This is a genomic window from Paenibacillus lutimineralis, assembly GCF_003991425.1.
GTDB classification, from domain to species: Bacteria; Bacillota; Bacilli; order Paenibacillales; family Paenibacillaceae; genus Fontibacillus; species Fontibacillus lutimineralis.
On the sequence record NZ_CP034346.1, the window covers coordinates 4,844,162 to 4,901,832 of the forward strand.

Below are 57,671 nucleotides of genomic sequence, written 5' to 3' on the forward strand. Positions count from 1 at the left end.
TTCAGAAAGGTTCAACAGGTTTGAACTGCTCTCAGGTATGATTAAATATGATTATACCATTATGAAGATATGCTCTGACTCTCGTCAATCGTCAGCCCTAAATAATTGCTGCTGTTTTTCACACTTATTCACTTCTAGACACAACACGCTTTATCACGTTTTACATACGGCAAGATGGCGTAACTCCTCCGGCCAACGGGTCGACGAAGGATTACATGCATTTTCCATGAATAAATGACAACGATACTTTGGTTTGACTTGCAATTGGTTTACAATAGAAGTGAATATACAAAGAATACATCTTACAGGCAATGGAGGCTGAATCATATGCTGTTTATTGATAATCAAGGAATTAACGATCCATCGATTAACCTCGCTATTGAAGAATATACATTAAGGCATCTTCCACTGGAGGACGACAGTTATTTGTTGTTCTATATCAATGCCCCATCGATCATCATCGGCAAGCATCAGAATACGATCGAAGAGATCAATCAGGAATACTGCAAGGAGAACGGAGTTCAAGTCGTTCGTCGTCTATCGGGAGGCGGTGCAGTCTATCATGATCTCGGCAACCTTAACTTCAGCTTCATTACGAAGGATGACGGTGATTCATTCCACAATTTCCGCAAATTCACACAGCCAGTTGTTGAAGCTCTGAAATCAATGGGCGTTAATGCCGAGCTGTCGGGACGGAACGATCTTCAGGTCGGGGAGCAGAAAATATCCGGCAATGCCCAATTCTCCACACGCGGACGGATGTTCAGCCACGGTACACTGATGTTCAACTCCAATTTGGATAATGTCCAAGCCTCCTTGAAGGCCAATCCAGAGAAATTTAAATCCAAGAGTACTAAATCGGTGCGCAGCCGTGTTGCCAATATTAGCGACTTCATGGATCACAAAATGACGATTGAGGAATTCCGTGCGGAATTGCTGCGTCATATTTTCGGAATGGAAGCAGATCAAGTGCCGCAATACAAATTGACTGAAGCCGATTGGGCAAAAATCAATGAAATTTCACAGCAGCGCTATAAGAACTGGGACTGGAACTATGGTCTGTCCCCAGCCAGCAATGTGAAGCATGCCAAGAAGTTCCCTGCAGGCATTATTGACCTGCGTATGGACATCGAAGAGGGGCATATTCGCAACATTAAAATCTACGGTGACTTCTTCGGCGTCGGAGATGTCGTTGATATCGAGGACAAGCTTAGAGGCATCCGCTACGAAGAAGGCGCGGTCCGTGAAGCACTTGCAGATATCGATGTAAAATACTATTTCGGCAACATCGACAAGGATGAATTTATCGGTCTGGTGTTCCTGGAAGAATAGTACCTGGAAAATATATTATTATGTATGCATCTGCCCAGACACGGGAGCTTTCTTCAAGCTTTCTTGTCCGGGCTTTTATTTTCAACTCGCGTCAATGCAACTCGTCAACAAAATTTGCACCCATGCTCCTCTGCATTTAACTCTCCAACCTTAAGCTTTCTCCATCCAATTAGTCGAACCGTGGCTTATCTACATTTCTTCTATAGCTATCTATTGGCCCTATCAAGATTCGATAGTCTCTCATATGATGCATTATCTTAACGAAAAGAGGTGAGCTATTATATGAGCTGCAAAACACAAGAATCGCTGCACGACAGGGCGCAGCGGCTCTTGAATCAAGAAGCTCTTATCGTATTAGGAGATGACCGCGAGCTCGAGGGCGTTATTTTATTTATGTCCAGCAGTTGTCTTGTGCTCCGCGTTTGCAGCGACGAAGTGCATCTCCGCGTAAAGATTCCATTCTGCAAAATCCGTGAGATTTTCCCTGGTGGTGGTGAATAATTAACGGATGTAGCAACGTTGCCAAACTGTGGATTCCTCCCTTTTCCACAAGGATTGTTGACACCGCCGTCAACTTCGCTCTGACATAGAAACAAGACTGTCCTCGCCCTAAGAGATCTGGGTTCAGGACAGTCTACATAACCGCAATCAGTAGGAGGTAAGCCCATGCGGACGATATCCTTTCGCTTATGCTCCCACATATAATTCCTTAATGATACGTTCAATCGGTAGAGCATTCAGCGCCATGTCCCGGATCGTATACCGCTCGTTCACGAAGGAAATGAACTTCTGAAGCAGCATAATACTCGTATCCAGCTCCAGTTCAGCTTCAGTAAGAGAATCTTGCTTCAGTACACTGACCCCTTCGATCGCCCGCCAATCTGGGGCCAGTTCTGTCGTGAGATGTACTGTCTTCTTCTCACCTAAAAATCCGCGCAGTGCCTGGATAGAATCATCAAATACGATCTCACCGTGGTTCACGACGATAACCCGTCGCGCCAATTGCTCAATATCCTCCAGATCATGCGTTGTCAGAATGAACGTCACACCGCGCCGATTCATCTCCAGCACAAATGAGCGAATTCTCTCCTTAGCGATCACATCCAGTCCGATCGTTGGCTCATCGAGGAAGACGACATCTGGGCGATGCAACATCGCCATAATGAACTCGCATTTCATCCTCTCTCCGAGAGACAACTGCCGGGTAGGCTTGCGAAACCAAGAACATACATTCCCGTAAATAGAAAAATTGATTATAGAGCGTGTTTAAAAAGTTAGACGAGGGGGACTTTTTAAACAACCTCTTATATTTCTTTTTTCTGGATTGGAATTGAATTATATAGTCTGAAAGGTACAATAGAGGTAGTCAAGCTATCGATAGATAAAGAAACCATCAAAGGAGAGGGAGCATGTACAAGCTGATTGCCATCGACATCGACGATACTCTAATCAACGACAGCAAGGAAGTCACCCCGGCCACCCAGCAGGCGCTGGAGCAAGCGATCGCTAAGGGGGTCATCGTTACGCTGGCCACCGGACGTGCCTACGCCTCGGCACAGGCGATTGCCCGCCAGATAGGAATGAATGTACCGATCATAACCTATCAGGGATCCCTAGTTAAAAACCTTCTCGATGAGAAGGTGCTATATGAACGCTATGTACCTATGGAAGCGGTCCGTAAGGTGTTCGATTACTGCATGCTGCATCATTTGCACTTGCAGACCTATATTGACGATAAGCTCTTCGCCCGGGAAGAGAATCAGAAGCTGATCGATTACACGACGCTGAACCGGACGGAGTATTATATTGAACCTGATGTTGCCAAGCTGGCTGCTCATCCAACGCCGAAGCTGCTCATCATTGATGATCCCGACTATTTAGATGAAATCGCTCCTCAGCTTCGCGAGTTGCTCGGCGAGGATGTGCATATTACAAAATCGAAGCCGAATTTCCTTGAAATTATGCATCACGAAGGTACGAAAGGCCATGCCCTAAAGTTCCTGGCTGCTCATTTTGGCTGCGATATGTCGCAGACGATTGCGATTGGTGATTCCTGGAATGACCATGAAATGCTGGAGGCCGCCGGTCTTGGTGTGGCGATGGGCAACGCGATTCCAGCCCTGAAGGAGCTCGCCGATTATGTAACGCTTAGCAATAATGAAGATGGAGTTAAAGCAGCCATCGACAAGTTCATACTACAACCGGAGTAATAATAACCCTCAGGTTAGTTTTCTGGCTAAAAGGGCCTGAAATCCACTTCTTCATGGATTTCAGGCCCTTTTCTCTTTGTCCCGATGTATCATCGGGCTCTAAACATCTAATCCTACCCTAGCGACACTCTCATTCCTGTGCTGGCAAAGGATGCACCCTTAGGCAGAGCATAATCCTTACGCTGATCGATATCATGAGACATATGTGTAAAGATCGTACGCTTTGGTTTAATTTCCTGCAGTAGACCCAGTGCCTCCGTTACATCATAGACAGACCGCGTAGAGAATTCGGCCAGCTCTTTATAGAAGCTTGTTCCAAGGATCAACAGATCAAGCCCTTGGAGCGGCGCTCTCTGCTCCGGCGGCAAATCGATGGAATCCGAGCAGTAAGCCCAGGCGTAGCCGGGCTTATCAAGCCGATAGGCATAGGAATAGCCATTCTTGCCGTGGTTTACTTTCCAGCCATATATCTTCCATCTAGCCAATACGATACCTTCATCCACAAAATGTATATCGAGATTCCGTTCCAGCCAAGGATATTGGCGTAGAATGATGTCCACGACTTCACGGGGAGCGTACATTTGCCCTCTTCTCCCCAGCCAGCGGCAGGCATCGGCCCATTCCGGCAATCCTCCGATATGGTCGAAGTGAGCGTGCGTAATCAGCATGTGCTCGATAAATCTCTGGCCACGCCGCTCCATGCTGACCCGGAAATCCGGACCACAATCGATCATGAATTGCTCCTCTGCCCCGCATTCTACTGCTACAGCAGAACGATACCTCCGGTTCTCTCCGCCGCTCCTTGCTTCCGTACATACTTCGCAATCGCAATACAGTCTTGGCACGCCCATCGCATCACCTGTACCAAGGAACACAAGTTGATCCATCCATGTCCTCTCCGTTCCATAATCAATTCTTTATCTATAAGAAGTTGTTCGAAAAGTCCGCTTTTAATAAGAAAACCGATCGAAGTAATTCAAGGATGAGCGACCGCGATCCAGAGGTAGTTTTTCTTGCGATATAGAATTTCATCAGCTACGCTGATAACGAATAAATTCTATATCTAACACGAAGTGAATCAGGTGGCCACTCGGCATCGAATCTTGAATTCAGCCGGGCCTAAGCAGATGCTTACGAAGTCATGTTTCCTGCGGAAACATCTCAGGTGCTCACGTACCCACTAGAAGCAAATGCTTACGAGGTCGTTTTCTACGAAAACGTGTAGCTCCGCTCCTCAGTCCCTAGCTTCATCCAACTTCTCGGTGCTGAAAACCGAACTTTTTGAACACGAACTATAAAAAACTGTCACTTTCTACATAAATTATACACTTTTATCTTCGCAGCCCGAAATGACAGAGTTATATCTATCGTCCATCATCCCGGCTCCCCCATAACATAAAGGACCTGGCATTTTCGCCAGGTCCTTTGCTTATTTTCATTCTGAAATGCCTATTAGTACAAGAAATCCAAAGACTATAATTGCGATTAAAATAGCGCCCCAAGCAGTATTGTTCGTCGTATCTTCCCCACGCTTTATTTTCTTAAAAAGACTAACTGTGTTCACATAAAGCAACGCGGCAAGGACTGGCAAGCCATATACGATGAGTCCCGCAATCATTGCATCACCTCGCCTATATCATAGCGCTCATCGGATTTAGCTTCAACGGATTCTCCACAATCCAGCTGCGCTCCTCATTGTATAGATAAGCGCGATGTACAAGAACGCGAATCTCCTGCCCAATTTCAAGTGTCTCCTTCTCCAGTGAGCGAAAGGTCGTTAGTACATTTCCTCCCACTTCAACGTCAACGAGCCATTCGCTTCCGCGGAAATGTACATGCTTCACAACTCCAACAGAAGTAGCAGACAGTAAGGTGAAATCCCGCTCACTGCCAATCTCGATATATTCCGGGCGGATTAAGGCCTTTGCTTGCGAACCCAATACCTCCGTCTCGAAGCCTCTCAGCTCGGACGGGTTATCAACCAACGTTGATTGGCCGATAAAGGAGGCGACAAACGGCGTCCTCGGCTCCCGGTAAATGTCCCATGGTGATCCTTTCTGCTCCAGTCGGCCTTCGCTAATGATCATAATCTCATCCGCGACCTCAATTGCCTCATCCTGGTCATGAGTGACGAAAATCGATGTAATGCCAACACGTTCAATCAACTCTCGCAGCCAGGACCTTAGCTCTTGGCGGATCTTCGCATCAATCGCAGCGAAGGGCTCATCAAGCAGCAGAAGCTGCGGCTCCGGTGCAAGCGCCCTGGCGAAGGCGACTCTTTGGCGTTGGCCGCCGGAGAGCTGATGCGGATAACGGCCCTCGAACCCTTTAAGCCCAGTTAGCTCTACCAGCTCCATCACTCGTTCTTTTATCGCACTCTTGGCCACTTTTTTGACCTGGAGTCCGAAGGCGATATTATCAAAAACCGTCATATGTTTGAACAGTGCATAGCTCTGGAATACGAAGCCGATTCCGCGCTCCTGTGGTGCAAGTTCATTCACGCGCTGTCCATGGAACAGAATCTCCCCTGAATCCGGCTGCTCCAGCCCGGCCAGCATGCGAAGAATCGAGGTCTTGCCCCCTCCGCTTGGTCCGAGCAATCCGATCAACTGTCCTTTTTCAATATCAAAGCTCACGTCTTTCACGGCATGGAAATTGCCAAAATGCTTATCCAGATTTCGTACTTCTATATGCATCGGAAGAGGCCACATCCTTTCATCAATTCCGGCAGCAGATGATTGAGTAAGACTGCCAGCTATGTAAGATCAACATTCCATAATTTCATATGTAATTACTTGGTTTTTTTCTTATTAAACACTTTATCAAACCGTCTAACCTCAGTCAACCAAATATTTCTAGTCTTCCCAGCATACTAAAAACCCGGAACAATAGCTTAAGGCAATAATATGGTGGAACAACTTCCACCATGTGGTATAATTCACTATAGGATTATTGTCCTAGGCTAACGGAAATAGTGGACGCTATTAGAGAAAAAGCGACTTTTAAAAAACTAACGGAAAAGAACAATCTTATAACAAGAAATTCTGCGAAAAAGGGCTGTTAACCAGCAATAGAGGTTCTCATTTCCGTTACAATTTCAACATGATCATCATTTGCAAAATAGCGACTGAGGCTTCCGTTAGATTTATCTAACGTAAAGGAGCATAGCAATGAACGATAATGTGGTGAATGAGGTTCTCCAAAAGCCCAGAAAATCCAGAGCAAAGAAAATTATAATCATCATTGCTGTAGTATTGATTGTACTGTTTATCGCCTTACTTACATTTATCCCCTATTCGATCATGCCAATGTTTCTGGGACAGCGATATGAGCAACAGCAGTTCAATTCTCTGGACTATGGCATTCCATCAGAGCGAATCACCCTTGTAACAGATGATTCTCTTCATCTCGCAGCATGGCGTACCCGCGCTGAAGACTCCAAAGGTACTATTATTATTTTATCCGGAATACAGAACCCTTCTGTTACTGCCTTTTTTGGATATTCGAAAATGTTTGCTGACCATGGCTGGGATTCACTGCTGATTGAAATGCGTGCCCGAGGTGAAAGTGAAGGGAAAGAAATCGGCCTGGGGATGACCGAATGGCGGGATGTAAAGGCTGGGGTCGACTTTATTAGAGCAGATAAAGAAGTAAAAGAACTGCCCGTTGTCGCATTGGGGACATCCATGGGAGGCAGCACAGTGATCAACGCCGCAGAAGAGCTGCCGGAAGTGAATGGTGTTATATCGATCTCTGCATTTTCTTCATGGGCGGATGCGTTCATCTCCAATATGGAGATGTCCGGGATGCCCAAAGCGATAGGTATTATGGATATTCCTTTTATTAATACATATCTTGGATTCCACTTTGGCTTCGATGCACTGAAGTATTCTCCCGAGAAGAGTATCACGAAATTGGGGGAGCGCCCGATCCTTATGATGCATTCGACTGGGGACACACAAATCCCCTACGAACAGTTCGAGAAGCTGCTTAATAAGGCGAAAAAACATCATATAGACGTAACGACCTTTATCCGTCAAGGCAACGAACACTTTGTCTGTTATGAACAATACTCAGAGGACCCCTCTCAAGACATTGAGTTTAGCCAAGCCATTCTTGATTTTTTGGCTGTTAAATTCCCTTAGGGGTACAGCCAACAAAACGCGGAAAACGTACGCTAAGCGAAATTTTATTCACACAAGCCGAATTCCGTACGCTAAGGAAATCCGGCTTGTTTTGTGTGTTCTATTGAAATAGAACACCGTAGAGAGCCGTCAGAGAGTGCGTAAACGGCGGAGCGAACCCTTGACGAGCGTTCCTACTACTGACCCTAGAAAAGCTTTCCCGTACAAAAAGACGCTGTAACCTTAAGGGTTACAGCGTCTTCCGATTTTTAGTTTTTTTATGCAAAAACCTAGGGGACTAGCATTAATATATTTTACTTTAATTTATTATATCAGTACTGTCTACGTACCAATTAGAATCATCATTTAGCAAATGTATGACAACATATCTACTATCTGACTTTTCCCAGTAAACCAAGGCTTCTGAGTTATTAGGACTTATTAAAATAGCAGACATATAGTCACCTACATCGAGATTACTAGTTCTTTCTTCACTATAAAAAGCATTTAGAAAAGAAGAACGTTCCTGCCTAGAAAGGTTGGATAGTTTCTCATGAAGTTGGGCTGTATTCATTAATGTCCATTCTGAAAAAGATTCATTATTAAGTGATATGATTTCGCGCCCTTTTTCCCATGATTGAACTAGCTTATTTTCGGTCATCTCTTCTTCTAATATTTGTTTTTTACTATCTCTAGAAGAAGAAAGATAATAAGTTTTTTCTCCAGCGTCAGTATAGTCACTACCATCAGAATAATATTTACCTATTCTTCCTGACCATGTCATCTTGTATGAACCTGATGTTGTGTGAACTCCACTTGTGATGAGAGCATGAGCGTATCTGTCGAGATAATAATTATCTGATTCACCGTATTTAGAACCAAGATAAGTACCATCCCTATATAATTCAAAATACGCACTAATGGGACCTGCTACAAATTTATACCCAGCAAATGTAGAAGTTCCACCTTCTAAGGACGATCCCATTTGATACAAACTAGGAGAAAAACTCCCTCTATCCCCTGATGCAAAAACAGATGAGGATGTTACAGATGAAAATAAAACAAAACACAATAACAGTACTCCTCCAAGGCTAAAAGAAATAATTTTTTTCACAAAAACCACCCTCTCTTCCTTTTGTTTATTATTGTATCTATCATAAATTATGGTATCATATGGTATCATATGGTATCACAACTAATATATAGTTCCTTAGTATTATTTTGACGATTATTGTCCAACGATGTTTTCAGAGTTTAATAGAGTTAGATAGGGTTCTAAGGCGTCGGAAAAACGTACGCTAAGCGAAACTTTATTCACACAAGCCAGGAATTCCGTACGCTAAGGAAATCCGGCTTGTTTTGTGCGTTCTATGGCAGATCAACTTTTAAACCGGTATTGCTTCTCTACTTCCTCTCGTTATGGTTAGTGATGATCTTGAAATAGTCTATGGTTTACAAGTACTCAATTCTCAAGTCACCAAAATACAATTAAAAAGAATATTAGATGACAGATAGCACCATAAATGGACATCACGATAAAAAGCTCATCTTCCTTAGCGTACGGAAAATCGGCCTTTTACTAATTCCAGAAAGCTTAGCGTACGCTTTCAGCGTTTTATTGGCGGTCCCCCCCTTAGCAACCTCTACGATGATAAGTGTGTTCAATAAGGTCGATTTTCAGTACCTAAGAAAATAAATAACTCAACAAGAGTCACAGCTTACGCTATGGCTTACCAAATATCCGATGAGGAGTGAGCCATATGCTATACAGAATGGAGTTATCCACGGTCAAGCGGGATGAAATGCGTGATATTACAAGAGAAGTTACGGCATTTGTACATAAAAGCGGAGTTAAGCATGGTCATGTCATCGTCTATTGTCCGCACACGACCGCAGGAATTACGATTAATGAGAATGCAGATCCGGACGTCAAGCATGATGTATTAATGAGGCTGAATGAGGTATACCCTTGGGAACATCCACAATACCGTCATGCGGAAGGTAATACGGCTGCTCACCTGAAGGCGATCACTACTGGTACTTCCCAGACAGTAATCATTGAGGATGGTGAACTGCTGCTCGGACGCTGGCAAGGCATCTACTTCTGTGAATTCGACGGTCCACGTCAGCGCCGTTGTTACGTTAAAATACATGAAGACTGAAACTGAGACACATAAAGGGCCTGCATTCCTTATCGGGAATCCCAGGCCCTTATTCTTTGAAATAAGCATACATGTATGAAATAACTCCAGCAATGTATAACAATCGCATCATTACCCTATTTAATTAATGCAATACAGAAGTACAGCGATGATAGTGTAAATGGATAAAGTCCAGTTGGAAAACAAAAACGCCCTATGACGTTAAACGGTAAATGCTCTGACTTAACATTTTGACATGGCCGACTGCAGCGGGCATGATTTCATCAAAGGTAAGACGGTCCTGGATGTAGAACGAAATAAACCCGTGTATTCCCAAAAACATACTAAGCGGAAAGGAAGGATTCTGCTGCAGCGGATGCTGCTCTTCCTTCAAGAAACGCTGCACAATTGTCTTGAACTTATCGAAGCACTTGGACTGTTCTGCACGGCAATAGGACAATATCTCCTCATCACGGAGCATGAACATAATCTCGTATTGATGCGGATGGTCGAGACCAAATTTAATGAACTCCAGCATCAGTTCCTCGGTCTTCGTGAGTCCATCCACCACCGGATGCTTCGTCACCTGCTCACAGAGCAGGGTCAAATGATTGAAGTCCTGCACCACAATCGCATAGAACAGCTCCGCCTTCTCTTTGAAATGATAATAGAGTGAACCGTGGCTGTATCCCAAATGCTGCCCAATGCTCCGCATGGAAATGCCCCGATAACCTTTCGTAATGAACAAATGTCTCGCGGCATCCATAATTCTTTCCCTTGATAATTCCTGCTCTACTGCTCTTCTTGCCATAGGCATTATTCCCCTTCAATAAAATAAACCTTGTCACCCGCCATCATCTCTGCCTGCCCTTGAGTTATATCCGTCATCCAGTTGATAAATTGCTTCGCTTCGTCTACGAGCGGTAAGCAGTGCAATGTGACTTTATCAGTAAATTCGGTCTGCCCCATGCGGATTCCACGATTGTGAAGCTCGTTCTCCGCTTTGCCAAGCCAAGTATAATCAAGCTCGACGAGGACTTCCTGATGCAGTACCCGAGTAATCCCCTCTCCCGCTTCAATGGCTGCTACGGCACCATCTGTATAAGCTCGGATCAGGCCGCCAGCCCCAAGCAGAATACCGCCAAAATAACGTGTTACGACGATCGCCACATTTTTTAATTTCTGATTCTTAATGACTTCCAGTATCGGCTTGCCTGCCGTTCCGCTCGGTTCCCCATCATCGGATTGCTTCTGGATCTCATCTCTCTCGCCGATCATATAAGCCGAGCAATTATGGGTAGCGTTCCAATGCTTCTTCTTGATCTCTTCAATAAAAGCGACCGCTTCCTCCTCGCTCTCTACCGGCTTGATATGGCCAATAAACCGGGATTTGCGAATGACGATTTCCTTCTCGCCTGCTTGCCTAACTGTTCTGTAACGTTCCAACATTGATATCCTCATCCTTATGAATGTGCCAAAAAGCAGCCCATCCGGTTTTTCCCGAAAAGAACTGCTTTCTGGCGTTTTGTCCTCTGGTGATTAACTCGTCGTAATATTATTCGGACAGTCTTGCTTCCAGAGCTGCTTTTTCTTTCTCATAGCCCGGCTTGCCAAGAAGCGCGAACATATTTTTCTTGTAAGCTTCAACGCCTGGCTGATCGAATGGATTTACGCCTGACAGGTAACCGCTGATGCCGCAAGCTTTTTCAAAGAAGTATACGAGGTAACCGAAAGAATATGGAGTCATATCCTCTACATTAACGACCAGGTTAGGTACTTGGCCATCCGTATGGGCGAGCAAGGTTCCTTGGAACGCCTTCTTGTTCACGAAGTCCATCGTCTTGCCTGCGAGGAAGTTCAATCCATCAAGATCATCCGGATCGGATTCGATCGTAATATGACTTGATACTTCAGTCACTTGAATAACCGTCTCAAAGATGTTGCGGTTGCCCTCTTGAATGAATTGACCCATGGAGTGCAGATCTGTAGAGAAATCGACAGCCGCTGGGAAGATGCCTTTATAATCTTTACCTTCGCTCTCGCCGTAGAGCTGCTTCCACCACTCGGATACGTAGTGCAGGGACGGCTCGTAGTTTACGAGAATTTCGGTTACTTTGCCTTTGCGATACAATGCATTACGCACTGCAGCGTATTGGTAGCTCTCATTCTCAGCTACGTTCGGATTGCTGTATTCCTTAGCTGCGTCAGCTGCGCCTTGCATCATCGCATCAATGTCGATGCCAGCAACGGCAATCGGAAGCAGGCCAACCGGAGTAAGCACGGAATAACGGCCACCTACATCATCTGGAATAACAAAGGATTCATAGCCTTCTTCGTTCGAGAGCTTCTTGAGCGCGCCCTTCTCGCGATCTGTTGTTGCATAGATGCGCTTGCGAGCTTCTTCCTTGCCGTATTTCTTCTCCAGTGCTGCGCGGAAAATACGGAAAGCAATCGCTGGCTCTGTCGTCGTACCGGATTTGGAGATGACGTTCACGGAGAAATCCTTGCCATCGATCAGGTCAAGCAAGTGATTCACATAAGTGGAGCTGATATTGTTACCTGCAAAATAAATTTCAGGAGTTTTGCGTTTATCTTTAGGAAGTAGGTTGTAGAAAGAATGCGACAAAGATTCAATTGCGGCGCGTGCGCCGAGATAAGAACCACCGATGCCGATTACGATCAATACTTCGGAATCATTTTGAATTTTAGCAGCCGCCTTCTTAATGCGGGCAAATTCCTCTTTATCATATTCGGTAGGCAGGTTAATCCAGCCAAGATAGTCAGAGCCTGCACCTGTACCCTTATGTAGCTGATCATGAGCAAGACGAATCGGCTCAGCGAAATAATCAATCTCATGTTGTCCTACGAATTCCAGAGCGTTACTGTAATCGAACGTTACTTTTTTACTCATCTGAAACAAACCTCCATCTGTATATTTATCGCACTGCCTATCCACAAGAGGTAATGGTTACATTAAACCTCTTAAATAAAAATGACAACCTCTTAAATAGAAGTTCAAAAAGATCGAATTTCAGCACCGAGAAGGTTGGATGAAGCTAGGGCCTGAGGAGCAGAGCGTACGTAGTTGGTACGTGAGCACCTAAGATGTTTCCGCATGAAACATGACTTCGTAAGCATCTGCTTAGGCCCGGCTGAATTCAAGATTCGATGCCGAATAGCTTCCTGATTCACTTCGTGATAGATATAGAGTTTATTCGTTATCAGCATGGCTGATGAAACTCTATATCGCAAGAAAACCTACCTTTGCATCGCGGTCGCTCAGCCTTGAATGTCTTCGATCGGTTTTCTTATCAAAAGTGGACTTTTTGAACAACTACTAAAACAACTTAAAAATAGGATACTGTAAAACCTGTATGAACACAAGGGCACAATATGCACCCTTCCTGCCAACATGTTAAAATACAAATATGTTTGCAGATACTTAAAAAGAGGTGGACAATCATGAAAAAGATAGGATTTATCGGCCTGGGTACAATGGGTGCGCCAATGGCTGCAAACTTGCTCAAAGCAGGCTATGAAGTCACAGTGTATAACCGCACTGCTTCAAAGTGCGCTCCTCTCGTTAATCAAGGTGCCAAGCAGGCTGCATCTCCCAAGGAAGCAGCGGCATCCAACGATATCGTCATTACAATGGTAAGCAATGACCAATCGATAGAAGCCGTATACGATGGTTCCGAGGGTGTTCTCTCTGGGCTCAAGTCCGGCGCAATCGTGATCGATTGCAGCACGATCTCCCCTGCGCTTGTGAAGCAGACCGCAGCGAAGGTTCAAGAGCGTGAAGGAAGCTTCCTTGACGCTCCTGTAACCGGAAGCTCTCCAGCCGCCATCGACGGGACGCTCGTCTTCATGATAGGTGGGAATGCTGACACCCTGGAGAAAAGCCGTGACCTCTTCGAAGTCATGGGTAAGAAGATCCTGTACATGGGACCAAACGGCAGCGGTGCCGTAGCCAAGATCGCTCACAATACAATCGTTGGCATCAACAACCTGGCACTTGCCGAAGGCTTCGCCATCGCCGCCAAATCGGGTTTACCTGTGGACAGCTTCCTCGAACTAGTGCAGCTAGGTTCAGCAGGGAGCAAAGCGGCCGAACTCAAAGGCCGTAAAATCATCGAGCATGATTTCACGAACCAGTTCTCGTTGGCGCTTATGCTGAAAGATTTGAAGCTGGCCTCGTCCCTGACAGACAATTCCGGCATTCCTGCCCCAATGCTGAACCTGGCCAAGAGCCTGTTCCAGGCTGGTCAGACCGAAGGTTATGGCGATGAGGATTTATCCTCCGTTGTGAAAATTTACGAAGCCTGGATCGGCCAGAAGATCGGTGACAAGCAGTCCTGATCCAATTTCCGTTCTATTCCTACCCAATCATCATTGTCAAAAAGGCAGGTTCAGCGTTAGCTGTTCCTGCCTTTCATTTATTTACTTGCTCTCACAAGCCGCCCTAAAATCGTATTTTGTACATATGTCTATAACCTGCCCTATATGAAAAAGATCAGTCGATCCGATTTGCTATTTTTACAGATAAAAAAATGCCTTAAAATACAAAGTCGGTTTTGCGGCTGCAAGTTTTTACGTCTGTATTTGATAGCAAAAAGACTCCGTCCCATAAGGGACGGAGTTGATTCGCGTTACCAGCCTATTCCTGAATCCATTGCATCGATCGGAATTTACTTGGCGCTTTGCCGTCCCCGATTCCGCCGCCCCATTCGATAAAGCCTCTTCGCTGATTTCCGTCGTTATCATTCACCAGCAGCGAAAAGTTGAATACGCCGCTCTCTGTCATGATTGGGGCTAATTCCGACCATGGCAATGCTAATTCATAAGTCGTCAGCTTCTGGGCTTCGTCTCTTGCTACTCGAACCTCTCCGTTTGTGACCAATCCCTTTTCAACCCCTACCGGCGCCATCCAGCGATAAATTTGCGATCCTGCCGAGGTTTGCGAAATTCCATACTCATAATAGTTCGGATCCTCTCCGGGCAAACCGTTCGAAATAGCGAATTGGATGCTATCGCTGTTCCACATGTTCACATCGGTTGCTGGATAAGCATGAATGTTATCCTTGATTTTTGCAGTCAAATAAAAATTATCATTGTCGTAGTTCAACCATACGGAACCGCTCAAATCATCGGCCCCTTGGTAGCCGTTCACCTTCACGTTACCTTTGGATAAATCGATGGTCGGCGCCTTCACAACAATAAGCGGATCGGGATTGCCGTCAACGTTAAGTGTTCCGCTATAAACTGGATTGAAATCAATATTACCTTTATAGACATAGGTTTTGTTGTTTCCATAGGCTACTTTGACGTCTGATGATAAACTTTTTCCTAGTTCAACATTTTGCAGCGCGATATCAAACGTTCCTGTTGAATCAGGTTGCAGCACTTGATTCACCTCCTGATGGCCCGATAACGTACCAAGCTGCCAATCTATACGATGAACAGGCAAGGCGTTGAACTTAGAGTGATTTCGGATTTGTACTTTGATCGATTGACTAAGCGGCTCGGTACCGTTAAATACCGGACGAATTTGAACCGTCTCGGAAGACTCTACAGCAGCGACATACTGCAGCAGCCCGACGACTTGCCCTCCTGCTTTCAAGACTCCCTTGACGATCCGTGTCCCAGGTTCATCCAACCCGTTCACAACCACAGACTGTAGCTTGGTCTGCCCAGGGCCAGCATTCAACGCATAGGATTGGTCCTCTACCTCCAATGTGAAGTCAAGCACTTCAGCTGTTGTATTGTTCATTTCAACCTGAAATGTCACAGGTTCGCCTGATAGAGCACCTCCACCAGAAACGGTAAACATCGCATCCTTATTTATCGCTTGGATATTTCCCTTGATGTAGATAGGCTCTCCCGTCAAGGTTACGTAAATATTACCGTTCGTCGGCACATACGTCCGCGTATTACCCATCATATCCGTAATCTCAACGGGCTGATTCGTCTTGATCACAGCCGACGCAGGTTCGAGCGACCATACGACCCGCTTGTTGTTTTGTCCACCATCCATAAATAGGTAGCTTTTCAAGTCGGACTCCAGCGACTCTTCCTCGTGGAATTGCCAACCGGTAAGCTCTCTTGTCATCGCGGCGTATGCGGTATAAGCCGGTTTCGGAGTGAATGCACCGAACGGGTCAGCTGCATTGCGGAGCAGGCCGAAATTATCTTCGTTGTAGTCTTTACGAAGTCCGTCATTCACCATATCGTACCAGTATATTTTTTCGACTCCGCTTGAAATCGCCGACACATAGTAGCGAACCAAATAATTTGCTTGTATGATTTCATCAACGCCATTCGCGGCATTATGGGTTGGATAACCGAATTCCGTGATCCAAATCGGTTTATCTTGACCGTTATTATATTGGCGAATTAATGCCTTGATTTGATCGAGGGATTCTGTCAAACCTTCCGGTTCACTCGGGTAACGGTAAGGATGCAAAGTAACTGCGTCCATGTATTGCAGCCCGCCCAGCTTGAACACTTCCTCGATCCAGCTCACTGCATCTTCGGAGGCGACAATGCCATAGACCGGAAATTCAGGGTGGCTGGCTTTGACCGTCTCATACGTTTTTTTCAATAAGTTAAAATAATAGTCAGGCCGGGAGTTGGCAGGACTGTTGCCTCTTTTGCCGAACGAGCCGTGAAATTCATTGTAGGCCTCCATCGCGATCAGCTGATCTTTGTAGTAATCTACGTAAGCTTCGGCATAGTTGGCGAAACCTTCGCGACCTTGGTCGGTGTATGGCGTACCATTGTTGTCGTAAAAAGGGTTGTTATATCCAGAGACAAACAGCATATCGATGCCTTGCTCTTTGAGCTTCGCCATATAGTTATCCGGAACGGGGTTGAACGTGTACACTCCCTTTGCTTTCTCAATCGCATGCCACTCGATGCCATCCCGGACCGATTTGACGCCTGCCTGTTGAATGATCGGGATCGTATTCGTTTGTCCCCGATGCAGATGGGTCGCCATCCCGAAAGGCGAATCCGCTACAGCCGTAAAATCATAAGGCGACAGAACGGCAAACGACGTTTCCAATGGTACCGATGTTTGTTGATCTGACGATCCCGCTGTTGCCCGGAGCTTAAAGTAGCCGCGTTTCGAATAAGGGACGTTGATGATGGCATTGCCCCGGTCATTAAATTCTGTACCTTCGGACATTTTGGCGCCCTGCATATCGTAGACAGACCACGTAACGCTAGGCAGCAGTGTTGCTACTTTGAACTGGATCGGTTCATTTTCATTGAACACATTTCCAATTTTCATTTGCTTTAGCTCGGTTTTCGGAACGTTCACGGTTACATAGGGGCCATCATGGCTCCACTTATTTTGACTGTTTCCGGCCTCGATCTTGAAGGTGTACGTACTACCGATATCTAAATCCTGAATCGGAATATGGTACGTATCACTTGTTACGGTTGCTATGGACTTTCCATTTTGATAGATTTGATAATTGTCCGTATTTCCTGGTGACTGCGTTTCCGACCATTTCAAATCCAAACCGTTCTCGCCTAAATTTTCAATCACAACGCTTGCGTCGGAGGGCCACCTTGGCGCCGATGGATCAACACGTCTATGTGATAGGGATAAATAAGGCTGATTTACTGCATTTTCTTTACTGTTGATATGGATTAACGCTCCGCTTTTGGCAGCTTGGGTCAACCCGAAGCTGGCAACCTGATCGGAGGCAAGCTGTGCCTTCACAAAGGAGGTCACGTCCACCTGAATCCATTTCCATGTCAAACCTACATTCACATTGGCCAAATAATGGTCCATGACCGGCTTTTCATTCCAGGTTACCCTGTTCTCTGTCCACGTATCGTCCTCCACCCCGTACAATTGAAAGGCCAACGGACTGCCGTTCGTATTAATTACTGCTGCATACACGTTTAGCGTTACCGATCCTACTTCCCCCGAATAAGAGCTTAGATCAAATTTCATGTAGGATTCCCTGGTATAATTCGGATCGCTTGACCACGTTCTCACCTGAAGCATCGGATCCGTACCGTAATTTGTATTTGCAAGAGATCCCGCATTCACATACGTATCGGCTTGTATTGGGATCTGGGTTACGGCATTACTGTTTTCAAGCGCGTAAATCGAAGAACCTCCGCTAGTCACGAATAAGCTGACAATAACAAATAAAGATAGAATGACGGATCTTTTCCATGTAATAGGTGTCAAATACAATCACTCCTCTATTAAGATTTGAAAGCGATCAGCATGCATTTAGGTTCTTGATCTCTCCAGGTCTTATTTCGATAGCCGTTTCTTCCACTTCGATCCACACAGACATAGCTGACGGGTTATGTAGGATGTGGCCGGACACGGAACAGCGGAGCTGTCGTAATGCACTCATGTAAGCGACAATTTCAGAATTCGTGGCATACCAGATGTCGCTATGCCGTCCTACTAACTCACCGAACTGTTCGAGTATGTTCCAATTCCGATCTCTATCAAACTCATAGCTATGTCCCCACACATAGAATATTGCCATTCGCGCGTGCCTCGGCGTATCGAAGAGAAACTTTTGTCCGAACTCCAGCATTTGTTTGTGATGGCAAGTAGGATGCCATTGCAGGAAATCGGACGGCATGGCAAAGGTATGAGTACTGTTCGTCGTCCGAGCATATTCAATGCCAAGGCCGGGCAATGCCGACACAACCTGTTCATTCCAGGAACCATACGGATAGCTCATGCCGCGAACAGGATAGCCGGTAAGTGCTTCCAGCGCATTTCGATCTTCCATGATCTCCGTAACCACCCGGTCCGGAGGTATTAGATCCAGATGCGGATGGGCTGCCGTATGGGAAGATACTTCTTGCCCGGCATACAGCGTCGAGACCTCTTCGGCGTTAATATAACCGGGCTTCCCAAAAAAGCCCGAGTTGAGATGAAAGGCGCCTTTCAAACCGTAGTCGTTCATTTTGGCCACAAGCATACGGTCATCTTCTCTACCATCATCGTAGCTCAATGTTATCGCTTTCATTTTTCCGCCAGGAAAACGGTCGTATCGTATCCTCAACGTAATCCCTCCTTTGTAAGGTAATGGTCACCAAACCATCCCCGCTCGATATTAGCCAGCATCAGATCCATTCCCGTCCTTTGGAAGGGCAGCGATATGTCCTGTTGGGTGATTTGCGGGTCTTCCACTTTCGTGTAAGTCAGCAGCGCTTTCCCCGAAGTGGTAAACGTACAATTCAAATTCATAAATTCGAATGGCCCAGTCTCAATGTCTCCTACCTTCTCCCATGTGATCCCACCATCGCGCGAAATGGCGGCGGTTAACGGGGTACGCAGCCCATAATGGTGTCTTGCAGGATCGTAGCAGCTATTGTTATAAAATAAAACCAAGTTGTTGGTGCCGGGAATAAGTCTTAGGCAAGAGCAAGATTCCGGGGCTTTGAGTCCCGAGGTTTGAGGTAATGACCATGTTTCGCCGCTATCATCGGAAAAGGACAAGAACACCGATCCTAGCTGTGTTCGAAGCGACATGATCAGCTGTCCGGAAGGCAACTCTGCTACCGACGCCTCCATGGCGCCGCGCATCGGCAAGTTGACCGTCCCGCTTGACCTTCTCCAGCTGTAGCCCTCATCATCGCTTAGATAGCAAGCAACGGTATTATGCTGGCTCCCCTGATGGCCCGTTCCGAAGTGAAATGGCAGAAGCAATCGACTGCTCGACAAGACGTTCATCTGATTGGCACCTCCCTGAATCCATTGTCCGTCACTTCGGTTCCATATGGTGCCTGCATCGCTCCAGGTTTTCCCCTCATCGGAGGAGCGGAATAAGCACATCGTCGCGCTGCTGCCTCCATGATGACCGCGAACACAATGAAGCATCAGTTCACCGGAAGGCAATCGGGTTAATCCGGGTGCCTGCACATTATGGTCGCCAGGCTCCACGTCCACAAGCAGGGTTTCCTCGCCCCAAGTGATCCCATCGTCTCTCGATATTTTGGCATGAATGCGGCAGAGACCAAAATCGCTTCCTCCCTCGATGTTATCCTCATATTTATGCCAAGCCAAAAGCAACCTGCCATCCTTCAGCTGAACGACGCTAGCCGTATCATTGCGCGGGTTGTCAGGTCCTGCTTCCGCCACTGTACAGTATCGAATCGCTCCATTCCTCATCGCTTTCATGTCCTCCTGTTCCATGAATAGCAGGACGTTAGTAGCGAACCTATCCATCCTGCATTCACGTTAGTTACCCCTTAGAATTTTAGCTTGAACTCGTAAAAGTCTTTCGTAAAAAAGGCCTTTGTTTTGTTGTCCTGATACCACTTGGCATACCATTCTTCAATATTTTTTCCATCGTTTTTATCCCACGTGCTTTTCGCATCCTGAAATGCTTGATCAATCGAATAAGAATTTCCGGATATGACAGCTTTGGTCCAAATATCCCCTATATTTTTAGTCGCATTGTTAAATGATGTCTGTAATTGCCCTGGCATGGCCGGAATATGTTCTGGGTGCGTAAAGTCAGGCATCGGATGCTTCTCGTCTAAATAGATCTCGTAAGCCTGCTTCATTAGCTCCAGATATTGCTTCTCTATTGGATCGTTCGGATTCAACGATGCCTGGAACTGTCCGCAAGAACCTTCTACAATCGGCGAGAAGAGCATCGTATAGGCTGCCGTATATTTGATCTTCGGATCGGTTTTTTCTTTATTGATGAACTGTTGGCAGCCATTCTCACCTTCCTTCCAGTCTTCACCCTTGATTCCATATTTCAAAGTCTGGCCTGTTTCCTTGGATGCCATAAAATCAACATATTCCATAACCGCTTCCGGATGTTTGGCATTTGCATTGATCATGCCGGTAATTTGAACCGGGTTGGATAAGATCGGGCTGAACTGCCCGAATACGGTCGCAGGAAGCGGAATGACTTGTAGCTCCGCATTCGGATCGGCTTTTTTCAGGGCTTTAAATGTTTCGATATCAGATTGATGCACACTCGTACCCCACATCCCGATTTTTCCGGCGATAATTTCCTGCGCATACAGTCCCATGTAGCCGGATCCTTTTTTCGTTAGATAATCTTTGTCGATTAACCCTTCATCATATAATTGCTTCTTGAACGCAGCAGCCGCTTTCGCCCTTTCCCAATCCCAGACCATCTTGTCATCGGAAATCGTCCAGCCTACGTTGCCGAACATGCTGTCGAGGACCTGGGTGGACCGGGAACCCATATCAAGCGCAATGGTATCCTTTTTGCCGTTGCCATCCGGATCCTGATCGCGAAATGCTTTTAAGACGAGGATGAGCTCTTCCGGCGTTTGAGGTACGGAAAGATTCAGCTTTTTGAGCCAATCTGATCTGACCATCAACACATTGTGCGGTCGCAGTCCGTTAATCCGTCCGAACCCGTACATTTTCCCATCGGGCATCGTAGCTGCTTTTTTTAATGTAGGATATTGTTCGAGCAGCTTTTTGTAAGTCGTACTATATTTCTCAACGAATTCGTCGACAGGCAGAATTAATTTTTGATCATATAATTGATTGCGGAACGCGCCGCTAAATTCCTGAATCAGGTCAGGAGCGGAGTCCGAGGCGAACAATGTATTGAATTTTTGAACGGACTCTGTTCTCGGTATACCGATGACTTTAATCTGGGTCGGGCCGTTCTCGGACATCCAGGTCACCCATCTGTTCTTCTCAATCGTTCCTTCTTCCGGAGGTGTATTGCCTGCATCGTACGCAGAGATTGTAATCTGTGGCTTCGATTTATCGCCCTTGGTGCTTTCGTTGCCGTTCTGATCCCCTTTAGCGCACCCTGCTGCGATGATCGCGAGCATACCGACGATGGCAATTTTCCATACGATCTTCCTTATCATTTGCATACCATGACCTCCTGTTTTTTTCTTCTCAACACATCACGCTAATCTTATCCCTTTACTGCGCCGATCAACACCCCCTTCACAAAATGCTTTTGAAGAAGCGGATACACGACGATCATCGGGATTAACATCACGGTCATTCCGGCGGAGCGAATCGATTCCGGCGTCAACATTTGCCTATCCGCTTCCTGTAAATTTTGAAGCTCGTTCATCAGACTCGATTGTGCGACCATCTGCTGGATGAGAACGGAAAGATTATACTTACTTGAATCATTAATATAGATGAGTACATTCATGAACGAGTTCCAGTGACTCACCCCGTAAAATAAAGCCAGGGTCGCTAGTACGGGAGCGGATAACGGCAGCACGATTTGAACCGCTAATCTCCATTCACCACATCCATCCATCCGGGCCGAATCTAGCAATTCTTCGGGAACGTTCTCAAAGAACGTTTTCATAATTAGCATATTGTAAGCGCTGACAAGACCAGGAAGCCAGATCGCCCAATAAGAATCGATCAACCCGAGCGACTTCACTAATAAATAACTAGGTATAATCCCCCCGGAGAACAGCATCGTGAAGATGATCAACATCGTCATGAAACGCCGCCCGATAAAATACCTCTTCGATAACGGATACGCCGCTAATATCGTAAAAAGCATATTTAGTGCTACACCGACGCCGGTAATGATCAGGCTGTTCACAAAGGCATTGGGCACACGTGTTCCTTTCAACAAAGCGTTGTAGGAGTCAAAGCTGAATTCCACAGGCCATATAAAAACTTTTCCGGCCAAAATAGCGTGATTGCTGCTAAACGACAGTGATACGATATGAAGAAGAGGAACTAATGCGGTTAACGCCCATAGCCCCAAAAATAATGCATTGAATCCGTAAAATATTTTTTCGCTTGGTGTAGGTCTCATTCCTGTGTACCTCCTCGTAAAATCAGAACAACCCTTGGTCAAATTTGCGGGCTATCGTATTGGCCGTCAGTACAAGAACTAGACCGATAACCGACTCGAAAAGTCCGACCGCCGCCGTAAAACTGAATTGGCCCCCCTGAAGTCCTACGCGGTACACAAACGTCGAAATGACATCGCCTACCTCGGAAACGGCCGGATTGGACAACATATACACCTTGTCGAACCCTACATCGATCAGCTTTCCAACTTGCAAAATGAACATCACGATGATCGTGGAGCGAATTCCCGGCAGCGTAATGTGCAGCACTTGTCTCCACTTTGGTGCTCCGTCTATAGCGGCTGCTTCATACAAAGAAGGACTGAGCGAAGACAAGGCAGCCAAGTAAATGATGGCGGAGAATCCGGCTTCCTGCCAAATGCCTGAGCCGAAATAGATGGCTAGCCAACTCGGGATTTTATATAAGAAAGGAAACGGTTCCTCCGTGCCCATCACCGCATGCAGAAATCCATTCATCACTCCGCTGGAGGAAAATATCGTAACAATAACACCGGTGACGATAACCATCGATAAAAAATGCGGCAAATACACCAAGGTTTGTACGACCTTTTTGTACCATCTTCTACGGATCTCGTTTAACAGGATGGCGAGTAGGATGGGAAAAGGAAACCCGATCACAAAGCCAAGTATGCTGATTAATAACGTGTTGCGGAACACCCTCATGAAGTCCGGGCTGCTCCACAGCATTTCGAAATAGGTAAACCCGGCCCATGGGCTGTTCCATATGCCTTCACGGAGATTGTAATCCTTGAAAGCAATGATGATCCCCCCAATCGGTATATATTTGAATACGATGAAGTAGATCAATACAGGTAGGAACAAGATCCAGAGGGGAATGTTCGATCTCCATAATTTCCTTCGCTCCGTGTTAGTAGGGATGAGTTTTTTCTCTGCCACGGCTGCCATTTTCATTTTGTTAGCCCCTTAATTTTCATTTTGCTTGCCCATTTATGCAGGATCGTTGGTTGAAGTGTCCCCAATATAACGGAGAACCGCGTTCTGGCACAATATACACCTTTTTTCTCCATAGATCAGGCGCAAAAAAGGCTCCACTCCAGCCTTTCGAAGCCATCTTCGAAAGTGGAGTGAAGCCTAGTGTACCTTTTTTTACTGTATAGACTGATCCGTAAAAATGCTTGTAGGGACCGTGTTCATGGAGATTCTGTCGATATTTTTCTGTATTCCCCGGGCGTAAGTCCTGTCGACTTTTTGAAAACACGGATAAATGAAATCGTATGCAGGTACCCAACCTGACCCGCGATGCTTTGAACCGTATCCCTGGTTTCTTTGAGTAGCTGCTTCGCCCTTTCGACTCTTGCCAACACAAGGTAATCCATCATATTCATTCCGATCTCTTCTTTAAAAATCCTGCTCATAAAGCTGGAGTTGATTTGAAACAGATCCCCAATTCCTGTCATGGAAAGATCCGTATCGTCATAATGATCATCCAAGAAAGCTTTAATTTTATAGATCAAAGCTGTTTGAGAGTCCTCTTCCTTACGTTTGTTCATTTCATCAAAGATGGCGGTTAATTGTGCGTAGAAATACGGATACAGCTCGGCCTCCGTCTCCAGTGGTTCCAACCCCTCATTTAGGGAGTCTAATCCTTTCTTCCAAATCGCCTTGAGATCTGAGGCCGTTTCGCTCATTTCGCGATCCATGGAGAACAAAATGAGCTTCAACAGGTTAAGAACGCTATCTTTGGACATGCTGGCTTCTGACGTCTGCTGTACAAACTCTTGAATTATTAAAGTCCATCCAGAATCCCCTTGCCGAAAGGTTTGGGCGATACTTCGAAGGGATTGCGGCTGTACGATCAGTTCCTCTTCCTTCAGATGTTGAATATGATCCGCGAAGATGATTTGATTGCTGCCGAACTTGAACTTCATTTTGACGGCATGTATAGCCGTCTTATAGGAGTCAGCAATTTCATGGATTTCCTGTGCTAACGATCCGATACCGATGGTAATCGTCATATCCAGGTTCCCTTGTATCCATTCGCATACCTCTTGCGTAATCACTTCAACTTTAGAGCTCGGATTGCCTGATTGAAACAAAACAACCATATGGTTTCCCTGTATCCATTCTGTCCATACCCGAATGTGATGCTCCTCCGCGATCTCTTGGCATACGCGTAAAATCGCGTATTTCAATAAAAATTGATCACGCTTATTATATCGCGCCACAAAGCTGGAATAACAATCAATTTCAACCAATGCAACACGAGCTTGATCATGTTGTTCAAACATGGTTGCGATGAACTCATCGTCTCTATTGACGATATTGCCTTCAAGCAGATCTAGAAGCAGCTTGGTATGCCGATATTTTACATTTTCGTTCTGCAGCAGCTGTTGACCATCGAATTGATCGATCAGTTGATCGATGGCCTCTTCAATAAAGTCGAAATCATTCCGTTTCTCGCCTCCGAGCAGCTCTATACTTTTTTGCGATTTAAAGCGCTCCAAACGATCTGTCAACGCTTCGATCGGTTTATAGTTTTTGCGGGTGATCGCATAAATCCAATACGCGCCGAATGCAATGACAAGCAGCCACAACCCGTAACAAACATAAAAAATAGTCGAACTGAAGCCATATACCTTCGAGTTATTCACCGAACTATACATACGCCATCCCGTATATTCCGAAGAAACCGAAAAGGAATGGATTTTTTTCGCCCCTGCCGCATCTTCACTCTCTCCAATTGAAGCAATAGAAACATTCACTTTATCTACAAAGTCAAGATGACTGTATTGGGCGTTAGCCATTTGCTCGATCATCGATTCAATCGCATATGGACGGACATTGACGACGATAAGCCCTTGTCCACCGGAAATGGTCGGGACTTTGCTGGTCAGCGTCAATACGTTGCGGGTCACGATTTCGCTCGAATATGCATTTATTTCCGACACTTTCCGTAAATCGGACCATTTCGACTTGGAATGATGATGAATGACATCTATCAGAAAGTCTCGATCCGGGAATTGATCGATCGAAATTCGTTCATCTCTCGTCAACACGATTTGATCTCTAAAACGGTACAAATATAGCGAGTCGATCAGCGGCGTGGCGTGAATGATATTTCGAATTCGTTCACTCATTTCAATCGAATCCAAATATTTGTTCGTTTCCTTCGCAGGATCGAAAAATTTATCAAAGGTCACGCTGTTAAGAATTTCTTTGACGATTAATTGATCGATGGAACGCAGCGCGTCATCAACGCTTTGGAGCATTTGCTCCGTTGCTACCTCATTTACCCGATTAGCTTCATTCCCAATCGTTAATCGTACCGTCATAATGGAAATGAGAACAACGATGGAGGAAGCTACGACGAAGATCGGAAGATATGACAAAAGCAATCGGTAATACCATTGTTTTCGCATCCTGACGCACCTTTCCATATGTAGTCGAAATATACGCAAATCGCTCTTGTGGAGAAATCCTTATTCTTCCTATATGGTAAAAATAGCACACCTTAGGTGTGCTTGATAAGAAATTTATTTTATATCATCTTTCATCCGATGTTGGTAGCTACCTTCAAGAAATCATACTGTTGTGCAAACTGACGGATTTGCAACCGCTCCTCCATAGACAATTGCTGGATCGGTTTTCTCGGCGCTCCGACTTCAATGCCTTGTAAATGCAAGATTTCCCTTTCAAATGCGATGAAATCGTACTTTATCAGCTCCGCGATCACACTGTTCGCTTTGGCTTGCAATGCGCGGGCCGCTATCAAATCCCCAATTTGGAATGTACGGTACAGCTCAATGAATAATTCCGGCATGATGTTATATGTACTCCCAATGGCACCGCAGCAGCCAACCGCCAACCCCGCCAGCAAACACTCGTCCGGTCCGTTAAACACGCGAAATTTGGGACCACAGGCTTCGATCAATTGCTGAAGCTCGAACGTATCTTTGGATGTAAATTTGACCCCAATTATGTTCTCTACCTTGGAGAGCTCTTCATAAAACCGCACGGTTGATTGTACCCCCGTCATCGCAGGAAAATGGTAAATAATGAGCGGGATGTCGGCAGCCGCAGCAATATCGAGATAATGCCCTCGCACTTGCTCTTGACCATGCTTGTAATAAAACGGCGCTACTGACGATACTGCATCTGCACCGGATCGTGCAGCGTGCTTCGTAAGCTCGATGCAGGTAGCCGTGTCCATCGCCCCAACATGCGCGATAACAGGTACAACGCCTTGAACCTCGTCTACTACGATTTCGAGAAACGACTCGCGTTCACGTGTTGTCTGAAGAAACCCTTCGCCCGTGCTTCCGCTTAAATAAAAGCCGTCCACCTGTTTATCCAGCAAATGACGAACAAGCTTGCGTGTGGCTGACTCGCTGATCCTGCCCTCATGATCATAAGGCGTAATCAATGCTGGAATAATTCCTTTAAATTGCTCTAATGTCAACATTTCGGGTTCACCTATATCCTTTCGATTCTCGGTTTATTGGGTCGCTGGGTAACACTGCCCGCAATTAACAACGTTTTGAGGCTTTCCGTCCAGAAAAGATCGCACATTATCCACAGCTATATCCAGCAGTCTGCCACGGGCTTCCCTTGTTGCCCAAGCGATATGCGGGGTAATGATACAATTGGATGCATGAAGCAACGGATTTTCTGAAGCAGGAGGCTCCGTGGAAAGTACATCAAGCGCAGCTCCAGCAATTCTTCGCTCATTCAACGCATGAGCAAGATCGATCTCGTTCACCAGCTTCCCGCGGGCGACGTTAATGAGAAACGCGTTAGACTTCATCAAAACTAAATGTGTTTTATTAATTATGGATTCTGTCTCTGCCGTCAGTGGACAATGCAGACTGATGACGTCTGAATTCCGGAAGAGTTCATCCCTGGAAACCCATCGAAAGCCGTCAAAAGGGACCGCTCGATCCGTTTCCCCTTTTCCATTTATAGCGATCACCTTCATCCCTAACGCATGAGCGATTCGAGCCGTCTGCATGCCTATCCGCCCTGCACCGATAATCCCCATCGTTTTACCAGCCAGTTCAACTAAAGGCGTTTCCCAATAACACCAATCCGGATTTGCCGCCCATGTCCCCTGTTGTACAGAACTTGCATGTTGTCCAACCTGATAGCAGAGCTCAAACAATAGCGCAAAAACAAACTGAGCGACAGAATCGGTTCCATAGCTTGGCACATTCGCAACCACCACTTGTTGGGATGTTGCCGCTTTTACATCAATCACATCATAGCCTGTTGCAAGAACGCTGATATATCGTAAATCCGGCAACTGCTGCAGCGTAGTCGCACACAGAGGCGTTTTGTTGGACAGCAGCACCTGCGCTCCTTGCGCACGCTCCAGGATTTTATCATCAGGGGTACGATCAAATATAGTCACTTCCCCAAGCTTGATCAATTCATCCCAGCTCAAATCGCCAGGATTTAGTCGATATCCGTCCAACACGACGATTTTCATGTTCCATTTCCCCCCATCCCGATCCAAAAGTCCCTTTGAACATCAAACACTTTTCCGCTTGGCCGCTCTTCCATGTCTCCCCTATTCTACTTTCACATTTTTGATATAATAACAGTATTCGGTATAGGAGGTGCAGCAATATGTATCCGGAGTATTTATTCGAATATCCTAATATGAATGCTAGCTTCCCTTTCTATATGAAACGTAAGCTGCAGTGGAAGACACCTTCTCACCGGCACGATTTCGTAGAACTAACCTTGGTGCTTAACGGTCAAGGGACAGAAACCATTAATGGTGCCACGCATGACATGATACCCGGTATCATGGTACTGCTGCTTCCCTACCAAGTACATGAAATCGTCTCCCATCCGAACGATCCGCTCGATTTATATATTTGCAATTTCCCCTTGGATGTCATCTTAGAGCTTGGCGAATTAGATCCCGGATTACATGATATCCTGTTAGGCAATGCCACCGACGCAAGGAATACTTTCGTTCATTTTGAAGGGCGCCTGTTAGATGAAATGCAGCAAATCTTCACTATGATTTGGAATGAATACGAGAAGCCGGTGTCATTTGCAACGGTGATGTTAAAAGCGAATCTGCAGCGGGTTTTAACCCAGTTTGCAAGAAGCAGCCTACAGGCTATAACGGATATGTCGACCTCTGCGTCGTCCCAAATCTCACCATCCCAAGCTCGCTCGATTTGGCCTATCATTCGTTATATTCATGAACATTACTTGGAGCCTCTAAATCTTACGGATTTATCCGAACGGTTTGGCATTCATCCCTCATCTCTTAGCGAATTGTTTGCCCGCCAATATGGCATTCACTTCATAGACCTGCTTCACGAGCTTCGTGTCCGTCACGCATGCTCGTTGTTGCATGCTACGGAGATGCAAATCGCAGACATTGCCGAGGAATCTGGTTTCGGCTCCTACTCCAGCTTTGCTCGGATTTTCCAGAAAACCAAGGGAGTATCTCCCAAAGCGTACCGGATATCTCATCCTCGTACAGGGAGACGCAAGAAATAATAATGCCATCGGTTGTTAAGCACCTACAGCAGAAGATGATTGAGATTCAGATTCTCACTGTTTGTTTGCAGGAGGTCCCTATTTATTTTAATGACGACGCGTTTCGTCTCCATGCCACCTGTGTGGCTGCAAGCTGGCCGGTGAAGGTCGTCAGGGAAATAAATGACGAACATACCTGGCTTTAACAGTAATTCGAATTCATTCTCAACCCATTCGTACAAGGCATAATCCCTGTCGGTCAATTGATCCTCGACCGGGACGTTCAGCTCGGATTGTCTGGCAACGACATGAATCTCTTCTCCTGTCACAACCATTTGAACGTCGATATACTTGGCGTGATGCTCCGATTTACGTTCCTGCGGAACCACGGTGTTGGCTTGTTGAATCATAGCGAACATGTCATCCCCAAGAAGGCTATACGTCCCAATGTCAGCATTCTCCAAATCTGTCGTGCGCAAGTAATCCACTGCTTTGTGCAGAATTGGGGCATATGCCCATTTCTCTTTCTCCCATTTGCTCAAATCTCCAAGAATCATCATGAATCCCTCCTTCCTCTTACCATTCTCCCGAAGTGCCGAACCTGTTCTTCACATTCACGCCAAATTGTCTGCCTGACGCATCGATCCCCGCCAGCAGCTCCTCGATCGTCTTTCCTGATCCACTGCGTGCCGCCGGTATCACCGTGCTGCACTCATTTCCGTCCATAAACACTGAAGCCTCCAATAATCGGACTTCATCTTCCTCCGGGATGACCATAAAACCATGCTTGTCAGCATGAATAAGCTGGCCAGGCTGAACTTTGCAGCCAAATACCTCGACCTCGATCCCCCAGCGAACAGGTGTACTGAATGCATGACCGACGCATGTTCTCCGGGCTATGGCTTTGAAGCCAGCGTTGTTCATTTCATCGGTGTCTCGGATCGCTCCGTCCGTGATGGTGCCTACACAGCCCAATGCGTGATGGATGTTGCTGTTCACCTCGCCCCAGAACGCGCCGATCACACGTGGTTTATCCAGATCCTGCACGACGACAATCTTTGGCCCGGGCACGCTGGCCACATACTTGCGATATTCGCTCCATGCATTCGGATGATTCTTGGGGTGATCCGGATTACTCGGTTCGAATTGCACCGTAACCGCATAGCCGACCATTGGCCCCATGTGCGGCATGAAGTCGTGGCTTTCCTCAAGATTGAAGCCCTGCGTAATATCATTCTGCGTGATCACCTCCCACCCGTTGTAGACCGTGGGCGTATTCCAACGCTTCAGCTTCAGCAGATCCGCATAAGATAATGTCATCTCGAATTCATCCTCTCTTGCTCGAATTGAATTCTATTATAAGCGGTGCGTAGTAGAAAGAACTGGCACTTTTTCGTCGGAACCTCTCAGAATTTCGGTTGAACCTTCGGTTTTGATTTTAAATAAAATATACAGACACGAAATACGCAAAAAAAGCGCTTGAAATGGTCATTTGCATTTCAAGCGCTAATAAAATTTTGCGAATATTCAAAACGTTTTAAAAGGCATCACGGCTGCGCTCCGTACCGCTCCAGCACCCGGTAAATCGCATCCGTGCCGAACCCGATCGCTTCTACGGGAATGCGTTCATCCGCCGCATGAATCAGTTTGGTAAACTGCATGTCCTTGGGAAGCGGCATTGGCAGGAAACCGTAGGTTTGGATACCGAGCCTCGCAAACAATCTTCCGTCCGTTCCTCCGGGCAGCAGCATCGGTACCGGGACAGCCTCCTTATCCGCTTCTTTCAGCACATCAGACAGCAAATCGAACATCCCCATGTCGGGAGCTGCGGCGCATGGGTCATGGCGCAGCACTTCCAGCCCGATCGAATCATGAATCGCGAATCGGCGCAGCTCGTCCATAAATTGCTGCGGAGTGACGCCCGGCAGCGTTCGGCCATCCAGCTCAACCGTAATTTCGCTTGGATGAACATTGATTTTCTCTCCGCCGCGTACGACGGTCGCGCTGACCGTATTACGCAGAAGCGGGGCGAACGTCCCACCCTTTTCCCCTAGCAGCTTCAGGATAAGGCCGCCCAGCCGGGGACGCAGCAACCCTCTCAGCAGCAGCGCCGGCAGCAGCGGCAGCGCGGCGGCCATGCCTTCAATCATCAACCGGGCCGCCGGTGCCGCATGTATCGGCAGCTTATTCCTGCTAAGCGATTGAAGCATGTTCCCCAATTGCACCATACAGTCGGCTCCCGGTTTGTCCATGGAGCCGTGGCCTCCGTCTCCTCGAATCGTCGCTTTGAGCCAACATAGCTGCTTTTCCGCCACCATAATCGGATAAAAGGTTTTCCCCAGCGCATGAAACGCGAAGCCGCCAAATTCGCCGAGCGCATACTTTACGCCCGCAAAATAATCGGCATGCCGCTCTACCAGGAAGGAAGCACCGTACTCGCCCCCTGCTTCCTCGTCGCTGACAATCGCCAGAATGAGATCGCCTCGCAGCGGCAGCTTGTGGACATGAGCGCGGAGGAAAGCCGATACGAGCATCGCCACGCCGCCTTTCATATCAAGAGCACCTCGCCCCCAGACGAAGCCGCCCTCGATGTCGCCCCCGAACGGGTCGCGGCTCCAGGCTTGCTTGCCTGTGCCAACGACGTCGACATGCCCGTACAGCAGTAGCGGCGGTGCCTCCCCGCTGCCCTTGATCCTGGCCAGCAGATTGGGCCGGGCCGGATCAAGCGCACAGGTCCGCGTCTCAATGCCCGCATCCTCAAGCAGTTGCCGGATATACATGATGCATGCGGCTTCCTCGCCCGGCGGATTGGTTGTATTGAAGCGGATCAATGCCTGCAAAATCTCCACGGGAGACGGCAGCTCCGCAGGGCGCCGGGCTCCATCTTGTTCCAACTCGTCATTGTTCAGCCGGATCCCCATGACCCCGCTCCTTCCTAATAAGAGGTTGTTCAAAAAGTCCGCTTTTGATAAGAAAACCAATCGAGGCAAATTCAAGGCTGAGCGACCGCGATTCAGAGGTAGGTTTTCTTGCGATATAGAATTTCATCAACTCCGTTGATAACAATCCTATATCTAACACGAAGTAACACTGAAAGCATATTCGACATCGAATCTTGAATTCAGCTGGGCCTAAGCAGATGCTTACGAAGTCATGTTTCCTGCGGAAACATCTCAGGTGCTCACGTGCTCATGTACCCACTACAAGCAAATGCTTACGAGGTCGTTTTCTACGAAAACGTGTAGCTCCGCTCCTCTGACCCTAGCTTCATCCAACTGAAGCGTTTTGAAAAAATGCACATCGGAATCATAAGCTTCGGTGCTGAAAACCGACCTTTTTGAACACGCACTATAATAAACTGCCCGAGTATGGCCGATCGGCAGTAGAAATGCCTGGCAAGCCGCGCAGGCCGAACTCACCCTGCAGTCTGGCAAGTCGCCGCTCCTGCTCTTCGGCGGACGTGCCTTTGGTACGAAACACCGATTCCAGCATCGCCAGCGCTTGTCGAACATGCGCCTCCTCCACTTGCTCTCCCGTCTCCCGCAGCCGCTCGACCAACTGCTGCACACCGCGGTAAGGCAACACGACGCCTTGTTCATATTCGACCGCGTTCCAGTTGCGGTTGCGAACACAAGTGGCAATCGCCAGACAACGATACAACAGTTCAATCGAGTATGCTTCCGTTTGCCCGCTTGCGGCAACCAGATTCGCCTCATCCTCCTTGTCGTCAAAAGCGAATACGCGCAATCCATAGGGTGGAGCCAGACGTTTCAATACATTGCCCGGACCTAGTTCCACGGCAGTTGCAACGCCAATGCTCTTCTGAAATGCAAGGACCGCCGGCCAATTGACGGGGTCCGTTAATCCCCTTGCCAGCATACCCGTGATCTCCGCCGTATTCCCGTAAGGCAGCCCCGTCAAGGAGGAAACTACGGGGAAATCCATTTCTCCAAACGAGACGCGGCTCAGCACTTCGGCAAATTGCGCCGCCGCCGGCGCCATCAACGGGCTATGGAACGGCGCGCTTACCTGCAGCGGAATGACTGTGGCCCCATGGGCGGACAGTCTTTCGGACGCTTCATGGACGGCCTCTTTGTGGCCCGAAATCACTGTTTGCGACTCTGAATTCATATTCGATACCACAACAATACGGCTTCTGTCTACGCAGGCTGCGCTAACTTCCATGCATACTTTGGCGACAACATCGGGACTCGGCCCATTCACAGCGGCCATCGCGCCGATCCCCGAAGCGGCGGCCTCTTGCATCAACTCGCCACGGCGGCGTACGAGCCTGAGTGCATCCGGAAACGCTATAGCCCCTGCACAGGTTAAAGCGGTAATCTCGCCCAGGCTGTGGCCGGCGGCCATCGCAGGTAGGTATCCCCATTCCCCGCTGTAGACGCGGTACATCGCTACGCCAAGCGCAAGAATAGCAGGCTGGGCATTGTCCGTCCTCGTCAGCTCCGTCATCGTTCCCTCGTACATCAGGCTGTCAAGGCGCATGCCCAGCGCTTCGTTCGCTTCCTCCATCGTCGCTTTAACAATCGCATGCCGCTCGCTCAGCGCCTTTCCCATCCCGACGCGCTGCGAGCCCTGACCGGGAAACCATATCGCATGTTTGTTCAGCATCTTCCATCACGCTCCTCAGGGGTAGATCGGGGCAGGCGCCTCGGTCAGCATTTTGTTTATCACCGCTACAACATCGCGTTCCCGCTCATGCAGGAAAAAATGTCCGCCTTCAAACAGCATCAGCTCGCATCCTTCCGTCGCATAACGCTCCCATTCACAAAGCGGACCTTTGACACAGTCGTCATCCTTGCCGTTTAAGACGGTGAGCCGGAGCGGCAGCGGCGGCCGCATCCGATGCTCGTATTCACCAACAAGCTTGAAGTCGGCTCTTAGGATCGGCATAAACATATCCAGCAGCTCCTGATGTTGGAACAGCTCGCTCGGCATACCCCCGAGCCGTTTCAGTTCCTCAAGAAACTCGCCGTCTGGAAGCATATGGGTTTGGCGAGTCTCCTCCTGCTCGCAATGTGGCGCGCCTCTGCCGGAGAGGAAGACTGTCGTAGGCAGTGGGAATCCTTCCTCCCGCAGCGCATGCAGGATCTCATACCCAAGTAGACTGCCCATGCTGTGGCCGAACAAAGCATATGAATCGGAGCCAAGCGCCGTCTCCAGCACCAGTGGCAGCAAATCCCGGACGGCTTCCGCCGCATCCGCATAGAACGGCTCGCCCATTCGGCTTCCTCTGCCCGCCAGTTCGGCCGGCACCAGGCGCACGGCAGGATGCAGTCGGTTCGTCCAGCGCTTGTACACTTGTGCGGAGCCTCCTGCATATGGCAAACAAATTAAAGATATCGTCATAATGCCCGCCTCCCGGGTAACAAGTTGACGCGGCCTCTACACGCCAGCAGCAAGCGTGGTCCAGAACGCTTTTTCCTTCGCGAACAAATCGTCCGCGAGTGCCAGCTCTCTGCCCCGTTCGAAGTCCCCTGTCACAAAGCGGTCCTTCAACAGATCCCATCCGTCCCTCACTGCGCCAAGCTGGCCGGACAGCGACTCATGCAGCGCTTCACCGATCAACCTCTTCTCCTGCAGGGAGCGGAGCAGCGACGTGTTGGCGATATGCCGGTTACAAATGATGTTGACGCCGACAAGGCCATAGGTCAAATGAGCCTGCTTCTTCTCCGGGTCGGAATCTACATTCCACATGCCCTCTATTGAGAACTCGCTAAGCTCCCTCGTCAGCCGCTCCGCGTTTTCCACCACTTCAGCCAGCTTCAACTCGTAGGGCTGAATCTTTTCTTGCAGATTGTATACGTAGAAGGCAGGCCCCAAATAGTCCGGGTTCACGTTGTATTCCGAATTGCCGTACGCCTTGAGAAGCCTTTCCTCCGGCACCTCGTGCTCCTCGTAGCCCGCAAGCGTATCGTCAATGACGTAGAAGACGCCGCGCTCCTTGTCGTATCCGTTAAACAGCGAATAATGATACCAATGGAACTTTTTCCAAGCCATACTGCCCGGCAGCCAGTCATACAGATCGACGTTTACGCTCAAGTTGCGTCCGCCCGTAAGCATCTCCCTGATTTCCTCCAGCACCGTCTCCTTGCTGCGGAAATGACCAGGCTCGATATATCGGATCACCTGTGCCAACGGAAATCTAGCCGGGTCGTCCATATAATACAGCGTGTCAATTGTCGGATAGCGGAAGTCCTTGTCCGTTGCGGCCTCCCACGGATAGTAACGGTAAATGTTCAAATACGCCGCATCACTGTAACTGGGTTCCTCCGACACCGCAATGGAAAACGCCTGGTTCAGCATGCAGTTCATCCAAAACTCGTTAAATGGTTTCCTCTCCATCGACAGCTTCATCATTCGCCGCCTCCTTAGGCTCTGAGTATTATTTCAATTAAGCTTGCTTGCCGCAAGCAGAGCACTGATTTTTTTCTTTGCCCCATCTTCAACCAGCGCGCGAATGATCGCCGTATAATCATCCGCCAGCGCACGGACGGTCTCTTTGCGGAAAAGACTTGTCGCATATTCCAGCGCAAAACTGATCCTGCCGTCTTGCTCACCCGCTTCAAGTGTCAAATCGAATTTACTGACGCCCGGATCGAACTCCTTAGGGTCGAATTCAATGCCGCCCGAACGATAAGCGACGCGATCGATATTTTGCAAAATAAACATCGTATCGAATAGCGGATTGCGGCTGCGATCCTGTTCGATGCCCAGCTTTTGCACCAAATCCTCGAACGGATAATTTTGGTGCTCCAGCGCCCGCAAGACATCCTCATGCAGCTCGGACAAATAATCGCCAACGGTCCGGTATGATTCTGGGAAGCTGCGAATTGCGACCGTATTGACGAACATCCCGATCAGCCCTTCCAGCCCCGCATGATTGCGACCCGCAACCGGCGTGCCGATAATAATATCCTCCTCACCGCTCCATTTGCTCAGCAGCATCGCATAAGCCCCGAGCAGCACCGTATACAACGTCGTCCCGCGCCCCTGCGCAAACGCCTTGATCTTGAGCGTCAACTCCTCATCCAGTCTGAAAATGATCAGACCGCCCTCGAAGTTTTGCAGTTCTGGTCTTGGTAAGGCCCCCTTGAGTGCAAGCGTCGGTAGCTCCCCTTCAAACGCCTCCAGCCAGTAGCGCTCATGCCCCATATAGGCCTCGCTGCCGATTCGTTCTTCTTGCCATACCGTGTAATCCCGGTACTGGATATCCAGCTCTGGCAGCTCATCACCGCCATACAAAGTGGTCAGTTCCTGCAGCAGGACGCTGACGGAGACGCCGTCGGTAATAATATGATGAAAGTCCAGCAGCAGCAGATGGCGCTCCTCGCTAAGCGGAATCAATCCGGCCCGGAACAGCGGGAGACTGCCGAGATCAAACGGACGGATAAAGCGCTCCATCAGCTCGCTGATACCGCCGAACAATCCTTCGTCTCCGCCTTCCTGGAGCAGCTTGCCTGCCGCCATTCTCAGCCTGGCACCCCGTTCCAGCGTAAATATCGGCTCCGCATGTACACGCTGGCGGAACTCGTCCTCCTCGTGATGGAACGTCGTTCTGAGTGATTCATGGCGGCGCATCATCGCAAGGAAAGCTTCTTCCAGACGCTCCACATCGAGATTGCCTTGCATATGCACGGCGAACGGCACATGGTACATCGTTGCTTCGCCCGAGATCAGACCCATCATAAATTGGCGGCGCTGTGCCCTCGACATGGGGTAATGTTCGCGCTCCGGCTGCTTCGGAATGCACGCAGCAGCCACGGTACCGCTAGTGTCCAGATGAGCTGCTAAACCTTCAAGTGTAGGATTCATAAAAATATCGCGCAGTGGCATTTGGACGCCAAAGCGTTCTGCAATGCGGCTGACCATGCCCGCCGCCTTCAGGGAATGGCCACCCAGCTCGAAAAAGCTGTCCTTGGCGCTGATCGCATCCGCACCGAGCAGTTCCTTCCAAATCTCCGCCAGCTTGCGCTCGGTATCCGTCGATAGCGGAACTAGCTCGCGCTTACCCGTGTCGGCTGGTCCCGGCTTCGGCAGTGCCCTTCTGTCGATTTTGCCCGTTGGCGTAAGCGGAATCGAATCCAGTACAACCATGAAGGCCGGAACCATATAAGAAGGCAGCTTGTCCCCGAGATATTCGCGTAACTGCGCGGTCAACCGGTCTAATGGAGCGTCGCCGTCCGGCTCCGTATCCGCTGCCTCGGCGTTCTGCATGACGACATACGCGCAAAGCGCATATTCCCCATCCTCTTCCTGAAACGCGGTGACGACCGTTTCCTTCACCTGCTCATGGCGAAGCAGCAACTGCTCAATTTCACCGATTTCAATCCGGTGGCCCCTGATTTTTACCTGGAAATCGCGTCGTCCCGCATAGGCAAACTCGCCATTTTCAAGCCTGCGCCCAAGGTCACCCGTACGATACATTCGTTCGCCCGGCGCATACGGATTGGGCACAAAAGCGACATCCCATTCAGGATGGCTGAGATACCCTCGCCCGATGCCCAGCCCGCCGATGCAAATTTCCCCCATCACGCCTGTCGGTTGCATCTTCAGTCCTTCGTCAAGCACCATCATGACGGAACCTTCGATTGGCGTACCGATCGAAATGTCTTCGCCTTCGGTCACTTCCCGGATTGAGGTCCACACCGTCGTCTCCGTCGGACCGTACAAATTAAACAATCTGGCTCCCGTAGCGGCGCGCAGCCTACCGAGCACATCGGCCGTCAGCGGTTCTGCCCCGATCATCAATATGCTCAGCTTTTGCAAGCCGTCCGTTTCGCCTCGCTGATTCATCCACCATTTGAAGCGCGACGGTGTTATTTGCAGCACATCGACGCCGTATGAGTCGATCAGAGCTTGCAGCAAAGCGGCGTCGCCCCGTTCCTCTTCGCTCGCAAGTACAATCTTCATACCCAGCGTGAGCGGAAGCAGATTTTCAACGACAAAAATATCAAAGGAGACCGATGCCATCGCCAGGATGCTCTGGCCCTTCTCGAACGGAATCCGGTCTCGGAAGCCGCTGATGAAATTCGCCAGCCCGCGATGCTCGATCATCACTCCTTTGGGACGACCGGTCGAGCCCGACGTATACAGCACATACGCCAAATGGTCCGGCTTATGGACAAACTCCAGATTACCTCGGTCCGCCGAATACAGCTCCGGATCATCCAGATACCACTCGGCAACGGCTCTCGTTACGACTCCTGCATTTGCTTTTTCCGTCAGCAGAAGCGCTTCGCCGCAATCCTCAAGCATCCAATCGATCCTCTCTTTCGGGTAAGCGGGATCAATGGCGACATAGGCACCTCCGGCTTTCAGAACACCCAAAATGCCGACAAGCAGAAGCGGGCTACGGGACGCCATGAGCGCGACAATGCGCTCGGGCCCCACGCCCTTCGCCCGTAAGGAATGTGCAAGTCGATTCGCACGTTCGTTCAGCTCGGCGTACGTCACCGTCTCCGCGCCGAATTGGATCGCCGCCGCATCCGGCGTGCGCGCCGCTTGGCGCTCTACTTCCTGCACAAACCCCGCCCATTCCGCCGTTGCTTGCCTGGAAGCCGCAGCCACGTCTCCTTGCCGGTCCAGCATGCCTTCCTCAGCTCGAATTTCCATCCTACCATTGCTCCCTTCTCTACTCGCGGCCTGTACCGGCATGCCTCCTCCGGACAACAGTGCCAGCAATTGCTCCCGCTCACTTTCACCCATCAGATCAAGCTCGCCAACCTTGCAGTCGCGTGTTCTGCACATCTCCCGCACGAGTACGGTATAACTTTCCGCCATGCGTCGCGCGGTTTCCTCATGAAACAAATCCGTTGCGTATTCCAGTTGAAGCTCGATTTGCGTCTCCCGCTCCACCGCTTCCAGAGTCAGGTCGAACTTGCTTGTCCCCGCCTCGAACGGCATTTCACTAAAGATGAGGCCGCCTGCTTCAGTCACCGCCCGATCCATATTTTGCAAGACAAACATGGCGTCAAACAAAGGATTTCGGCTTCTGTCCCTATCTGCCTTCAGCCCTTCAACCAGCTCCTCGAAAGGATACATCTGGTGCGAAAGCGCATCTACGACATGGTTATGCAGTTCCGCCAAATAGGCCCATACAGTCTTGTCTCTTTCTGGTCTGGTCCGCAGCGCCAGTGTGTTGACGAACATGCCGATCATGCCATGCGTATCGGCATGATCCCTGCCGGCTGCGGGGGTGCCCACAATTACTTCGGCCTGTCCGCTGTATTTGGCCAGTATCGCGGCAAAAGCACCCAGAAGCACCGTATACAGCGTTGTCTTCGCTTCCCGCGCCAGCTTTCGCACCTCCGCTGTTGTCCACGCGTCCAGCTGGAACGAATGGCGGCGGCCCTTATAGCTCGGCAGAGATGTCCGCGGCCGATCCGTCGGCAGCTCCAGCACAGAAAGTTTGCCATCGAAGATTTCCATCCAGTACTGCTCATGCTCCGCATAAGCGGCATTTACAAATCCGGCTTCCTGCCACACCGCATAATCGCTGTATTGCACGCGCAGTTCCGGCAGCGTTTGTCCGGCATACAGCTGCGACAGCTCATTCACCAGCAAACTGGAGGATACGCCGTCCATAATAATGTGATGAACATCTAGTAGGAGTAGATGATCTTCCTCATTCAGTCTAAGTAGGCCCGCCCGCATCAATGGCAGCTTGTCCAGATGGAACGGGCGCTGGAAGACTCCTATCAGCCTCGTCATCTCAGCGCCGTCCGGCAGCGCTCCCTGCATCGCTTCGTCTCCGGTGAACGGGTCCAACGCCTCCAGCTTGAACGCATACGGCGAATGAACCATTTGCCTGAACTCGTCCTTTATCATATGGAAGGTCGTACGCAAGCTTTCGTGTCGCTCGATCAAGGCCGTAAATGCGTCTTGCAGCCGCGCCGCATCCAGCCTGCCCTGCAAGCGGAGCGCGAACGGCACATGATACATGGTGGCGTCTCCGGCCAGCATCTGCATCATATATTGGCGGCGCTGAGCACGCGACATCGGATACCACTCGCGGCGCTCCGCCTTCGAGATTGGCTCGATCGCGACAACGGCGCCACCACGCTCTTTCAGCCAGGCGGCCATTTCCGCAATGGAGGTAAGCTCGAATATCAGGCTGAACGGAACCAGGGTGCCCGTCGCCTGCTGCAGCTTGCCCGCCAGCACAGCAGCCTTCAAGGAGTGGCCGCCAAGCTCGAAAAAGTCGTCGTGAATGCCGATTGGCCCGGCCGTATCGCCCAGCACTTCCGCCCAAATGGCGGCGACTCGCTCTTCCATCCCGTTTCGCGGCAGCTCCAGATCTTCCCGCTCCCGAAGCCCGAATTCCGGCTCTGGCAAGGCGCGCCGATCCACTTTCCCGTTCGGCGTCAGCGGTATCGCGTCAATTGCCGCGATATAGGTTGGAATCATCGCCTCCGGCAGCTTGTCTTTCAGCTTTCTTCTCCATTCCCGCGAAGGGAGCTTGTCCGAAGCGACTACATACGCGCACAGTTCCTTGTCGCCGCTTGCCTGCTCGCGGACGACCACAACCGCATCCTCCACCTCGGAAAGGGAAATCAACTGCGAGCGAACCTCATTCATTTCAATCCGAACGCCTCTGATTTTTACCTGTTGGTCGACCCGGTCCACATACATTGCGTTGCCGTCTGGTAGCCACTTTGCGATATCGCCGGTGCGATACATGAAGCGGCCCTCATGATACGGGTGCGGCACAAAGCGCTCGGCCGTCATATCCGGCTTGTTCACATAACCGTCGGCAAGGCCACTGCCAGCAATGTGCAGCTCCCCGGCTGCACCGATAGGGGCAAGCTGGCCGCCATAGCCGAATATATAAATTTCGACATTGTGCATCGGCCCGCCAATCGGCACATAACCACCGCGATAAGCACCCGGCTTGTATGTGTACATATTGGAGCACACCGTCGCCTCCGTCGGGCCATAGCCGTTAATAATCCGAATCTCGGGGTTAAGCTTCGTATACAGTTCCAGCGTTTCGTCTTTAATCGGCTCTACCCCAACGAGCATTTTGTCTAGCGTAATCTCGGAAGCCGATTGCTCCAGTAGCCGCGCAACCTCTTTCAGCAAAGACGGCGGCAAATAAGCAAATGTGATCCGCTCTTCCGTAATCACCTCGGCAATTCGCCTTGGATCAAGCAATTTCGGCTCCGGGTAAAGAACCGTGCAAGCCCCGAACATAAGCGGCATAAACAACTCCGCTACGCTGACGTCAAACGAAATATTCGTTAGACTGAGGCATCTATCTCCCTCGCCGTATTGTCCGTCGAGAAACGTCCGGAGCGAATGTCCGAAATTATAAAAACTGCGATGCGGCACAATGACACCCTTCGGCTGACCCGTAGAACCAGAAGTATAAATGACATACATCGGATCGTCTGTGTCCTGCGGCCATGCAGTGGCGGCATCGTCTCCGCCGGAGAACAGCGTCTCATCCGCAATGTCCAGCACCTGCAAGGTGGCTGGTACGACGGCCGCGGCTCTGGGACGCGAACCGTCCGCGAATACCAGCTCCGCGCCGCTGTCCTCCAGCATGTAGCGGATGCGCTCCTCGGGGTAATGCGGATCTATAGGCATATAAGCGCCTCCGGCTTTCATAACGGCGAGCATAGCGGTTAGCATCGGGATGGAGCGCTCCGCCATGATGCCGACTACGCGGCTGCGTTCCACACCTTTGGCGCGCAAGGTTCGCGCCAGCGCATCGGTACGGCGATCCAGCTCCCGATAGGTCATGGATTCACCGCCACAAGAGACGGCCGGCAGGTCCGGAACGGCCGCCGCCTGTTCCTTGAAGCAATCATGCAGACAACGCGGCTGCGGAAAGTCCGCTGCGCGTCTCCCCAGCGCCAGCATGTGCAGGCGCTCCTCCTCCGTCAGCATCTCCGCTTCGCCGAGTACGGCGTCGGGGCGGAGCGTCACACTACGCAGCAGCTGCACATAATGTCGCATGAAGCGTTCGACTGTCGCGCGGCGAAACAAATCGGTATTATATTCCACGACAAGCCGCAATTCCGTATCATTCTCTACAGCCTGGATCATCAAATCGTATTTGGCCGTGCCATGCTCAAAGCGCTGGTGGCGATACGACAATCCCTCTGACGAAGCGTCTGGAATACCCAGGTTTTGCATAATGAACATCGTGTCAAACAATGGACTCCGGCTCGCGTCCCTTCTGTCCAACCATTGCGCGATTTCCTCGAATGGATAATCGGCGTGGGTATAAGCCCCAGTTGCCATCTCTTTCACTTCGGACAAAAAGGCTCTGAACGGCTTGTCCGCCCGCGGATAAGCGCGCAGCGCCAGCGTGCCGGTAAACATGCCCGCAATCGCTTCCAGCTCGTACCTGTTCCGCCCCGCAATCGGCGTGCCGACGGCAATGTCCTCAGCCCCTGTATAGTGGGCGAGGAAAGTGTAATATGCCGATAGCAGCACCATAAACGGAGTCGCGCCCGATTTGGCCGCAAGACCGCGCACAGCCGCTGTCAAACCGGCATCGACGTTCACCTCAAACGTTTCGCCGCGATTGCTTTTGACGGGCGGTCGCGGGGTATCGGTCGGAAGGGCAAGCGTCGGCCAATCCCCCCGGCATTGCTCGCGCCAATACCTTTCGGCGTTCCCGGAGAGCGGCCTGTTCTCCTGCCATACCGCATAATCCTTGTATTGCAGCGGCAGCAGTGGCAACGAACCACCCTGGTACAAAGTCATCAGGTCGGACAAAAGAATACCCGCCGACATGCCGTCGGATGCAATATGATGCATATCAAGAAATAGCACATGGCGCTCTGGTCCCAGCGTCAACAAGGCTGCGCGGAGCAACGGGGCCGTATCGAGCCTAAACGGCCGAAATAAGCTTTGCAGTGCGCCGTTCGCTCCCGCTTCATCAGCCTCCATACGAATCAGACGGAAAGGAATGGCGGCATGAATGCGCTGCCTGATCTCTCCGTCGATGACGTGGAAGGAGGTACGAAGCGTCTCGTGACGGTCCACGATGGCTTGCAGGACGGCCTCCAGCCGGTCTGCATCAATAGCCCCGTCCAAATGCAACAATTCAGGCAAGTTGTAGCTGCGATCATCCGGCATCGCCTGCTGTTGTAAATACATGCGTTTCTGCGGCGATGAAATCGGATAATGCTCTTGCGGGGCCGCCTTTCGAATCGACTCCAGCCTATCGCCGAACAAATAGTCTGACATTTGGCTGGTCAACGGTCCGAAATGCCCGCTGGACACTCCTGCTCCGTCACGGCCGATGGCCACAGCTTGCCCATCATGAGCGCCGTTCCCAACGTCCACCCCTTGTTCACCGTGCCGAGCGTTCGTTCTTTGTGCTGTCGCCGCGCCGCTCTCCCTAAGCCGCCGCTCGATCTGAGCCGTGAACGAAGGCAGATCCGCATGCCCCAGCAAATCCGCTGCCTGAATGCGGACGCCCGCAAGCTCGCTTAGCTGATTTACTATTTTGAGCGCAATAATGGAATCTCCGCCCAGCTCATAAAACCCGGCATCCGCAGGCAATTCGTCATAACCAAGTAGCTCTCCCCAGACATCTGCGACATGCTGCTCCCATTTCAGGCCGGAGCGCTCCCCGGTTAACGCAACGCTTCGGCGGCGCCGACTCGCCATTCCGCCGCTCCGCTCTAGCGCGGCTTGCCATCTGGCAAACGTCGCGTTCATTTCTTGCCCAAGCTCCTCCGGAATATCTCCACCGAGCGAGTACCCGCTCCAGGCTGCAAATGGCGTATGAAGCGCCGTTCCAGTGCACGCCTCCTCTACCCAACAACGGTGAGAGTCGAACGGATACGTCGGAATCGGAAGCCGATGGCGGCTTTGTCCTAGGTAAATCGCATTCCAGTCGATCTCGTATCCACCCACGTAACGTTCGCCCAGCTCCAGCGCTTCGATATCCCGTTCGTTTGGAATGGGTTGCTGCCGCATATTCCCGGTAGCAGCCGAATCAGCTGTCCCGAAGCAGACGTTCGGCAGCGCAAAGCTGGTAAGGCCGCTTTCGGCGGCAACATGCAAGGTCTGAACAAGTTCTTCCCAGCTGCTTACAGCAATCGCTAGGCGATACCGATGGGCTCCCCGACCGACGACCAAGGTGTAGCACAGGTCGGCCAGGCTACGGCTCTCATCGTCGCGATACTGCATAGCCCAGTCCCGCATCAACAGCACGAGCCGCTCCAGAGCCGTCATGCTGTGCGCGGACAAGCAGAACAGCTCCGTTCTGTCCGAATGACCCGAAGGCATCCCGGCAGGAGCCTCCTCCAGCACAACATGGCAATTGGTCCCGCTCATGCCGAACGCGCTTACTCCGCATCTTCTTGCTTCGCCGTCCGTCTCCCATGGCGTTAATTCGTCATTGACATAAACGGGCGAATCCACAAACGGAATGTTGCGGTTCGGCGAGCGGTAATGAAGTGTGGGCGGAAGCTGCTTGTGGACAAGCGAGAGGATCGCCTTGAGCAGCCCTGCAATACCGGCAGCATGGTCAAGATGGCCGATGTTTGTTTTCAGCGAGCCGATGGCGCAAAATTGCCGTTTATCGGTATATCTCCGGAAGGCGCGTGTCAGCCCGTCAATTTCGATCGGGTCGCCCAGCGAGGTTCCCGTGCCGTGCGCCTCCATATACGTCACCGTTTCGGGATCAATGTCCGCATCCTGCCAGGTGCGCGCAATGACGTCCTCTTGCGCGAGGGCGTTCGGGGCTGTAATGCCAACCGAGCTGCCATCCTGATTCATCGCGCTCCCTTTGATGACGGCATAAATATGGTCGCCGTCCTCCTGCGCGCGGGACAGCGGCTTCAGTAGCAGCGCAATCACGCCGTCGCCAATACCCGTTCCGTCCGCCGAGTCGTCGAACGTTCTGGCCCGGTTGTCGCTCGACTCGATGCCAAGCCGTATGCCAGTATCCAGCGGCAGCACGTTAATTTTTACGCTGCCGGCAATCGCCGCCTCGCATTCGCCGCTGCGGATCGATTGGCATGCCAGATGGACCGCTACCAATGAGGATGAGCATGCGGTATCCACGTTGATCGCCGGCCCGCGCAAATTAAGCAAATACGAAATCCGGCTCGGTATCATGGAGCTCAGATTGCCGGGCGCCGCCATGGACAAGGCGTCTGGGTCCAGTGCTTCGATGATTCGCTTGTAATCATGCAGTGCGTCCCCGTTATAGCCGATAAAGACGCCGGTGCGCGAACCATGCAGCGCATTTCCGCCATAACCCGCATTCTCAAGTGCGCCCCAGGCCGTCTGCAAGAACAGGCGCTGCGCTGGACTCATCAGCGATGCTTCCTTGGGAGAAAGCCCGAAAAAAGAATAATCAAAACCTGAAATATCTTCGATATACGCCCCGTCAAAGAAGGAAACGGAGCCGTATTGTGCCTCCATGCGGCGCAGATACGGCTTTAATTCCTCCTTGCGGGAATCCGGAAACCGGCCTACTAGGTCCTTGCCGCCTCGAAGAAGCTCCCAGAAGGCTTCGTGCGATTCCGCGCGCGGCAGCTTGGCGGATATCCCGACAACCGCAATATCCTTGAGGGAAACATCGGAGACGGAGCCCCCGCTCCGCCCCTTCCGCCCGGATGTGTCTTTTTTGGTATCTAGCAAATCCAGTTGAAACATGGCTCCCTTCCCTCCTAGTAAGTAATGGAATCGCTGACGGCCTGTTCTTTTTCCGCCCTTTCGCCACTCCTGTACAGCAGCAACAACACATGTGCCGCAATGCCGAGTCCACTGATTAGAGCTAATAATCCAAGCGTTCCGGACTGCCAATCGCCCGCCCATTGCAGCACGATATACAAGGTGCCTGTGCTGCACACATGGGCCGCAAGCGATCCCCAAAGCGAATGCGAGCCGGCGCGAACAGCACCGTATACGATCGCGCCCAGCGCCGCAAATGCGCCAACCATCACATTCATAAATACCGCGCCGAACAATACAGCCTGGAGTAGTACCGTCCACAGAACCGAAAGACTTTGACTGAGCGTATGGAACAGCATTCCTCTGAACAGCCATTCCTCCAGCAAAGACCCGAGCAACAAGCTACCGAGCACAAAAATGATCAGGCTTCCGCCGGCGACAAAAGCGACCAGATCCGAAATGGGCGGAAATGTCGCTTTTATCCACGGAAGACGGGTAAACGCGGCGATAAACAAGCCTAGCCAGACGCCCGTCCCTGCGGACAGCAGCAACGATCCCCTGCGCACAAGAACAAACCCCAAATCCTTCAGCGAAATTTTTTGCCAGTGCAGCAGCGGAAGATAGATGGCGAGCACGATGATATTGGATACAATCAGCACAATGCCGGAATTGTCTTTGATCCAGTCTTTCAGCCCGGAATCTCCGATCCAGTTGTAGAGCGCTTGATTGACAAGCATCACAATCGCCGCATAAATGACCAAATATAAGACGGTATTTCCCGCTATTCGCAATCCCTTCACAAAGGCTTCACCGCCTCGGAAGACAGCGACACGGAGATCGAGGAGCGATGCTTCGCCGCAAGGAATATGCCAACCGCAATCATCAGGGCCGCCACAGCCATCACGACGGACATGACGGTGACGTCCGTCGTCTCTGGCCCGTAATGCCAAAGCAGGTACTGGCTGCCCTGACAGGCGACTTGCGCGGCGATCGGCGCCCAGATGGATTTAAACCAGACATACAAGAGTGCAAAAATAACCGCGCCGAGAAAACCGTACAGCGACAGCGGAATGTCTCCGAAAAAGAACAACGCCCCGTATAACACGCCCTGAATCACAATTGCAATCCAAACTGGGAGCACACGTCTGAACTCATTCATCAAAATACCTCTGAACAATGTCTCCTTGTAAATATTTCCGAGAATCAGGAAAACCAGAAATACATACCATTCCGCGCGGTTCAGGTAATCAAACAATTCGCGGAACTGGTACTTATCCGATGCAATGGCAGGAAGCCGGGAGAAAGCGACCGTAAACAAGCCGGCTCCAAGTCCGATCCATAAAGCGATCGCCACCGATTTACCGCCCATCACGCGGAACTTAGCCGCCTTGAACAGACTTTCTTTGAATATAAATCTCCAGGCCAGCAGCATGAGCGGCAACCCCACCATATCGTTCAAAATAATGACGGTTACCGTGTTTTGTTCAAACCACGTGCTTCTTGGGTACACATAATCAAAAAATAATGTCGTCACGGTAAAGAACCATGCAAAATACAGGCCGATAACAACAGCCACGCGAGCCAGCATCATTCCCCACGCCTTCATGCGTTCAGCCCCCCTTTTGTGCTGCCGACGGCGCGTCAGCCGTCAGCGCTTGACCGGCGCGTGCGCCGATACCACCGTTGCCTGAGGTCCGCCAGACATAGACGGAACCTCCAATCAACGCAGCCAGACAAAGCGTTGTAATGATATACAGCGAAACATCGCCCAGCTTGTCAAACCATTCGTAGAACCCGATGTATTTAAATAAAAAGATGGTGCCCATGGCTGTATTCTGTACCAGAATAGGCGCCCACAGCGAACCGGTGCGCAAATACAGTGCCCCATAAATCAGGCCCGAACCAATGCTAATGACCGAAAGCGCCGCGCTCGGCTGAAAGTACGCGTAAGCTGCGGCTTGCAGCACCAAGGCCACATATACAGGCATAACCCTGCGAAGCTCGCTGAAAATAAGGCCCCTGAACAATATTTCTTCAAATGCCGGGCCGATCAAACCGGCGCCCAGAATGACGTACCAGATCGAATCCCCCTTGATCAGATCGTCGACCAGCGCGGGAATGGACGGAAATTGCCGCGCAATATCGTTAATGACGATAAGGCCGATGCTGAACAAGCTTCCCGCAAGACCCAGGCCAATCATCAGCAAGACGCGCGAGACGCTTAGCCGTTTGAAGCCCGACGCACGGAACAGATTTTTTTCCGCATGTGGCCAGATCCATCCTTTGATTCGAAAGATGAGCATATACACAAGCGTAATCAGCGTGAACAGAACGACCATAAACATGGCCGGGTTGCGATCCAGAAACTTGGCGAACGACAGCGTTACTTCGTAATTGTAAGTAGAGCGAAGTAGATAGAGCAGCGCATAAAAGACCCCGAGATAAAGCGCGATATTCACTATCATGGTCAACACTTTTTTCACAGGAAAGCTCCTTTCTTCCTTCTATCAGTTCGTGTTTAAAAAGTCAGACTTTCAGCACCGAGAAGGTTGGATGAAACCAGGGACTGAGGAGCGGAGCGTACGTTTTGGGTACGTGAGCACCTGAGATGTTTCCGCAGGAAACATGACTTCGTGAGCATCTGCTTAGGCCCGGCAGAGTTCAAGATTCGATGTCGAATAGGCTTTCAGTGTTACTTCGTGTTAGATATAGGATTTATAAGTTATCAACGGAGTTGATGAAATTCTATATCGCAAGAAAACCTACCTCTGAATCGCGGTCGCTCAGCCTTGAATTGGCCTCGATTGGTTTTCTTATCAAAGGGGGACTTTTAAACAACCTCTAGCAGATGTATTCTCAGGATCAGGCGCAATCCGGCTTGGCCTTTTGCTACGCCCCCGAGTCGGCGCTGCCTTGTACGGCGCGATATTGCTCGACCACACTCGACAGCAACTCCAGATAAGCGGAAGCCCAATCGAGCACTGCCTCCTTGCCGAGGCGCCGGGCGTCATACGTCCATACCCCGCCAAGCACTGGCCCTTCCGCCCCGCTTGGTGGGGCAGCGTCATCCATATACAGCACAACATCAAATCGCTCCAATAGCGCCTCCCGCTCCTTGAACCCGTGCTGCGCTGCTCCTGCAAATAACGGGAACAAGGCAAATCCGGCTTCGGCTTGCGGCTGCTTTCTGACTTGCCGCGCAGTATAACATTCTCCCACACTCACCCGTTTGGCGGCATGCCGCAGCAGCGTATCGAAATCGCGTACCTCCGTAAAGTCGATTTCCTTCGGTGCTATCAGCCCGTTGTCCGTCATAGCCGGAAGCACCAGCCGGCCCATGCCTGACTCGCCGCGCCAGAAGTACAGATAGACGGCGTACGCCGCGGCTTCAACCGCTACCGAACGGGATGCCGCGAGTTCCACAAGCCCTTCCGCGACCACCCGGTCCAGTTGGAACTGAACGCTGCCGATACGCTCCGCGGCATAACCCTTACTGACGCAGTCGTCCCCCACCGGCAGACCGCTCCAGCTCCAGTTCGCTAGCTCGCGATTTCTCGACTGCAGATAAGCCGCAAGAGATGCAATCGTCGGATAAGTGAACAAATCCGTTACGCCGAGAACGCCGGGATACAACTCCTCCAGCCGTTGATGCGTCTGCACCAGCAGCAGCGATTCTCCCCCAACATCGAAAAAACGATGATGGATGCCGAAGTCGTCCCTTTGCAGGATTTCACGCCATACAGCGGCAATCGCCAGTTCGATATCGCTTGCCGCTTCGACAAACGGAGTGCCGCTATCCGCCGTTAGCTCCGGCTCTGGCAGCGCCTTCCGGTCGATTTTTCCGTTTGGAGACAGGGGCATGGCCGGAAGTTCCACCATGGCCTGCGGAACCATATAATCTGGCAGGCTCAGCGCTGCAAAGTCCCGCAGTTCCTGATGGTCCGCAGGATCGGAGCAAATGATGTACGCGCATAAATATTCGCTTCCGTTTGCGGCGTCCCGCTTCATGACCACCGCTTCTGAAACTGTCGGATGACTGAGCAGCACATGCTCGATTTCCGCGCATTCGATGCGCTGGCCCCTTATTTTTACTTGGTGGTCAATTCGGCCCAAATATTCGATCGTTCCGTCAGGCAGCCATCTGGCCAGGTCTCCTGTCCGATACATCAGACTACCCGCCGCAAACGGATTATCGACGAACTTTTCATCCGTTAAATCGGGCCGACCGATATAACCCCGCGCCAGACCCGCGCCTGATATGCACAGTTCCCCGGCAATGCCGACAGGCTGGAGCTTCATCGCTTCGCTCACGATATAAAGCGAGATGTTGTCGATCGGCTTGCCAATCGGCACCTGAATCGGAATATCGCCTTCAGAGCAATCGTAATAGGAAACGTCAACCGTCGCCTCGGTCGGGCCGTACAAGTTCACAAGCCTGGCATTGAACGGAACTCCGATCCGTTCGCGGAACCGCTGCACCTGATCCGCAGTCAGCGCTTCGCCGCTGGCGAACACATGCCTCAGGCTCTCCAGCCTGGCCTCGCTGCGGAGCAAACCGGGATGCTCCAGGAACAGGTGTAGCATGGACGGAACAAAATGCATCGTCGTTACGCCATGCCGCGCTATCGTATCCATCATAAGAGCGGGATCCTTTTCGCCGCCCGGAGGTAAGAGGACCAGCTTTGCTCCCGCAAAGCTCCACCAGAACAGTTCCCAGACGGATACGTCGAAGGTAATCGGCGTTTTCTGCATAATGACTCCGCTTGCGTCCAGTTCGTATTGCTTCTGCATCCAGCCGATCCGGTTGACGACGGAATGATGCTCGATCATGACGCCTTTCGGCTGCCCGGTCGATCCCGAGGTATACAGCACATAAGCCAGCGAACGTGAATCATGCAGCTTCTCCACAGGGAAGTCGTCCCGCTCCTGCGTCAGTGCCTCATGAACGTCTATAAATGGCAGGAACATCTCCAGCCCTTCCGGGGCTTTGCCCTTCGTCAAGACAAGCTTGGCGCCGGAATTGTCCAGCATGTAGCGGATTCGCTCCGACGGCAAGCCCGGCGCAACAGGCACATAAGCTCCGCCCGCCTTCAGCACGCCAAAGATTGCAATTATCATCTCCAGGCTGCGATCCATCACAATAGCCACGCGCTCCTCGCGCTTGACACCTTGCTTTCTGAGCACCTGCGCCAGCCGGTTCGATCTCCGGTTCAATTCCGCATACGTCAATACTCCGTCCTCCGCCGCAACCGCAACGGCCTGCGGCGTCGCCCCCGCTTGTCTTTCAAGGTAAACCTCTACCGTATCGCCACTTGCATACGGCGTAGTAGTGCGATTGAACGTTTCGCTTAGCCTCTCCGCCGCCACGGCGTCAAGCAGCCCGATCCCTCCGAGCGTCCGCTCCGGCTCGGCCAGTGCCAAGCCGACAATACGGGAATACCATTCTGCCATTCTGCGTATGCTATCTTCTTTAAACAGCACCGTCGCATATTCGATCGTCAAGGCTGCGCCTTTTGCGCCCTGATCCGCAATCTCAAACGTCAAGTCGAGCTTCGATACGCGAGTGTCAGGCACTTGTACCTCAAATTGCAAGGCATCCGCCGCCGCTTGTCCGGCCTCCATATGCTGCATGACAAACATCGTGTCAAACAGCGGATTACGGCTCAGGTCGCGCGGCACATCCAGCATCGTCACCATATGCTCAAACGGGAGCAAGCCGTTGTCCAGCGCCCCAAGCGTAGTTTCCTTAAGCTGCTCAGCGAACGCTCTGAACGACAGTTCGCCGAATAGCATGCTGCGAATCGGCAGCGTATTGACAAACATGCCGACCAGAGACTCGGTTGCGGGATGGAAGCGACCGGCGATCGGCGTGCCGACAATAAGATCGTCTTGCCCCGTCATCAGATGCAATAACGTATGGTAGGCGGCAAGCCAGATATGAAATGGCGTAACGCCCCATTGCTCCGCCGCCATTCCAATCCCCTCGGCAAGCTCCGGCGGAATCGACAGTGCAAGCTTGGCGCCCTCAAAGCTTTGTTCAGGTGGACGCGGATAATCGGTCGGCAGTTGCACTACAGGAAGCGTACCCGCTAGCCGGAACGCCCAATATTGTTCTTGCTGCTCTCTCTCCTCCGAAGCCATCCACTCCTGTTGCCAAACGGCGGCATCCTTATAGTGAATTGGCAGCGGCTGTAAGGAGCTGCCGCGATACAGTTGCTCGAAATCGCGCGCCATCACATTCATGGACACGCCGTCGGCAACGATGTGGTGAATGTCCAGCAGCAGCGTATGCCGACTTTCGCCGTCCGTCGCGAGAAACGCCCGAATTAACGGAGCTTTTCGCAAATCGAACGGCCGGACAACCGCACGCGCAAATGTATTCAAGTCCGCCGCATCCATCAAGGCATGCACAAAGAGTTCAAACGAAACCCGCTTATGGATACTCTGCACCGGCTTGCCGTCTGACCAGTCAAAGCTGGTGCGCAGCGGTTCATGGCGGTCAATTAGCCCTTGAATCGCCTCGCGAAGCCTGTCCTGATCAACCTTGCCCGTCAGGTTTAGAACGAGCGGAAGATTATAGGCCGTGCTGTCGGGATAAAGCTGTTGCAGTACAAACAGCCTGTTCTGCGCGAGCGATAACGGGTAGAACGGACGGCTTTCCGCCCGGGCGATAACTGTAGCCCGCTTGGGGGCCGCGTTGTCGATACGGGCCGCCATTTCCCGTAACAGGGGAGCGGTGAACACATCCTTCATCGCAAAATCCGCTCCATAACGCTGCTCAATCAAGCCTGCAAGCTGCGCTGCGCGTAAGGAATGGCCGCCCAATTGAAAGAAATGGGCTTCTCTCCCGATCGCCGCCGGGTCGTCCTGCCCGCTTGCGGCCAGACCGAGCACCTCCTGCCAAAGCTCTGCCAGTCTCTGCTCCGTCGGCGTAGCCGGCGCCTCACCGCAAGCCAACGGTTCAGCGAACCGGTGCTGCGGCAGGCGACCTCGGTCGGTTTTGCCGCTCGGACTCAGCGGAAACGCTTCCATTGCAATAAAATTCGAAGGAATCATATAGTCCGGCAGAAGTTCCTTAAGTGTGGCCCGAATGCTCGCTTCCTCCGGCGCCTTCCCCTCCACAGTCACGAGATATGCGCAAAGCGCCGGCTCTCCCGCATGGTCCGTCACCGTCATCACGATGGCATCGCGAACCTCCGCCTGCAAGAGCAGCGCATGCTCGATCTCGCCGCATTCGATGCGAAGACCGCGCAGCTTGACCTGATGGTCAAAGCGTCCCAAATATTCAATATTACCGTCCGGTAGCCACCTTGCGCGATCGCCGGTACGGTACAGCTTATCTCCTGCGGCAAACGGATTCGTAACAAAGCTTTGCTCCGTCAAATCCGGTCTGTTATGATACCCGCGCGCAAGACCGGCACCCGCGATGCACAGCTCACCGGACACGCCGATCGGCTGCAGTCTCATCCGCTCGTCCACAATGTAGAGCCGAATGTTATGGATTGGCTTGCCGATCGGAATCGTACCTGCCCCAGCATTCGGGCAATCGTAGTAGCTCACATCAACTGTCGCTTCCGTCGGGCCGTACAGATTAATGAGCCAACATTGGCCGCCGCGCTCCATCAGGCTGTAAAAACCTGCGACATGCGCGGGCTTGAGCGCTTCGCCGCTCGTAAATACGTATCGCAGGGAATAAAGCTCGCTGCCTCTGCCACTGTCCGCTGCATAGGGCAAAAAGACACCCAGCATAGACGGTACAAAATGCATAACCGTAATCGCCTGCTCCTTAATCGTGCGTAGCATAACCGACGGCTCTTTCTCCCCACCGGGCTCGAGCAAATAAAGCGAAGCGCCAGCAAAGCTCCACCAGAACAGCTCCCATACGGAAACGTCGAACGTAATTGGCGTTTTTTGCAAAATAACGTCGTGCTCATTCAGCGGATAAGCCGTCTGCATCCAGTTCAGCCGATTGATCGCCGCGCGGTGCTCCACCATAACGCCTTTGGGTTTGCCGGTGGAGCCTGACGTATATATGACATACGCCAAATTCTCGGGGCCCGCTTGAGGAGACAGGTCCGTTTCTTCCTCGCCCTTCGGAAGCTCCGATGCGGCAGCAGCCGCAAGCGTGTCCAGATCGAGCATTTCTCCCTGGAAGGCCGGGAGCGTATGAATCCACTTGGTCCCCGCCAGAAGCAGCCTAGCCCCACTATCCTCCAGAATGCCGCGGATCCGCTCGGGCGGATGCTCCGGGTCGATCGGCAAATATGCCCCTCCCGCCTTGAGCACCGCCATGATCGCAATCATCATGGATAACGAGCGCTGAGCGGCAACTGGTACAATCGTTTCGACTGCAACCCCCTTGCCTCTTAGTACTGTAGCCATGCGTTCGGCGCGGTCGTTCAGCTCCCCGTACGTCAGTGATCCTTCAGCTGACCGCACCGCCGGGAAGTCCGGCCACCGCCTGGCGGACTCGGCGAACCATCCGTGAATCGTCTTCTCCGTCGGGTACAGATGCCCCGTATCATTCCATGCCGCAAAGCCGGCTTCTTCAGCAGGTGTCACCATTGCAACGTCTCCACAGATCAGGTCGGGGCTGGCGACCGTTTGCTCCAAAATGTAAAGCAGCCGCGCCGCCAACCGCTCCATCGTGCCTTTATAGAATAATTCCGTATTGTACTCCAGTTCCGCCCGCAGACCGCCTTCGCCATCGTTGTACAGATCAAGCTTGAAGTCCAGCTTGGATGTTCCGTGGCTGACAGGCAAAGGCTCCATGCTCCAACCGTCGCCGCGTTCCTTCAGCTTCTCGTCTTCAAACTGGTTGTGAACGATCAACATCGTATCGAACAGCGGGTTGCGCGACGGATCATGCGGGTACCGAGCCGCTTCCATCATATGCTCGAAGCTGACATCGCCATGCTCGTATGCGGCAAGCAAACGCCCATGGGTCTCGCCAACAAACTCTATGATCGGCAGCTCGTCCGCCACCCGCATCCGAATCGGCAGAAACTGGTTGAACATGCCGATCATACGGGCCGTATCCGGATGCGTTCGCCCTGCCGCCAAAGAACCGATTGCAAATTCCGACTGATGTGTCGTTCCTTTGAGCAACAGCGCATAAGCCGCAAAAAGCAGGCTGTTCATGCTCGCGCCGGCGCTTGCGGACTTCTCTTTCAGCCGTGCGGTGAGCGCTGCTGGAATGTGGAAGGTATACGTATCACCCGCAAATGTCTGACGGTCGCCGCGCGGTCGATCCAGCGGCATATCGAGCGGCGTCGGTGGCTCTGCAAGCTGCTCCGTCCAAAACGCTCGGCTTGCCCTGGCCCGCTCCGAGCCGGACTGTTGCTCCTGCCAAACGGCATAATCCTTGTAATGCAGAGACGGCAATGCAAGTTCAGCGCCGTCGATCAAAGCGGTCAACTCCTCCAGCAGCAGCTTGACGGATATGCCATCCGCCGCGATGTGGTGGATATTGAGCAATAGATAAGCCTGCGCTCCTTCCGATTCGGGCCGGCAATAACATGCGGCGAGCAGCGGCGCTGTGGCAAGCTCGAGTGGCCGGAAAAACTCACTCAAGCATTCCGGTAGCGGGATCCCCGCGAGCTCCAGCGTTTGAAGAGCAAAATCGGCCGAATCGTGCACAATCTGGGCCGGAACGCCGTCAATCCAATGATAGGAGGTCCGCAGCGGCTCATGCCGATCGATCAACTTCCGAAGCGCTGACGCGATTCTCACCTCACCCACCGCACCTGACAGTTTAAGTGCAAGTGGAATATGGTAGGTTAGTCCGATATCAGCCATGCTTTCCGCCAAAAACATGCGCCGCTGCGGAGGGCTGAGAGGATAGGATGCGGCTTTTGGCGCGTCTGCAACAGGTTCGTATGCTTCCTTGGCAGCCCTGTCGATCCAGGCTGCCTGCTCTCTGACCGTCGGTAGCTTGAAAATTTCCTGAAGTGGCATGCGCACTCGGCATTGCTTGTAGATTGCCGAGGTCAATGCGGTCGCCTTCAGGGAATGGCCGCCATGCTCAAAGAAGTGGTCAAGCGCTCCAACCTGCCCCGCATGAAGCACTTCTTGCCACAATCCTGCGACAATGATCTCCGTATCTGTGGCAGGCGCTTCATATGGGACTGCGCGCTCCGGCGCAGGCAGACGTTTTTTGTCCACCTTGCCGCTCCCGTTCAGCGGCAGCTTCTCCAACTGCACAAACGAGGCCGGAATCATAAATGCCGGCAGCTTACCTGTCAGTTGGCTCCGAACGCTTGCCTGCCCTTCGGTTTGCACTGCAACGATATAAGCGCATAAATACGGCGCTCCATCATTCTCAATCAGCGCCACAAACGCTTCCTTGACGCCAGCGCAATCCAGCAGCCTACTTTCAATTTCGCCCAATTCAATTCGGTAACCCCGCAGCTTGACCTGACTATCTATCCGGTCCAGAAACTCCAAATTTCCGTCAGGCAAACGGCGCACCAGGTCGCCGGTTCCGTACACGGTTTCGCCTTCCCGAAACGGATGCGACCGGAACTTCGAAGCGGTCTGCTCCGGCAAATTCACATAGCCAGATGCGACACCGTCTCCTGCAATCCATAGCTCGCCAGGTACAAAGTCCGGCTGCAATCGACCCAGCTCATCCAACACTAGCGTTTCTGAACGCGCGATCGGCTTGCCGATCGGCACGGTGGCCGTTCCTTGTCCGTCCCATGTCTCCGTGATCGGATAGCAGGTAGCGAACACCGTCGTTTCCGTAGGGCCGTAAACATGCAGCAACACGCTCGAACCAAGCGCGCGGAGCGCTTTGCGGATATGCGGTACGGAAGCACGCTCTCCGCCAAATAAAATATGGCGCAGGCCGCGTAGCGACTCCAGTCCGTGATCGACCAGGGTATTGAATAGCGCCGTCGTCACAAAGAATACGGTAATGCCTCTTCCCTCAATCAGCTCGGTCAGCCGCATAACGTCAGCAACCTCTTCTTCGCCGACCAGCGTCAGCTTCGCGCCGTTCAACAGCGCTCCGTACAAGTCGAACGTTGAACCGTCAAAGGCGTAGTTGGAAAGCTGCAACAGCGCATCGTTTTCCGAAATGCTTACATAATCGGTATGAACGGCAATCCGGGACACATTGCGATGCATGGTCATGATCCCTTTCGGCTTGCCCGTCGATCCGGATGTGTACATGATATAAGCGAGATCGTCTGCCGAGCCGTCGAAGTCCAGATTATGGCCGGACTCGCCGTCCCAACTTGTATCGATTCCATCCATGTCGATGACACCTATGCTGTCTCCGGCAAGCCGGGTGACCATCTCCATCATCGCAGCCGCAGCCACGATCACCCGCGCTTCTGTATCCTGCAGCATAAACAAAATCCGCTCTTCGGGATATTGCGGGTCAATCGGCACATAGACGGCTCCCACTTTCAGCACAGCCAATATCGCGGTAATCATATCGGGCGATCGCCGCAATAGCAGCGCCACCTTCGCCCCCGGCGTGACACCGCGCCGTGCAAGCACGCGTGCAAACCGGTTGGCACGTTCGTTCAGCTCGCTGTAGGTATACGCCTGCTCCCCCATTTCAACGGCAATCTGCTGCGGTGTCTTCACCGCTTGCCGTTCAAACAGTCTGTGCAACGACAACTCCTGCGGCTGGGTGGCGTATGAATGGCCTAGCTGGAGCAGCCGTTCCCGCTCCCCTGCATCGACGGGATCAAGTTCGCCAAGTGTCGCATGCGGCTGCGCGGCGACTGCCCGAGCCAGTGCTACATAATGCTGGGCCATTTGCGCGGCGGCCAGCTGATCGTACAAATCCAGCGCATACTCCAGCGTAAATGCGATACTATCGCCGTTATCCGCGCACTCCCAAGTCAGGTCGAACTTGGCCGAGCCACTGTCCATCG

At 51.0% G+C, this 57,671-nt stretch carries 35 protein-coding genes (1 of these 35 cut by a window edge); 8 read left to right on the forward strand and 27 right to left on the reverse strand.

Going from position 1 to position 57,671, the window contains the following annotated elements; all coding sequences use genetic code 11:
- Positions 1-327: 327 nt before the first annotated feature.
- Positions 328-1,332: a lipoate--protein ligase gene (locus EI981_RS21625; RefSeq protein WP_127001766.1), complete on the forward strand. Its 1,005-nt coding sequence runs from the start codon at positions 328-330 to the stop codon at positions 1,330-1,332.
- Between the two features lie 282 nt (positions 1,333-1,614).
- Complete coding sequence (locus EI981_RS21630) at positions 1,615-1,833, forward strand: hypothetical protein (protein ID WP_127001768.1); 219 nt, start codon at positions 1,615-1,617, stop codon at positions 1,831-1,833.
- Positions 1,834-2,019: 186 nt separating this feature from the next.
- Here the strand turns inward: EI981_RS21630 and EI981_RS21635 are convergent, their stop codons facing one another.
- Complete coding sequence (locus EI981_RS21635; protein WP_127001770.1) at positions 2,020-2,511, reverse strand: AAA family ATPase; 492 nt, start codon at positions 2,509-2,511, stop codon at positions 2,020-2,022.
- 230 nt (positions 2,512-2,741) lie between these two features.
- On the opposite strand from EI981_RS21635, the gene EI981_RS21640 reads away from it, so the two are divergent.
- A complete protein-coding gene (locus tag EI981_RS21640; RefSeq protein ID WP_127001772.1) occupies positions 2,742-3,542 on the forward strand; it encodes a Cof-type HAD-IIB family hydrolase in 801 nt (266 codons plus the stop codon).
- Between the two features lie 113 nt (positions 3,543-3,655).
- Here EI981_RS21640 and EI981_RS21645 read toward each other — a convergent pair whose 3' ends face one another.
- Both EI981_RS21645 and EI981_RS21650 read right to left on the reverse strand, forming a co-directional pair.
- Positions 3,656-4,429, reverse strand: a complete 774-nt coding sequence (locus EI981_RS21645; RefSeq protein WP_127001774.1) for an MBL fold metallo-hydrolase — start codon at positions 4,427-4,429, stop codon at positions 3,656-3,658.
- Between the two features lie 744 nt (positions 4,430-5,173).
- The gene (locus tag EI981_RS21650; RefSeq protein ID WP_127001776.1) at positions 5,174-6,238 is read right to left on the reverse strand and encodes a sulfate/molybdate ABC transporter ATP-binding protein; all 1,065 of its coding nucleotides are present in this window, start codon (positions 6,236-6,238) and stop codon (positions 5,174-5,176) included.
- 474 nt (positions 6,239-6,712) lie between these two features.
- Between EI981_RS21650 and EI981_RS21655 the strand changes: the two genes are divergently transcribed.
- A complete protein-coding gene (locus EI981_RS21655; RefSeq protein WP_127001778.1) occupies positions 6,713-7,687 on the forward strand; it encodes an alpha/beta hydrolase in 975 nt (324 codons plus the stop codon).
- Positions 7,688-7,985: 298 nt separating this feature from the next.
- Here the strand turns inward: EI981_RS21655 and EI981_RS21660 are convergent, their stop codons facing one another.
- Positions 7,986-8,780: a hypothetical protein gene (locus tag EI981_RS21660; protein ID WP_127001780.1), complete on the reverse strand. Its 795-nt coding sequence runs from the start codon at positions 8,778-8,780 to the stop codon at positions 7,986-7,988.
- Between the two features lie 646 nt (positions 8,781-9,426).
- Between EI981_RS21660 and EI981_RS21665 the strand changes: the two genes are divergently transcribed.
- A complete protein-coding gene (locus EI981_RS21665) occupies positions 9,427-9,828 on the forward strand; it encodes a secondary thiamine-phosphate synthase enzyme YjbQ (RefSeq protein ID WP_127001782.1) in 402 nt (133 codons plus the stop codon).
- Between the two features lie 193 nt (positions 9,829-10,021).
- Here the strand turns inward: EI981_RS21665 and EI981_RS21670 are convergent, their stop codons facing one another.
- The 3 genes from EI981_RS21670 to EI981_RS21680 all read right to left on the reverse strand — a co-directional run bounded on the left by EI981_RS21670 (position 10,022) and on the right by EI981_RS21680 (position 12,718).
- Positions 10,022-10,618, reverse strand: coding sequence for a TetR/AcrR family transcriptional regulator (locus tag EI981_RS21670; RefSeq protein WP_127001784.1), 597 nt, complete (start codon positions 10,616-10,618; stop codon positions 10,022-10,024).
- A 5-nt stretch (positions 10,619-10,623) separates the two neighbouring features.
- Entirely contained in the window at positions 10,624-11,256 is a 633-nt protein-coding gene (locus tag EI981_RS21675; protein ID WP_127001786.1) for a YigZ family protein, read from the reverse strand.
- Between the two features lie 106 nt (positions 11,257-11,362).
- The gene (locus tag EI981_RS21680; RefSeq protein ID WP_127001788.1) at positions 11,363-12,718 is read right to left on the reverse strand and encodes a glucose-6-phosphate isomerase; all 1,356 of its coding nucleotides are present in this window, start codon (positions 12,716-12,718) and stop codon (positions 11,363-11,365) included.
- Positions 12,719-13,269: 551 nt separating this feature from the next.
- Here EI981_RS21680 and EI981_RS21685 point away from each other — a divergent pair.
- Complete coding sequence (locus EI981_RS21685) at positions 13,270-14,166, forward strand: NAD(P)-dependent oxidoreductase (RefSeq protein WP_127001790.1); 897 nt, start codon at positions 13,270-13,272, stop codon at positions 14,164-14,166.
- A gap of 298 nt (positions 14,167-14,464) precedes the next feature.
- Here EI981_RS21685 and EI981_RS21690 read toward each other — a convergent pair whose 3' ends face one another.
- From EI981_RS21690 to EI981_RS21730, 9 genes are all read right to left on the reverse strand, one after another.
- Positions 14,465-18,016: a CBM96 family carbohydrate-binding protein gene (locus EI981_RS21690; RefSeq protein ID WP_162616240.1), complete on the reverse strand. Its 3,552-nt coding sequence runs from the start codon at positions 18,014-18,016 to the stop codon at positions 14,465-14,467.
- Between the two features lie 34 nt (positions 18,017-18,050).
- The gene (locus EI981_RS21695; RefSeq protein ID WP_127001794.1) at positions 18,051-18,857 is read right to left on the reverse strand and encodes a polysaccharide deacetylase family protein; all 807 of its coding nucleotides are present in this window, start codon (positions 18,855-18,857) and stop codon (positions 18,051-18,053) included.
- The gene (locus tag EI981_RS21700) at positions 18,854-19,990 is read right to left on the reverse strand and encodes a sialidase family protein (protein ID WP_227011526.1); all 1,137 of its coding nucleotides are present in this window, start codon (positions 19,988-19,990) and stop codon (positions 18,854-18,856) included. Before EI981_RS21700 ends, EI981_RS21695 begins: the two co-directional genes overlap by 4 nt.
- Positions 19,991-20,046: 56 nt before the next feature.
- Positions 20,047-21,675, reverse strand: a complete 1,629-nt coding sequence (locus tag EI981_RS21705) for an extracellular solute-binding protein (RefSeq protein ID WP_127001798.1) — start codon at positions 21,673-21,675, stop codon at positions 20,047-20,049.
- 44 nt (positions 21,676-21,719) lie between these two features.
- The gene (locus tag EI981_RS21710; RefSeq protein WP_127001800.1) at positions 21,720-22,595 is read right to left on the reverse strand and encodes a carbohydrate ABC transporter permease; all 876 of its coding nucleotides are present in this window, start codon (positions 22,593-22,595) and stop codon (positions 21,720-21,722) included.
- A 22-nt stretch (positions 22,596-22,617) separates the two neighbouring features.
- Positions 22,618-23,565: an ABC transporter permease gene (locus EI981_RS21715; RefSeq protein ID WP_227011527.1), complete on the reverse strand. Its 948-nt coding sequence runs from the start codon at positions 23,563-23,565 to the stop codon at positions 22,618-22,620.
- Between the two features lie 239 nt (positions 23,566-23,804).
- Entirely contained in the window at positions 23,805-26,033 is a 2,229-nt protein-coding gene (locus EI981_RS21720) for a helix-turn-helix domain-containing protein (RefSeq protein WP_162616242.1), read from the reverse strand.
- A 131-nt stretch (positions 26,034-26,164) separates the two neighbouring features.
- Positions 26,165-27,076, reverse strand: a complete 912-nt coding sequence (locus EI981_RS21725; RefSeq protein ID WP_127001804.1) for an N-acetylneuraminate lyase — start codon at positions 27,074-27,076, stop codon at positions 26,165-26,167.
- 33 nt (positions 27,077-27,109) lie between these two features.
- Positions 27,110-28,099: a D-2-hydroxyacid dehydrogenase gene (locus EI981_RS21730; protein ID WP_127001806.1), complete on the reverse strand. Its 990-nt coding sequence runs from the start codon at positions 28,097-28,099 to the stop codon at positions 27,110-27,112.
- 140 nt (positions 28,100-28,239) lie between these two features.
- On the opposite strand from EI981_RS21730, the gene EI981_RS21735 reads away from it, so the two are divergent.
- The gene (locus EI981_RS21735; RefSeq protein ID WP_127001808.1) at positions 28,240-29,133 is read left to right on the forward strand and encodes an AraC family transcriptional regulator; all 894 of its coding nucleotides are present in this window, start codon (positions 28,240-28,242) and stop codon (positions 29,131-29,133) included.
- A 23-nt stretch (positions 29,134-29,156) separates the two neighbouring features.
- Here the strand turns inward: EI981_RS21735 and EI981_RS21740 are convergent, their stop codons facing one another.
- From EI981_RS21740 to EI981_RS21750, 3 genes are all read right to left on the reverse strand, one after another.
- Complete coding sequence (locus EI981_RS21740; RefSeq protein WP_127001810.1) at positions 29,157-29,672, reverse strand: NanQ anomerase/TabA/YiaL family protein; 516 nt, start codon at positions 29,670-29,672, stop codon at positions 29,157-29,159.
- 16 nt (positions 29,673-29,688) lie between these two features.
- The gene (locus tag EI981_RS21745; protein ID WP_127001812.1) at positions 29,689-30,432 is read right to left on the reverse strand and encodes an RraA family protein; all 744 of its coding nucleotides are present in this window, start codon (positions 30,430-30,432) and stop codon (positions 29,689-29,691) included.
- Positions 30,433-30,659: 227 nt separating this feature from the next.
- A complete protein-coding gene (locus tag EI981_RS21750) occupies positions 30,660-31,892 on the reverse strand; it encodes a M20/M25/M40 family metallo-hydrolase (protein ID WP_227011933.1) in 1,233 nt (410 codons plus the stop codon).
- Here EI981_RS21750 and EI981_RS29800 point away from each other — a divergent pair.
- A complete protein-coding gene (locus EI981_RS29800; protein ID WP_227011951.1) occupies positions 31,878-32,051 on the forward strand; it encodes a hypothetical protein in 174 nt (57 codons plus the stop codon). The two genes, EI981_RS21750 and EI981_RS29800, sit on opposite strands and share 15 nt — an antisense overlap.
- A 409-nt stretch (positions 32,052-32,460) precedes the next feature.
- On the opposite strand, the gene fabD is transcribed toward EI981_RS29800, so the two are convergent.
- The 8 genes from fabD to EI981_RS21790 all read right to left on the reverse strand — a co-directional run.
- Positions 32,461-33,741 carry an ACP S-malonyltransferase gene (fabD, locus tag EI981_RS21755; RefSeq protein ID WP_127001816.1) on the reverse strand — a complete coding sequence of 427 codons (1,281 nt, stop codon included), beginning with the start codon at positions 33,739-33,741 and terminating at the stop codon, positions 32,461-32,463.
- 15 nt (positions 33,742-33,756) lie between these two features.
- Positions 33,757-34,479: a thioesterase II family protein gene (locus EI981_RS21760; RefSeq protein WP_127001818.1), complete on the reverse strand. Its 723-nt coding sequence runs from the start codon at positions 34,477-34,479 to the stop codon at positions 33,757-33,759.
- 36 nt (positions 34,480-34,515) lie between these two features.
- A complete protein-coding gene (locus EI981_RS21765) occupies positions 34,516-35,490 on the reverse strand; it encodes a BtrH N-terminal domain-containing protein (protein ID WP_227011528.1) in 975 nt (324 codons plus the stop codon).
- A 30-nt stretch (positions 35,491-35,520) separates the two neighbouring features.
- Positions 35,521-45,762: a non-ribosomal peptide synthetase gene (locus EI981_RS21770; RefSeq protein WP_127001820.1), complete on the reverse strand. Its 10,242-nt coding sequence runs from the start codon at positions 45,760-45,762 to the stop codon at positions 35,521-35,523.
- A gap of 14 nt (positions 45,763-45,776) precedes the next feature.
- Positions 45,777-46,580 carry a CPBP family intramembrane glutamic endopeptidase gene (locus EI981_RS21775; protein WP_127001822.1) on the reverse strand — a complete coding sequence of 268 codons (804 nt, stop codon included), beginning with the start codon at positions 46,578-46,580 and terminating at the stop codon, positions 45,777-45,779.
- On the reverse strand, positions 46,577-47,386 hold the full coding sequence (locus EI981_RS21780; RefSeq protein WP_127001824.1) for a CPBP family intramembrane glutamic endopeptidase: 810 nt from the start codon (positions 47,384-47,386) through the stop codon (positions 46,577-46,579). Before EI981_RS21780 ends, EI981_RS21775 begins: the two co-directional genes overlap by 4 nt.
- A gap of 4 nt (positions 47,387-47,390) precedes the next feature.
- On the reverse strand, positions 47,391-48,263 hold the full coding sequence (locus EI981_RS21785; protein ID WP_127001826.1) for a CPBP family intramembrane glutamic endopeptidase: 873 nt from the start codon (positions 48,261-48,263) through the stop codon (positions 47,391-47,393).
- A gap of 406 nt (positions 48,264-48,669) precedes the next feature.
- On the reverse strand, positions 48,670-57,671 hold the 3' portion of the coding sequence (locus EI981_RS21790; RefSeq protein WP_127001828.1) for a non-ribosomal peptide synthetase. The gene runs 3,145 nt beyond the window's last position; only the last 9,002 of its 12,147 coding nucleotides appear in the window; the start codon falls outside the window, past its right edge; its stop codon occupies positions 48,670-48,672.

Excerpts from the sequence above, each read along its gene's own strand:
- EI981_RS21640 (WP_127001772.1), top strand. The coding sequence starts at position 2,742 with ATGTACAAGCTGATTGCCATCGACATCGACGATACTCTAATCAACGAC.
- EI981_RS21645 (WP_127001774.1), bottom strand. The coding sequence starts at position 4,429 with ATGGATCAACTTGTGTTCCTTGGTACAGGTGATGCGATGGGCGTGCCA.
- EI981_RS21730 (WP_127001806.1), bottom strand. The coding sequence starts at position 28,099 with ATGAAAATCGTCGTGTTGGACGGATATCGACTAAATCCTGGCGATTTG.
- fabD (WP_127001816.1), bottom strand. The coding sequence starts at position 33,741 with ATGCTGAACAAACATGCGATATGGTTTCCCGGTCAGGGCTCGCAGCGC.
- EI981_RS21770 (WP_127001820.1), bottom strand. The coding sequence starts at position 45,762 with ATGTTTCAACTGGATTTGCTAGATACCAAAAAAGACACATCCGGGCGG.
- EI981_RS21655 (WP_127001778.1), top strand. The coding sequence starts at position 6,713 with ATGAACGATAATGTGGTGAATGAGGTTCTCCAAAAGCCCAGAAAATCC.
- EI981_RS21765 (WP_227011528.1), bottom strand. The coding sequence starts at position 35,490 with ATGATGAAGCTGTCGATGGAGAGGAAACCATTTAACGAGTTTTGGATG.
- EI981_RS21750 (WP_227011933.1), bottom strand. The coding sequence starts at position 31,892 with ATGTATATCCGGCAACTGCTTGAGGATGCGGGCATTGAGACGCGGACC.
- EI981_RS21735 (WP_127001808.1), top strand. The coding sequence starts at position 28,240 with ATGTATCCGGAGTATTTATTCGAATATCCTAATATGAATGCTAGCTTC.
- EI981_RS21745 (WP_127001812.1), bottom strand. The coding sequence starts at position 30,432 with ATGACATTATCTTATGCGGATCTGCTGAAGCTGAAGCGTTGGAATACG.
- EI981_RS21740 (WP_127001810.1), bottom strand. The coding sequence starts at position 29,672 with ATGATGATTCTTGGAGATTTGAGCAAATGGGAGAAAGAGAAATGGGCA.
- EI981_RS21675 (WP_127001786.1), bottom strand. The coding sequence starts at position 11,256 with ATGTTGGAACGTTACAGAACAGTTAGGCAAGCAGGCGAGAAGGAAATC.
- EI981_RS21630 (WP_127001768.1), top strand. The coding sequence starts at position 1,615 with ATGAGCTGCAAAACACAAGAATCGCTGCACGACAGGGCGCAGCGGCTC.
- EI981_RS21705 (WP_127001798.1), bottom strand. The coding sequence starts at position 21,675 with ATGCAAATGATAAGGAAGATCGTATGGAAAATTGCCATCGTCGGTATG.
- EI981_RS21665 (WP_127001782.1), top strand. The coding sequence starts at position 9,427 with ATGCTATACAGAATGGAGTTATCCACGGTCAAGCGGGATGAAATGCGT.
- EI981_RS21700 (WP_227011526.1), bottom strand. The coding sequence starts at position 19,990 with ATGGAACAGGAGGACATGAAAGCGATGAGGAATGGAGCGATTCGATAC.
- EI981_RS21710 (WP_127001800.1), bottom strand. The coding sequence starts at position 22,595 with ATGAGACCTACACCAAGCGAAAAAATATTTTACGGATTCAATGCATTA.
- EI981_RS21625 (WP_127001766.1), top strand. The coding sequence starts at position 328 with ATGCTGTTTATTGATAATCAAGGAATTAACGATCCATCGATTAACCTC.
- EI981_RS21670 (WP_127001784.1), bottom strand. The coding sequence starts at position 10,618 with ATGGCAAGAAGAGCAGTAGAGCAGGAATTATCAAGGGAAAGAATTATG.
- EI981_RS21650 (WP_127001776.1), bottom strand. The coding sequence starts at position 6,238 with ATGCATATAGAAGTACGAAATCTGGATAAGCATTTTGGCAATTTCCAT.
- EI981_RS21715 (WP_227011527.1), bottom strand. The coding sequence starts at position 23,565 with ATGAAAATGGCAGCCGTGGCAGAGAAAAAACTCATCCCTACTAACACG.
- EI981_RS21635 (WP_127001770.1), bottom strand. The coding sequence starts at position 2,511 with ATGAAATGCGAGTTCATTATGGCGATGTTGCATCGCCCAGATGTCGTC.
- EI981_RS21685 (WP_127001790.1), top strand. The coding sequence starts at position 13,270 with ATGAAAAAGATAGGATTTATCGGCCTGGGTACAATGGGTGCGCCAATG.
- EI981_RS21680 (WP_127001788.1), bottom strand. The coding sequence starts at position 12,718 with ATGAGTAAAAAAGTAACGTTCGATTACAGTAACGCTCTGGAATTCGTA.
- EI981_RS21760 (WP_127001818.1), bottom strand. The coding sequence starts at position 34,479 with ATGACGATATCTTTAATTTGTTTGCCATATGCAGGAGGCTCCGCACAA.
- EI981_RS21720 (WP_162616242.1), bottom strand. The coding sequence starts at position 26,033 with ATGCGAAAACAATGGTATTACCGATTGCTTTTGTCATATCTTCCGATC.
- EI981_RS21725 (WP_127001804.1), bottom strand. The coding sequence starts at position 27,076 with ATGTTGACATTAGAGCAATTTAAAGGAATTATTCCAGCATTGATTACG.
- EI981_RS21780 (WP_127001824.1), bottom strand. The coding sequence starts at position 47,386 with ATGAAGGCGTGGGGAATGATGCTGGCTCGCGTGGCTGTTGTTATCGGC.